This window comes from Acidobacteriota bacterium (assembly GCA_009861545.1).
GTDB lineage: Bacteria > Acidobacteriota > Vicinamibacteria > Vicinamibacterales > UBA8438 > WTFV01.
Map to the genome: position 1 here is coordinate 1 of VXME01000107.1, position 57,671 is coordinate 57,671.

Below are 57,671 nucleotides of genomic sequence, written 5' to 3' on the forward strand. Positions count from 1 at the left end.
TATGCGGCGCAGCAGGCCCACGCCCTTCTTCTATCGGCACCGCGCATCAAGACCTTTACCCCCAACACGCGGATTTTTGCCCGGACCCGCTAAACGAAGACGGTCCAACTACGACTCTTTCAATGCGGGGTTCAGGCTGCTCCACCGCTGAAGGACACCGGCAACGACCTCATTGCGATCAGGGGATCAGTTTTCAAGGCCGTCCAGGTCAAGACGACGACTCAGGATCGCTTCGACCTTCGCGAGCTGCCTGATCTCTATCACCTCCTGGCGCTGGTTGCGCTAGACGGAGAGATCCGCGATGCGAATCTTCATGAGACGAAGGTGTTTCTTCTCTCGCGTCAAGATGTCCTTTCATTCGAAGTCAATAGCCTCCGCGTCGCGCAGCTCGCCGGATGCGAATTGAGCCCCGATCGAGTTGCTCATCTGTTTCAATCGGGTACGCGAAGGAGGCCATAGACAGATAGAGGGCTCATTCCTCTCCGTTTCGAGGCTCACCCGGGAGCAGCGCGCCGAGACGTTCCAGGACAGCCTTGGCGCCCTCCTCGATGTCCCAGCGATAGCCGTGCGAAAGCAGGGGGCCGATGTCGGCAGCAAACCGCGGGTCCGACAGCTTGGCGACGAGATCCTGCTCGAAGAGCGCGCGGGTCACGTGGTGATGCCCGTGGTCCATGTACTGTTGGAACGCGGCGATGATTCGCCGGGGGTCCGTTCTCTCGTCCTCAAGTGCCGTCGCCAAGTCGAAGAGGTCCCGGCCCTTCCTCCGCTGGTGGAGCGCGCGGAGCTTGGTGCCGAGCAGCTCGTCCAATTCGTACGTGACGACGTCGGTGCGGCCCGCAAACCATCGTGACTCCACCACGAATGGGACTCTGGCAAACTCGAACGCGGAGAAGTGCTCGCGCGAGTTGATTTCTATCTTCAGTCGCAGAGGGAGCGGTGGTGCACCCTCCGAATCGAAGCGATACACGAAAGTCACTCGCCCCTCGGTCTGCTTCCACCTGGGCACGCCCAGCCACGGATTCAGCACCTCGCGCAGGGCATCCATCAACAGCCCGGCCGGACCGGCCTCGATCTGTACCAGGTCGATATCTTCGGAATAGCGCGCCGGGGGCTGGCGATAGAGCTTATAGATCGCCGTGCCGCCGCGCATCGCGAGCCCTTCCGCCAAGAACGGATGCGAGAAGATCTCGACCAGCGCTCGGCTCAAGACCAGGTCCTGCTCAACCTGAGCATCCTGCGCCCAGGGCGCGTGTGTGCGCCAAGCTGTGATGTAGTCGCGGGGAATCACCAGTCGGGCTCGACGTCAACGTTGATCCGCAGCCGCCAGTCATCGGAACGCGGTGCGTGCTCGTGACCGACAGCCGGAAGGAGCGTGGCGATTTGTCGTGCGTTCCGCTGGACATGAACCTTCAGCGGGGTCGCCCTTTCCGCGGCGCCGAGCAATTCGAGGAGATAGCCGAGCCGCTGGGCCCACGGCACAGGCGCCGTCTGCGCCGCAGCCAGCAGCCGCTCGGGATCGAGGTGTTCCGCGAGCTCGGAGAGCACGGTCGCCACGTTATCCAGCCCCCCGGCGCGTCGCTCGTAGCCCACGAGATCGACCGCCGTCCCCTCCGGGCTCGAAGCCAGGATGGTCCCGCGCGGCGTGTTGAATCGCTGCAGCGGCACGGCGGAGATGCGTTGGCGGGCGATGAACGACGCCCGGACAGACCCGCAAGAGATCGGTCGGCGGTTGCTGGCGACCGCTACCTGGAACTCCTGGGGCCGATGATGCGCGGCGCCATGGTACTGCGCGGCTGACAGCAGCGCCGCGTAGTAACGGAGCTTCCGATACTCCAGCAACGCCGGAATGAACTGGTCGGCCGGCAGACAGCCCAGACTCCGGTACTCGGGCGGCACGATGACGTAGAATCCGCGGGCGGGGCTCGCGACCTTCCCTTGTTTGATCAGTCGCCCCAGGGCAAGCTTCGACGCGGCGCCGGACACGCCGAGCGCGGACCGCATCTCTTCCGCGGTGAAGTGGTAGCGACCGGCCGCAGCAAGATCGTCGACGACAGTCCTGGCTCTGGGTTTCGGTCGGCCTGTTTCCACAATCACAAAGTATCATTTTTCGATGCTTTCCGCACGCAGGCGCTCTCTATCGGCGTGCCGCTCGACGAAATGCGGAGCGTCCCCCGCGCATGGAGACCGGCTCGTTTCAGGTCAAACGCGCAAGCGGGTTCTGCTCGATGACGTAGTCGTCCACCGGGCGCCCGTGGACCACGTGCTCCTGGATGATCCGGTCGAGCACGTCGGGATCGCAGCTCCTGTACCAGGTGCCTTCGGGATAGACGACGGCAATCGGCCCGCCCTCGCAGACGCGCAGGCAGTTGGCCTTGGTCCTGAGCACGCCGCCCCGCTCCGAGAGGCCGAGCTCCTTGAGGCGGCGCTTCAGGAAGGCCCACGCGGCAAGGCTCCGCTCCTTGTCGCAGCACTTCGGGACGGTCTGATCGCAGCAGAGAAAGATGTGCCGGCGGGCGACGTCCACGCCGACCGCGGCGGCGACCCGGCGCTGGCTGTCGAGGCTGCCCGGCTCGGCCGTGGACTGGCGGCCGGCAGGGCTCGACGGGCGGGAAGGCTCCAAGTTGCCGTAGGATAGCACGCAGGGTACGGCCGTCCCGCGCCGCTTCGGCGTCGCTCCAGCGGCCACGACTGCGCGACGTCGAGACCGGAACCATGGCAACACGCTTCCGCCTGTCGGCGCTGAACAACTGGACGTCGATCTTCCTGGCCGCGGTCGAGCGCGGCGGCAACGCCCTGCCGCACCCGGGCACGCTGTTCGCCATCCTGGCCGGGGTAATCGTCGTCGTCTCGGGAATCGCGGCGCGTACCGGCCTCGAAGCGGTCCACCCGGGTACGGGCGAGACCATCCAGCCGATCAGCCTGCTCAACGTCGCCGGCCTGCACCGCATCCTGATCGAGATGGTGACGAACTTCACCAGCTTCGCGCCGCTCGGCACGGTGCTGGTCTCGATGCTCGGCATCGGCGTGATGGAGGCCAGCGGCCTGATCGGCGCGACCCTGCGCCTGCTCGTCCTCTCGGCGCCGAAGCGGCTGCTGACGTTCGTGATCGTCCTCTCCGGGGTGCTCTCCAATACCGCCAGCGAAATCGGCTACGTGCTGCTGGTGCCGCTCGGCGGCATCATCTTCCTCGGCGCGGGACGCCACCCGATCGCAGGACTGGCCGCGGCGTTCGCCGGTGTCTCCGGCGGCTACAGCGCCAACCTGCTGCTCGGCACCATCGATCCGCTGCTCGCCGGCCTGTCGGAGGAAGCGGCCCAGATCGTCCAGCCGGGGTACGTCGTCAACCCCGCCGCCAACTACTTCTTCATGGTGGTGTCGACGTTCGTCGTCTCCGCCGCCGGCACTTGGGTGACCGAACGCATCGTCATCCCGCGTCTGGGCGAATACAAGGGCGAGGAGCGCTCGACCGCCATCGACGAGCTGTCGGATCAGGAGCGGCGGGGCCTGCGCTTCGCCGGCGTCGCCATGGCGGTGTTCGGCGCCTTCCTGCTGTGGGGGACGGTTCCCGCCGACGGCTTCCTGCGCAACCCGGAGACCGGCGACCTCCTGCGCTCCCCGTTTCTCTCCGGCATCGTCGCGTTCATCTTCCTCGGCGGCACGTGGGTCGGCATCGCCTACGGCGTCGGCGCGGGCCGGTTCAAGAGCGACACCGACGTGATGAACGGCATGGGGAAGACGATCGGCACGCTGGGCACGTACCTGGTGCTCGTCTTCTTCGCGGCGCAGTTCGTCGCCTACTTCAACTGGACGAACCTGGGCCTGATCATGGCCGTCAAGGGCGCGGAGACGCTGCGCGCCTCGGGTCTCGGGGGCGTGCCGCTGATGCTCAGCTTCGTCCTGCTGTCGTCGATTCTCAACCTGCTGATGGGCAGCGCGTCGGCGAAGTGGGCGGTCATGGCCCCGGTCTTCGTCCCGATGTTCATGCTGCTCGGCTACTCGCCGGAGCTGACCCAGGCGGCCTACCGCATCGGCGACTCGACGTCGAACGTCATCGCCCCGATGATGTCCTACTTCGCGCTCATCGTCGCCTTCTTCGAGCGCTACGACAAGACCTCCGGCATCGGCACCGTGGTCGCGACGATGCTGCCCTACACGGTGGTCTTCCTCGCCTGCTGGTCGGTGATGTTGGTGATCTGGATGCTGCTCGGCCTGCCGGTCGGACCCGGCGCCGGGCTGTACCTGTAGCCGCGCCGGACGCGCCACCGCGTCTATTCCGGCAGCGCGAGATCGATGCGCACCGCGCCGGCGAGATTCGCCGTCGTGTGCACGGCCACGTAGAGCCGGCCCTCCCGCAACGCGTGCATCTCCGGGCCGGTGAGATCGAGGCTCCCGGCGGCGCTGACGCCGCGGCGCGACAGGTACCGCAGCACCGGACCATTCTCTGCATCCGCGTCCGGACCACGGCGGTGGAGCGCGACCAGCAGCACCTGGTCGGCGATGGCTTCCGTCCCGCGGATCTGGTAGCGCACGGTGCGCGTGGCGGGGCTGAGCACGAAGCTGGCGTCGACCTGCAGCCCCGGATCCGCCTGCACCGCGGCCGCCAGCGGCACGGGAGCGGGGGGCGAAACGAGGCTCGGCGTGAAGTCGGGCGCGCGCCGGTGGCCGGTACCCTGTTCGTAGGCGAACGCCAGCTCGATCAGCCGCGGCTCCGCCCACGCCCGGCCGAGCAGCTCCACCCCGACCGGCATGTCGTCGTCGGCGAAGCCGCCCGGCACGGTGATCGCCGGAAGACCCGACGTGGCGCTCAAGGCGCAGTTGCTCCCCGGCTGCGGCTGGCCGATGGGGCGCGCGGTGCGCCGGATGGTCGGGTAGATCAGCGCGTCGAGCTCCCGCTCGTCGAGCAGCGCGGTGACGGCGGCACGATTCTCGTCCCGCTTGGCGAGGCTCGCGCGATAGTCCTCGGTGTCGAGCTCTTCCACCTCGAGCGAGCGGGCGAGGCCGCCTTCGAGAATGTCGTGGTAGAGGCCGGCCGAGACGAAGTCGGCCAGCGAGCGCACGTGGGCGGCAGGAGTCGCCTCGAGATAGGCATCGAGATGGAAGGGGAACTCCTGCCCGATGACCGACGCATCCTGGGTGAGCTCGGACGGATCGAACTCGTCGAGCTCGATCACCGTCGCGCCCAACCGCTCCATGTCCTCGGCCGCACGCTCGATGACCTCGCGCACCGGCCGTCCCGCGTCCCCCTCGTCGAACATGGCGGGCACCAGGCCGAGCCGGGCCCCGGCGAGCCCGCCCGCGTTCAACGCGGCAGTGTACGTGGCGGGCACGTTGCCCTCGCTCAACCGCGTCGTCTCATCGGCCGGATCGAACCCCACCGTCGCGTCGAGCGCGTAGGCGAGATCTCGCACCGACCGCGTCAGCGGGCCGCCGAAGTCCTGGGTCAGCGACAGCGGCACGATGCCGTCGCCGCTCGCCAGGCCGCGCGTCCCCCGCAGTCCGACCAGCGCATGGTGCGCGGAGGGGATGCGGATGGAGCCGCAGGTGTCGCTGCCCATCCCGAAGGCGCCGAAGCTGGCGCCCACGGCAGCCCCCGTGCCGCCGCTCGATCCACCCGGATTGCGCGTCGGATCGTACGGATTGCGCGTCTGCCCCCCGAACGACGCCACGGTCGTGATGCCGCGGGCCAGCTCGTGCATGTTGGTCTTGCCGAGGACGACGGCGCCGGCCTCGCGCAGCCGCCGCACCTGCGTGGAGTCGTCGGGCGGCACCGAGGTGGCCAGCCCCAACGTGCCGGCGGTGGTCGGCATGTCCGCGGTGTCGTAGTTGTCCTTGATCACCACCGGGATGCCGTGCAGCGGGCCCCGCACGTTGCCCGCCGCGCGCTCGGCATCGCGCTCGGCGGCGACCTCCGCGGCGCGCGGGTTGACGGCGATCATCGCGTTGAGCACCGGACCCCGCTGGTCGAAGGCCTCGATCCGGTCCAGGTAGGCCCCGACCAGCTCGACCGCCGTGACCGTACCGTCGGCCATCGCGGCGCCCAACTCGCTGACCGACTTCTCGGCGACGTCGTAACCCGACCGTGCGGCATCGGGCGGCGCGCCGCAACCGATCATCAGTCCGAACGTGATCACCGGAACCGCCCCTGCTCGCGTTGCGTGCTGTAACACCGTCAACCTCCAGATCCACGTGGCCGCGTCACCGTCGAACGAAATCGCCGCATCGCCGTCAGACGAACCGGCAGTCCTGCCGCATGGCGTCGGCCAGCAGCGCCCGATAGCGCGTCCGGTGCACCGCAACCGCCCCCAGGCTGGCCAGATGGGGGGTCACCCACTGGATGTCGAGCAGCGTGTACCCGCGCGCCCGCAACCGCTCCACCAGCCACGCCAGGGCGACCTTCGATGCATCGGTCACCCGGTGGAACATCGACTCGCCGAAGAACGCCCCGCGCAACGTCACGCCGTAGAGCCCCCCGACCAGCTCGCCCTCCCGCCAGGTCTCGACCGAGTGGGCGAAACCGGCGCGGTGCAGCGCGGCGTAGCTCTCGGCGATCTCCGCGTCGATCCAGGTCCCGTCCGCATCCGGCCGCGAGGCGCACGCGGCGACCACGCCTTCGAACGTCCGGTCGACGGCGACCTCGAACCGACCCTGCTTCAGCACTCTTCTGAGCCGTCTCGACGCGTGGAAGCCATCGAGCGGAATGATGCCGCGTTCCCGGGGCGAAAACCAGCGGATTTCACCGTCGATCGCCATCGGGAAGAAGCCTTTGCGATACGCCGCGAGGAGCATGCCGGAGGGGATCATCGAAATGTCGTGTATATATTGTTGCGTGCCGACCGACCAGACTTCACCCGGCGTTTTCACCTCGGAAGCAACCACCGACGGCGTCCGTGTCCGGGTTCGGGCGCGGTATGCGCCCGACCAGTCCGAGCCGCTGCATCAGCGGTGGATGTTTCTATACACCATCACGATCTCCAACGAGGGCGCCGAGACCGTCCAGTTGATCAGCCGTCACTGGGTCATCACCGACGCGTCCGACCAGGTCCAGGAGGTCAAGGGGCTCGGTGTCGTGGGACGCCAGCCGACGCTCGCCCCCGGCGAGTCGTTCGAGTACACCTCGGGCTGCCCGCTCGGAACGCCGTTCGGCTCCATGGAGGGGACGTACCAGATGGTCACCTCCGGCGGGCGCCGCTTCGACGCCGAGATAGCCGCGTTCGCGCTGTCCGGGCCGTATACGTTGCACTAGCGCGACCGCATCGGCTCGACCGCGACGCCCACGGCTTCCAGCCCCCGACGCAGCGTCATCGCGAGCTCGGCGGCCCCGGGCGTGTCGCTGTGGACGCAAATCGTCTCGCCGGCCAGCTCCAGCACCGTGCCGTCGATGGCTTCGACACTCCCGTCGCGCGCCATCCGCACGGCGCGCTCTATCATCCGCTGAGGTTCGTGAATCACCGCGCCGGGCCGCTGGCGCGAGACGAGCGCGCCGTCCGCTTCGAACGCCCGGTCGGCGAACACCTCGGCCACCACGTCGAGGCCGGCGTCTCTCCCGGCGTCGGCCATCCCCGAGCCGGACAGCACGACCAGCGGCAGCGCCGGATCGAACGCCGCGACGGCCCGTGCGATCGCATCCGCGACGCGGCGATCGCGCACCGCCATGTTGTAGAGCGCCCCGTGCGGCTTGACGTGGCTGAGCCGGATGCCCTCGGCGCCGGCTACGGCCGCCAGCGCCCCGACCTGCGCGAGCACCAGGTTCTCGATCCCGTCCGACGTCAACTCGATCTCACGCCGCCCGAAACCCTCCCGGTCGGCGAACCCGGGATGGGCTCCCACGCACACGCCGGCGTCGCGGGCCGAGCGGACCGTCGCCCGCATCGTGTCCGGATCCCCGGCGTGGGCGCCGCAGGCGACGTTGACCGAGGTGACGTACTCCATCATCCGCCGGTCGTGCTCGATCGCGCCGGGGCCGGTCGCTTCGCCGAGGTCGCAGTTCAAATCGATCCGCATCGGTCCCTCCGCTCTCGGCGCCACGCGGCGTAGCACCGCAGGCTCCTGGGCAATAATGCACCATCATGAAATGGTTCGCCGCGACGGCACTTGCGCTCACCCTGCTCGCTCCACCGGCAACCGCCCAGCCCGGCACCGGCCAGGCGATGGACGCCGACTTCGCGGCCCGGGTCGAGGAGTGGACGACGCGGCCCGAGTTCCTCAGCCCGCTGGTCGACCACCTGCCGGTCAGCGATCGCGTTCCATCACCGAAGGACGTCATCGGCCACCACGCCGGGGCGCCGCGCGAGCTCACCTACTACGCGGAGATGCTGGAGTACTACCGGGCGCTGGCCGCCGCCTCGCCGCGCGTCTCGGTCAGCCCGATCGGCCGCACCGACGAGGACCGCGAGATGGTCGTCGTCACCATCGCGAACGAGGCGACGCTCGCCGGGATGGAGCGCTACCGCCAGGACCTCGCCCGGCTCGCAGATCCGCGGGAAATCGGCGAAGCGGAAGCACAGGACGTCATCGCGCGCGCCAAGCCCATCTACGTCCTCATGGCCGGACTCCACAGCGGGGAGACGGGACCACCGGAGATGCTGATGGAGCTCGCCTACCGGCTCGCGGTCGAGGAAGGACCGCTCTTCGACCGCATCCGCGACGAGTTGATCGTGGCCCTGATCCCGGCCGCGGACCCCGACGGCCGCGACCGCTACGTCGACTGGTACTACCGGCACCTGATCGACATCACCGACGACCGCGACCGGATCGGCGGCCCGCCGTACTGGGGGAAGTACATCTTTCACGACAACAACCGCGACATCAACTACTCGCAGCGGAGCATGCGGAACGTGCTCGACTGGTACCTGAAGTGGCATCCGCCGGTGATGCACGACCTGCACGAGTCGATACCCTTCCTCTACACCTTCAGCGGGCAGGCGCCGCAGAATCCGTTGCTCGACCCCATCGTCTACGGCGAGTTGCCGTGGTTCGCCAACTTCGAGATGGCGCAGTTGACCAGCTACGGCATGCCGGGCGTGTGGACCCACGGCTTCGTCGACATGTGGTCGCCGGGCTATCTCGCATTCATGGCCTCGAACCACAACGGGCTGATCCGGTTCTACGAGACGTTCGGCAACGGCGGCGCCACGACCATGAAGCGCCACCTGAAGACCGAGGACAACACGCCCGAGCAGGCGCGCACGAGCCGCGAGTGGTACCGGCCTTCGCCTCCCTACGAGGAGGTCGAGTGGTCGATGCGGAACAACACGAACTACAGCCAGACCGCCGCCCTCACCGCGCTGCAGCTCGCGGCGTCGAACCCCGAGGTCCTTCTCCGGAACTTCTACCGCAAGTCGAGGAACGCGGTGGAGGACGGCGAGCGCAACCCGCCGCACGGCTTCGTCATTCCGGGCGGTCAGCGCGACATCACGCGGGTAGCGACGCTCGTCGACCTGCTGCGCATCCAGGGCGTCGAGGTCGGCCGCGCGGATCGCGCCCTGACGTTCGGCGACGAGAGCTACCCCGCCGGGTCCTACGTCATCAAGGGCGGCCAGCCGTACTTCCGTCTCGCGAAGATCCTCCTCGGCAACCAGGAATTCCCCGACGACGGTCTCCGGACCTACGACGACACCGGCTGGACGATGGGGCTGATGCACCGGGTCGACGTGGTCGCCGTCGACGACCCGGCGGTGCTGGACGCGCCGGTCGAGCCGATCGACGAGGCGCGGGTCACGGGAACGATAGCCGGGGACGATGAGGCCCGCTTCGGTTACGCCGTCGCGCATACCGGCTCGAACCACCTGACGACGCTGCGCTACCGGCTCGGCGATACGTCGGTCGAGACCGCCGAGGAGGACTTCGAGGCGGGCGGCGTGGAATTCCCGCCCGGATCCTTCATCGTCGAGGCCCCGGCCGGCAGCGACCGCGCCGGGCGGCTGCGGAGCTGGATCGTCGAGCTCGGCCTGACCGCGGCCGGGCTCGACGAACGTCCGGACACGGCGACGCATCCGGTCGACCTGCCCCGGCTAGCGATCTACAGCACCTGGGGCAACACGCAGGAGGTGGGCTGGGTCCGCCACGCGTTCGACGAGTTCGAGATTCCGTTCGATCTGATCTTCAAGGAGCGCGTCCGGGAAGGCGACCTGCGGGCGGACTACGACGTCATCCTGATCCCCAACCAGGGCCGCACCGCCAAGGGCCTGGTGTTCGATATCGAGCCCCGCGGCGGACCGCGGGCCTACACCAGGACGGACCGCTATCGGTTCCTGGGCGACTACGGCTCGTCCGAGGACATCACCGGCGGCATGGGAATCGAGGGCGTCCTCGAGTTGCAGCGGTTCGTCGGCGGCGGCGGACTGCTGGTGACGCTGGGTGCCGCGAGTTATGTCCCGCCCGAATACGGGCTCACCCGCGAGATTGACGCCCGACGTCCCGGCACGGGCTTCTATGCCCCCGGCCCACTGGTTGAAGCGGAGATCAAGACCCCCGGACACCCGATCTTCTACGGCTACGAGGCGAGCAAGACGCCGGTGCGCTACGCCAACGGGCCGCTACTCGACGTGCCGCGCCGTTTCCGCGACGAATGGGTGGTGATGTCGTTCACCGACGAGGTCCTGAGCGGCCACCTGCGCGGCGCCGATCGGATCGACGGCCGGCCCGCCGTCGTCGACGTGCCGCGCGGCGACGGCCGCGTCGTGCTCTTCGCCACCAATCCGTGCTACCGATGGCAGAACCACGGCGAGTTCGGCATGCTGTTCAACACGATCCTGCACTACAACGATCTGGACAGCCGGCCAGACTGATGCCCGTCTTCTACGGCCTGGCTTCGTCCTGCCGCGCGTTCGTGAGAGCGATCTCCCGCTCCGCCTCCGCGATCGCACCCTCCAGCCAGACGAGCCATTCGTAGCCGTACTCGTCCATGTACCAGGTGGAGACCCGGCCGGCCGCCATGACGAACGCCCGGCGCTCGGCCGCCGACGGCACGTGCACGCGACCGCCCGCCGCCTCGAACGCCGCAATCGCCTCGGCCGTGCGCTCCCGCGTCCGCGCCAGCGACAAGCGCGCCAGCTCGTCGAAGCCGGCACGCAACAACTGCTGCAGATCCGACGGCAACCCCTGATGGGCCTCCTCGTTCATCAACCACAATCCCGCGCGGTAGCCGTGGCGATCCTGCGTCAGATACGGCAGGTCATCCTGGAGCCCGGCCGCGACGACATCGACGACGCCGTCCGCTGTCCCGTCGATCCGTCCTGACGCGAGGTGGGCGGAAAGTGCCGGCCGCAGGACGGGTTCGGGCAAGGCTCCGATCGCCCGAGCCCAGGCGATTTCGACCGGGGAGTCGGCAGTCCGAAGCGTGAGGCCCTGCACATCGGCGGGCGTTCGGACCACCTGGGAGGCGGTTGCTATGCCGCGCCATCCGCCGGCGCTGCCGAGCGCCATCAGACGCAGTCCGGTCTCATGCAACAGCGCATCGCGCACCCGCGCGAAGAATGTTCCTCGGAACACCCACTCGACGACTTCGTCCGTCTCGAGCAGATACGGCACATCGACGACGTGCAACTCCGGCATGAGGCGGCCGATGGCGGGCACCGTCGATCGGTAGACGTCGATGGTCCCTGCCTGCAGTTCCGCGAGGCACGATGCCGGCTCGTCGCAGCAGCGGCCGCCGGCATCGATCTCGACGGCGATTCGGCTCATCGAGAGCGACTCGACCAGCGACTCGAACGCTGCCGCTTCGGCCAGGTCCACGGCTCCGGCCGGCAGCACCATCGTGAGGGTATGGACACCGTTCGAACCCGTTGCTCCATCTCCGACCTGTGCTTCGCCCGCGACGCCGGCCCCGCAGGCGACCACGGGGGTCAAGAACAACGTGACCGCGAGACCTATTCCCCTACCGGCCAATGCTGGACCTCGATCTCGGTCATCGGAAAGTGCCTCGGATTCCCAGTGGCCAGCACCGCGGCGGACGTGTGCGCCGCCGCCGCAATCAGGCAGTCGGCCTGCGACAGCGTGGTTCCGCGGGCGGCGAACCGGCGACGCCATTCGCCGGCCTTACGGCCCTCGGGTCTACCGATGGGCACGACGCGCAAGCCATCGAAGAGATCGTCCACTGCCTCGATCTCGCCCGGTCGCAACCCCCGGAAGATCTCCTCCACGTTGACGGGAGATGTACCCAGCACGTCCCCGCGTTCGACCAGCGAACCGACACGCTCGACGACCGGCCGACCACGCAGGTAATCGATGAGCACGGTCGTATCCAGCAGCAAGAGCACGGCCTCACCCCACACGCCGTGCGTCACCGGTCCGTTGCCGCTTTACCCACGCGGCCGGATCGTCGTCCCATTCGTGTCCGCCGTCGCGAAGAGCCCCGGCTGCGCGGCGAAGGCGACTGGCGCGACGATGGAGGTCGACAGCGGCGACCACCGCATCCCGCACGAACGCGCTTCGGCGCCTCGGACCAGCAATAGTGTCAATCTCGGTGACGATTGCGTCGTCCAGCTCAAGGTGCATTCGCATGTGTATACCTATAACACATATGATGGCGCGGGCTGAGGCGCCGGTCAGGTCAGCGACGCCCGCTCCGAATCGCCCATCTCGACGCCGCCGCCGGGGAAGTACTCCCGCCACCGCTCCGTCACGCGCTGCGCAATGTCCGGCCGGCAGGTCAGCTCCTTCGGATACGAGGGCTTCATGCGGGCGTCGATGACGATGGGCGGGGTGTAGGAGAGGTGATGGCGGACGACCCGCGTGGCCGCGGCGTGGATGTCCGCGGCCGGCTCGAAGCGGGTGAACGTCGTCCAGAGGAAGTTCATCACCGACGCCACCGCACGGTCCGGCTCGTCCGAGAGGACGACGAGCGGCCAGCCGCCGAACGCGGGGTGGGCCGCCAGCCGCTCGGCGGCGCCCGGCTCGTCGGTGTACGCGGGCGCTCCAACCACGAGGCAACCGGGGCAGAAAACCCGCACCGTATCGACGCCTCGCGGCAGCTCCGCCGCCCGGAACTCGGCCGGCAGCTCGCGCACCGGGGGTCCGAGGCCGAGCCAGACCCCCTTCGAACCCTTGTTCACCTCCGGCCCGGTGTAGTCGAGGGTGTCCATGGACAGGTTCGAGAACACGTAGAGATCGGTCTCCGGGCGGGTGCGCTCGAGCAAATGCACGAGGGTGCGTCGGAAATCCTTCAGGTCCACCCGTTCGTCGGTCACCAGCAGGAATTTCGTCAACGAAAGTTGCCCCTCGCCGAGGATGCGGAACGCACTGGCCATCGCCTCCCGCGCATAGCGCTGGCGCACGACGGCGGCTCCCAGCGAGTGGTACCCAGTCTCGCCGTACGACCAGAGGTCGACGACACCGGGCATGACCAGCGGAAACAGGGGCGAGAGCAGCTCCTGCAGCAGGTCGCCGATGAAGAAGTCCTCCTGCCTGGGCTTGCCGACCACCGTCGCCGGGTAGATCGCGTCCCTCCGATGCGCCATCCGGTCGACGGTGAACACCGGATAGTCGTGGGCCAGCGAGTAGTAGCCGTAGTGGTCGCCGAACGGCCCCTCCGGCCGTCGGACGCGCGGCGCGACCGATCCCATCAGCGCGAACTCGGCGCTGCCGAGCAGGCGATGCGGCCCCATCCCGCCGACCACCGGCAGCCGCCGCCCGGCGATCAGCGACGCCAGCATCAGCTCCGGCACGTTCTCCGGCAGCGGCGCGATGGCGGCCAGCATCAGCGCCGGCGGACCGCCGAGGAAGACGGTGACCGGCAACGCCTCGCCTCGCGCCTCGGCCGCCGCGTAGTGGAATCCGCCTCCCTTGCCGATCTGCCAATGCATGCCGGTCGAGCGGGCATCGTGCACCTGCAACCGGTACATGCCCAGGTTGTGCCCCGGCCGCTCCGGGTGCTCGGTGTAGACCAGCGGCAACGTGATGAAGGGGCCGCCGTCCTCGGGCCAGCAGGTGACCGCGGGCAACCGGTCGAGCCGCACGTCGCGAGTGACGATCTCGGTCAACGGCGCCCGCGCGCGGGAACGGAGGCCGATCCCGACCAGCGCCCCGGCAACGTCGCGCGCCCCCCAGAGCTTCGCCGGCGTCGGCGGCAGCAGCGTCTCGGCCAGCTCGACCAGGCGCCGGATGAGCTGCAGCGGGCGCGTCCCGAAGGCGAGCTCGGCCCGGCGCGCGGTGCCGAACAGATTGGTGACCAGCGGAAACGACGCACCGGCTACGTTCGTGAAGAGCAGCGCCGGCCCGCCGGCGGCGATGACCCGCCGGTGGATCTCGGCCGCTTCGAGGACGGGATCGACCGGCGCCTCGACGACGGCGAGGTCGCCGTCACCGCGCAGTTGGTCGATGAACGCACGCAGGTCCGGGAATCCCTGGGGACGCATGAGCACGCTGCCGACGATACCTTACCGGACACGCCGCCGGGCGTGCTCCCGGTCGGCGTGCTGCTGATCGTGGGGATCCGTGGCAGGCCGGGGCGGCTGGCCCGCATCTTCGCGCGGGCGTCCGGCATCGCCGGGCGCCTCGGTGCGCGGCCCCATGACACGGGGGTCGTCGGCGAGGTCGTCGAGCACCAGCGTGCCCATGCACCGCCGTGTGCTCGGCGCCTCGCCGGAACGTCGCGCCTCACACGCTGCGCGGGCCACCGGCAGCCTCTCCGTGAAACGTCAGCACCGGCATGCGCGGCACGGGGCACGCCCTGTGGTCGCGGTGGAACCGGAGGCGAGCCGCCATCGCCGGCGGGACGTAGTCGCGACGAGGCTCCTCGAACCACTCGACGACATCGCGGAGGTACCAGAGGCCCCAGCGCGCCACCGCCGCACCTGCGACAACGACGTACAACCACGTCATTCGAGCCCTCCCCGTCGCCTTGCCGGCATCGCGTCGTCCGTCCCCGACCGAACGTTGGCACCGCGGGCGACATGGCCACTATCGGCGCGAGGAAGCAAACTCTGTACCCCTGTCTTCCGCCCGCGCGACGCCGGCGGACGGCTACAATGCGAACATGAACAAGACAGCCATGCGCAGCTCGGTCGGTCTGCTCGCCCTGGCGCTCCTGGCCATGCTCGCGACCCGGCCGGCCGCCGCGCAGGCCGGCCGGTACCCCGCGTCGCGGCACGGCGGGAACTACATGTTCAACTTCTATTTCCCGCCGTCGCCGAGCTCGACGCCGTGGGCGCCTGCGTGGGCGCCGGACGGGCGATCGGTGGCCGTGGCGATGGCCGGCTCAATCTGGCGCGTCGACCTCGCGAGCGGGGCCGCGGACGAGCTGACCTACGGGGAGACCTACCACTCGTCCCCCGACTGGTCGCCGGACGGGCGCTGGATCGTCTACACCGCGGACCACGACGGCGAGGCGGTGCAGCTCGAGATCCTCGACGTGGCCGCCGGGGAGGCGCATGCGCTGACCGACGACGACCAGATCTACGCCGACCCCGTCTTCTCTCCCGACGGGACCCGCGTCGCCTATGTGGCGACCACGCCGAGCGGCTACTTCAACGTCTACATCCGGTCGATCGCCGATGGCCGCTGGAGCGGCGAGGCGGTCGCGGTCACGCGCGACAACGACTTCGGCCGCAACCGCCTGTACTTCGGGCCGTGGGACATGCACCTGACGCCGGCCTGGCTGCCCGACGGGAACGAGCTGCTCCTGGTCTCGAACCGGAACATCCCGCTCGGGTCCGGTCACGTGCTGCGCGTGCCGGCGCGCGCCGGGGGCATCGACGACGCCACCGCGGTGCTCCGGGAACAGACGCTCTACCGCACGCGGCCCGACGTCGCGAGCGACGGCCGGCGGTTCGTCTACTCGTCGACCGGCGGCGCGGCGGACCAGTTCAGCAACCTCTACGTGCAACCCACGGCCGGCGGCGAGCCCTACAAGATCACGTTCTTCCAGCACGACGCGTTTCACCCGCGGTGGTCGCCGGACGACGAGTGGATCGCGTTCATCACCAACGAAGGCGGGCTGCCGCAGCTCGCGCTGCTCGAAACGCACGGCGGCGCCCTGCGCACCGTGACCATCGAACGACGGCGCTGGAAGCGGCCGATGGGCGTCCTGTCGGTGGCCACCCGCGACGCCGCGACCGGCGCGGCGACCGGCGCGCGCATCCACCTGACCGCGTCCGACGGCAAGTTCTACGCGCCCGCCGACGCCTACGCGCGTGTCGGCGGACAGGGCGATCACGTGTTCCACCACACCGGGCGGTTCACCGTGGAGGTGCCCGCCGGGCTGACCGAGCTGACCGTCGTCAAGGGCTTCGAGTACTGGCCGGAGGAGGTCTCCGTGGAGGTCGGCCCGGGTGCGGTGGCCGAGCTCACCGTCGATCTGCGCCGCATGACCGACATGGCGGCCAAGGGCTGGTACAGCGGCTCCACCCACGTCCACATGAACTACGGCGGCAACCTGCACAACACGCTCGAGAACCTCGTGATGATGTCCGCCGCCGAGGACCAGGACGTCGTCAACGAGCAGGTGGCGAACAAGGACAACCGCATCCTCGACTACCAGTTCTTCGTGCCGGGCGGCGGCCCGCATCCGGCGTCGACGCCGGAGCATCTGGTCGTGGTCGGCCAGGAGTACCGGCCCCCGTTCTACGGCCACGTCTTCATGTTCGGGATGCGCGACCACCTCATCTCCCCCTTCACGATGGGCTACGAGGGAACTGCCATCGAAAGCCTCTATCCGAGCAACACCGACATGTTCCGGAAGGCGAAGGCGCAGGGCGCCACCGTCGCCTACGTGCACGCGTTCGGCGGCGAAGCGGACCCGCTCGACGGCAACCTCGGCGGCGGCAAGGGGTTCCTGGTGGACGCGGCGCTCGGCACGACCGACGGCATCGAGTGGTCCGACGCCGCGCGGGCCGGCTTCTTCCCGGTCTACGCCGCCTGGAACAACGGGCTGCGGGTGACCGCCACCGGCGGAGAGGACTCGATCAGCAACCTGCACCGGTCGAAGATCGTCGGTTCGGTGCGCACCTACGTGCACACCGGCGTCCGCGGGCTGGACATGGACGCCTGGTTCGAGGGGCTGCGCGAGGGACGCGCGTTCGTCTCGTCGGGTCCCCTCGTCGAGCTGACGGCGAACGGGCGCATGGCCGGCGAGACGGTCGCGCTCCCGGCCGGCGGCGGCAGCGTGGCGCTGGCCGGCCGCGTCGAGTCGATCACGCCGCTGGAGCGCGTGTTCGTCGTCTGTCGGGGAGAAGAACGGGCCGACATTCCCCTGCGCGGGGACCGGCGGAGCGTGGCGTTCGACATCGAACTCGACATCGATCGCAGCGGCTGGTGCCACCTGCGCGCCGAGGGTCACCCGAGCGAGCGGGCGCCGCTCGACGTCAGCTACGCGCAGGCATTCACCAATCCGATCTGGATCACGGTCGGGGATCAGCCAGTCCGCGACGCCGCCTCGGCCGAGTACGGCATGCGCTGGATCGACCGGCTGCGGGCGATGGCGGAAGAGTGGCCCGGCTGGCGGTCCGAGCGCGAGCGCCAGCACGTCTTCGCGCAGTTCGACGAGGCGCGGGCGATCTACGCGGGATTCGCCGCCGAGGCGCCGTAGGACCGACGCGCGCCGGGCTTCGCGGCTCCTGAACCACCGGGCATGGTCCGCCACCTCGCCGGGGTGGTCAGGCCACCGATGCAGTCGGCACCGATGTTGCTACGATAGCTATGTAACATGACCTACCTCCTCATCGCAGCACACGCCGCGCCGCCCATCACGATCGAGTTGCCCACCGCGGTTTCGACCGCGGCATGGGTCATCACCGCCCTGCTCACCGGCATCGGCATTCTGTCGGGGGTCGTCGCCTACTTCCTGCGTCGTGAACTCAAGAGCAACGACGCGGCGCACCGGGAACTCACGGGAGACGTCAAGACGGTCGAATCGGACGTCAAGAAGCTGCTGGCGGGCCAGGGCCGAATCGAAGGGGCGCTCAACGCGCTCCTGAGTCAGCGCTAGACGCTACCCTACATGGCGATTATCATGATAATCGCCATGTCTTTCGGCGGTGAACCGCACGTTCCGCGCTGTCTCGATCTGGCGCGCCTGCTCGCCCGGCGCTCCGTGTTCCTGTTCGGGCCGCGACAGACCGGGAAGTCCACCTACGTCCGGCGGCAACTCGCCGGCACGGTAGAACTGTCCTTTTCACTGCTCGACCAGGGACTGCTCACGGACGTTCTCGCCGACCCCACGCGGATCCGGAAGGAGATCGCGGCCCGCGATCTGCGTGACACGGTGATCTGTATCGACGAGATCCAGAAGTGCCCGGCGCTCATGGACGAGGTCCACTTGATGATCGAGGAACGCGGCATCCGCTTCCTCCTCACCGGATCGAGCGCACGCGCCCTCAAGCGCAAGGGCGTCAACATGCTCGGCGGGCGCGGCAGCGACCGGGTGATGCACCCGTTCTCGTGGTTCGAGCTCGGCAAGCGCTTCTCCCTCGACCGCGCGATCAACCACGGCCTCCTTCCGCCGCACTACCTGTCGGACGACCCGGACGAGGGTCTGGCGTCGTACGTCGACCGCTACCTCACCGAGGAGATCGCCGCCGAGGGCCTCGCCCGCAACCTGCCGCGGTTCGCCCGCTTCCTCCAGACCGCGGCGACCACCAACGCGCAGATGCTCAACTACTCCAACGTCGCACGCGACGCGCAGGTGCCGCGCCAGACCGTCGTGCAGTGGTACGAGGTGCTGCGCGACACGCTCATCGCGTTCGAGCTGCCGGCCTGGTCGAGAACCGTCAAGCGCAAGGCGATCGAGACCGCCAAGTTCTACTTCTTCGACACGGGCGTGGTCCGCGCCCTGCGCCGGCTGCCGCCGGTCAGCGAAGCGTCAGCGGACTTCGGCGAGTTCTTCGAGCATCTCGTCTTTCTGGAGCTCCGCGCCTGGATCGACTACCGCAGGCCGCGCACGCCTCTCGCCTATTGGCGCTCGCGATCAGGCTACGAGGTCGACTTCATCCTCGACGACCGGATCGCCATAGAAGTGAAGGCGACGCGGCGGGTCCAGCAGAAGCACCTGCGGAGTCTGCGGGCCCTCGACGACGAACGGCTCATCGAACGACCCATCGTCGTCTGCCGCGAGGAGCGGCCGCGCATCGAGAACGGTATCGAGATCTGGCCGCTGGAGTTCTTCCTGGCGGCTCTGTGGAACAAGGGCCTGTGAGCCGCCGCGACCTACGAGGGGTTCGCGGCGCAGGCGCCAAGCATCAGCGGGCGGATAGCAGCGTCCGGATCCGCTCGTCGAAGTCGGTCGACCGGCTGCAGCCCGCGCGGCACGAACCCTGCCACCGCGTATCATGCAGCGTGGAGAGGCGCAGGCTCCCCGTCGGCATCCAGACCTTCCGCCAGATCCGGGAGGAGGGCTACTACTACGTCGACAAGACCGCCTACGCCCGCCGGCTCGCGGACGATGCCGGCAAGCACTATTTCCTGTCGCGCCCGCGGCGCTTCGGCAAGAGCCTGTTCGTGGACACCCTCAAGGAGCTGTACGAGGGGAACGAGCCGCTGTTCCGGGACCTGGCCGTGCACGGCGGCTGGGACTGGTCCCGGCACCATCCGGTCGTGCGCCTGAGCTTCGCCGCGGGCAACTTCAGGCGGCCGGACGAGTTGCTGGCGAGCATCGCGGAGCAGTTGGCCGACATCGAACGCGAAACGGAGGCGCCCGTCGCCGAGACGACCGCCACCGTGCCGCGGCGCTTCGCCCGCCTCCTGGCCGCGCTGCACGGCCGGGCCGGCCGGCGGGTGGTCGTGCTGGTGGACGAGTACGACAAGCCGATCCTGGACGCGCTCGACGAGCCGCACGTCGCACGGGCGAACCGCGACGATCTGCGCGGACTGTACGGCGCGATCAAGGACGGCGACGCGCACGTCGAGCTGACCTTCATCACCGGAGTCAGCCGGTTCTCGAAGGTCAGCCTGTTCTCCGACCTGAACAACCTCATCGACATCACCCTCGACCCCGGCTACTCGACCATCTGCGGTTATACCGAGGCGGACCTCGACACGGTGTTCGCGCCCGAGCTGCCGGGCCTGGACCGCGATCGGATCCGGGCCTGGTACAACGGCTACAACTGGCTGGGAGCAGAGAAGGTCTACAACCCGTTCGGCATTCTCAAGCTGTTCCGCAGCCGCGCGTTCCAGGCCCACTGGTTCGAGACCGCGACGCCGCGGTTTCTGGTCGACACGCTCCTGCGGCGCGGCTTCTCGGCCCCGGACCTGGATGCCGTTCACGCAAGCGAGGCGCTGCTGTCGTCCTTCGACGTGGACCGCATCGCCCCCGAGGCTCTCCTGTTCCAGACCGGTTACCTGACGATCGCGGACGAGGCACGCCGGGACAATCCTCCGCTGTATCGCCTGGGCTACCCGAACCGCGAGGTCCGGCAGGGACTGAATGAGAGCCTGCTGGACGCGCTGGCGCCCAACTGGCGGCGGTCGGCCGGCGACGCCGGCGCGCTCCGCCGGCGGCTGGCGGCGAAGGACTGGACAGGCGTGGAGGCGCTGTGCCGGCAACTGCTGGCGGGCATTCCCCACGACTGGCATCGGCGCAACGAGATCGCGCGCTACGAGGGGTACTGGTCGAGCGTGTTCTACGCCTGGTTCCAGGCATCGCTGGACAGCGTGGCAGTGGAGGACGCGACCAGCCGCGGCCGGGTGGACCTGTCGGTGCGGCTGGCGGAAGACATCTACCTCTTCGAGTTCAAGGTGGCCGAGCGCTCCGACACCGGTGCCGCGCTGGCGCAGTTGCGGGCCCGCGGCTATGCCGAAAAGCACCGCGCCCCGGGTCGCACCGTGCACCTGATTGGCGTGGAGATCAGCGCCGAGACGCGGGACATCGCGGCGTTCGAAGCCGTCACCTGCCCGGAACGATGACCTGTAACCGCCTACCCAATGCCGTAGACGCCATGTACCCGATATTGGAAGTTCGCCCGGACTGGCGACCGGAGTCGGAACCGATGGGCAGCAAGAAGAAATTCTGGTTCCGCCCGGATGACTCCGCCCGCCGGGACTGGCTATTCAAGTATCCCCGCCGCGACACCGGCGAGCATTGGGCTGAGAAAATCGCCGCGGAAGTCGCCTCGACGCTCGGGATCCCGCATGCGAACGTCGAACTGGCGGTGTTTCGGGGCGCCCGCGGGTCAGCAACCGAATCGTTCTCGAGTGGGGTCCGGAGCTGCAACACGGTAACTCTCTACTGGAAGTCTCGGTCTACAACTACAACCCAGAGACCTCGTTTCGTCACTCCAGTCACACGCTGGAGAACATATGGAGGGCTATGGACCAGGAGTTCGTCGATGCTGAAGCTGCGAGGAGAGCCAAGGGTGCGATCGCCGAGTATATGGTCCTTGACGCGGTAATTGGCAACACCGACCGTCACCACGAGAACTGGGGCGTGCTTCGCCAGCCTGCCGGCGTCGGCTCCGAGCGGATCGTCGCCCCTTCGTTCGATCACGCCTCTTCGTTGGGCCGTGAACTGCTGGATGCTCGCCGTGAGCTCCTGCTCGCTGAGAGTCGATTGGCGGCTTACGCGGAACGAGCGCGCGGCGCAATCTACTGGACGGACGATGGTGATCCCATCAGCCCACTGGAATTGGTTCGACGAGCGGCCGATGGTCATCCGGATCTCTTCGGACCGGCGTTGGCGAAGCTTGACCATCTCGATGACGGAGCTATCGTGGACATCGTCAATCGCGTGCCCCAGGCCTGGATGACCCCGGCCGCGAGATCGTTCGGGATCGCTCTGATGCGGTTACAATCGGGCGCGATTGGGAGAACTGACCCAGTGAATGCCTGCACTCTGTTCCTGGCTTGGCAGGACAAGACCAGTCGCCGGTGGTTTCCCGTCGGCAGGTTGGACGCGGACGTCGAACACCCCTTGTATCGCTATTGCTACATCGGCGGGGCCAAGCGGGCTCAGGACGAGGCGCATTTCGTGCCGCTTTCCGAGTTTCCGGACCTGAGGGGCAAATACGAGTCGCCGTACCTTTTCCCCTCGTTCAGCAACCGGGTCATGGCGCGCGGGAGGCCGGATCGTGACGACTACCTCCGCACCCTTGGTCTACCGGCCGACGCCGACGCGATCGAGATCCTGAAGGTGAGTGGAGGCTACCGGGTAACCGATGCGTATGAGGTGTTCCCTAAACTCGCAAAGCGCGACGACGGACGATTCACGTGCCGATTTTTTCTGCATGGCTGGCGGCACGTCAGTCCGGCGGGACAAGCCCGCATCGACAGCCTGAAGCCGGGCGAGAAACTGTACCTGACCCTGGAGCTGACGAACCCTGTCACGACCTTGGCCGTGCAGATTCAGTCTACTGACTACCAGATGCTCGGATGGGCTCCGAACTATCTCGTGTACGATCTGGCCGCGGCCGCCGGTTCACCACGCGAATACGAAGCACAAGTAGTTCGAGTGAACCCCCTGTCGTTGCCTTCTCGGCAGCGCGTACTGATTGAGATTCGCGGCCGTTGGGACGGCCACGAACCGATGACGCATTCCGACTTTCTTCCGTTGACGGAGGACCCACCGGTGCAGCTCGCCCCCTCCCAGAGGACTGCGCGACGCGTCGTCGTGGTGGAGTGATCGCGCTTCAGTCTGGTCCAGACTGAGACGTCCTCCATTTCATCGCCTGGCCCTCCGGTGGTCGGTCGCGGACCGGGGCATCTGTTGCATCCGAGTGATGGACAGCGGCCAAGCTGGTCACGGATGACTCTGCGACCCTGCGCGCAAGCCCCGATCCCCGCCGCCGGAGTAGAATCCCCCCTGCCGGGCGCGCCGCGGCACGCCCATGAAATCAGGGAAAGCAGGGGGAAGGCATGACGGATACGGATCGGATCGCGGCCGGCGGACTCCAGGTCGACAAGGAGCTCTACGACTTCATCAACGACGAGGCGCTGCCGGGCACCGGCGTCTCCCCGGAGGCGTTCTGGTCCGGGTTCGACCGGCTCGTACACGGCCTCGCGCCGCGCAACCGCGAGCTGCTGGCCAAGCGCGAGGACCTGCAGCGGCGCATCGACGCGTGGTACCGGGAGAACCACGACGAGCCGATCGACCTGCCGGAGTACAAGGCGATGCTCCAGGAGATCGGCTACCTGGTGCCGGAGGGCGAGGATTTCTCCGCGACGACGGCCAACGTCGATCCCGAGATCTCGACCATCGCGGGGCCGCAGCTCGTGGTGCCGGTCACCAACCCCCGCTATGCGCTCAACGCCGCCAACGCCCGCTGGGGCAGTCTGTACGACGCGCTCTACGGCACCGACGTCATTTCCGAGGACGGCGGCTGCGAGCGTGGCGCCGAGTACAACCCGGTGCGCGGCGCCCGCGTCATCGCGCGCTCGCGCGAGTTCCTCGACGCGGCGGCGCCGCTGGCCGGCGGCAGCCACGCCGACGCGACCGCCTACGAGGTGGCCCACGGCGCGCTCAGCGTCACGCTGAAGAACGGCGGCGCGACGGGACTGGCCGACGCCTCGAAGTTCGCCGGCCATCAGGGCAACGCCGGGGCGCCGTCGGCGGTGCTGCTGCGCAACAACGGCCTGCACATCGAGATCCGCATCGACCGCAACCACCCTGTCGGCAAGGCCGACGACGCCGGCATCAAGGACATCGTCCTGGAGGCGGCGACGACCACCATCATGGATCTGGAGGACTCGGTCGCGTGCGTGGACGCCGAGGACAAGGTGGTGGCCTACCGGAACTGGCTCGGTCTGATCAAGGGCGACCTGACCGACCGCTTCGAGAAGGGCGGGCGGATGGTCGACCGGGCCATGAACAAGGCCCGCGAGTACACCGGACCGGACGGGTCCGGCGTTACGCTGCCCGGAATCAGCCTGATGCTGATCCGCAACGTCGGGCACCTGATGACCAACCCCGCCATCCTCGACAAGGACGGCAACGAGACGCCGGAGGGGATCCTCGACGCGATGATCTCGTCGCTGATCGCGGTCCACGACGTCAAAAGCGGCAGGAACAGCCGCGCCGGCTCCATCTACATCGTCAAGCCCAAGATGCACGGGCCGGAAGAGGTGGCCTTCTGCGACCGGACCCTGGCGCAGGTGGAGGACGTCCTCGGCCTCGACCGCCACACGATCAAGATCGGGATCATGGACGAGGAGCGGCGCACGACGGTGAACCTGAAGGAATGCGTACGGGCCGCGAAGGAGCGTGTCTTCTTCATCAACACCGGCTTCCTCGACCGCACCGGCGACGAGATGCACACCGCGATGGAAGCCGGGCCGATGATCCGCAAGAAGGAGATGAAGACCGCCGACTGGATGGTCACCTACGAGGACTGGAACGTCGACGTCGGCCTGGAGACCGGTCTGCCCGGCCACGCCCAGATCGGCAAGGGCATGTGGGCGATGCCCGACCTGATGGCCGACATGATGAAGGCCAAGATCGGCCACCCGCAGCAGGGCGCCAACACCGCCTGGGTGCCCTCGCCCACCGCCGCCACGCTGCACGCGACCCACTATCACCAGGTGGACGTCGCCGCGCGGCAGGCCGAGCTGCGGTCGCGCCCGCGCGCCGACCTCGACAAGATCCTGACCATCCCGCGCGAGGAGAAGCCCGGCTGGTCGCCGGCGGAGATCCAGCAGGAGCTCGACAACAACGCCCAGGGCATCCTGGGCTACGTCGTGCGCTGGGTCGATCAGGGCATCGGCTGCTCGAAGGTGCCCGACATCAACAACATCGGGCTGATGGAGGACCGCGCCACGCTGCGCATCTCGAGCCAGCACATCTGCAACTGGCTGCACCACGGCATCTGCACCGAGGCGCAGGTGCGCGAGACGCTGCAGCGGATGGCCGGCGTGGTCGACGGGCAGAACGCCGGCGACCCGAACTACCGGCCGATGGCCCCGAACTTCGCCGACAGCGTCGCCTTCCAGGCGGCCTGCGACCTGGTGTTCAAGGGACGCGAGCAGCCGAGCGGCTACACCGAGCCGATCCTCCACGCGCGGCGGCAGGAGGCCAAGGCGAAGTACGGGCGCGGCTGATGGGGTCCGAGACGCCCGGCGCCGGCAACGGAGCCGCCGCGGTTCAGGCGCGCTACCCCCGTACGGTCACCCTGACCGACGGGCGGGACGTGACGCTGCGGCTGATGACGCGCGACGACGTCGACGCGGTGCTCGCGTTCGCGAGGACCCTCGACCCCGACGAGTTGCTCTACCTGCGCGTCAACATCACCGAGCCGGGGGTCGTGGAGCGCTGGGTCCACTACATCGAGACCGGCCGCACCGAGACGGTGCTCGCCCTCGACGGGGACGTGGTTGCCGGCGAGGCCAGCCTGCTCCACAACCGGACGAGCTGGACCCGGCATCTGGGCGAGATCCGGCTCCAGGTGGCGCCGCCCCACCGCCGCCGCGGGGTGGCGCGCCTGCTGACCGACGAGGTGGACTGGATCGCCCGCACGCTGAACCTGCGCATGCTGACGGCGCGGATGACGCTGGACCAGACCGCCGCGCAGGGGTTCTTCCGGCAGATCGGATACCAGCGCGAGGCCGTGCTGTGGGACTACGTGATGACGGCGGACGGCAAGACGCGCAACCTGCTCGTTGCGACGAAGCGGCTATGATGATTCGCCGCCGATGCGGCGGTTGACGAAGGGGAGGATGCTGTGGCCGACGACAAGCCGACCGATGGATTCGATGCGCTGCTGACCGAGGACCGTACCTTCGATCCGCCGGAGGCGTTCGCGAAGAACGCCAACATGAACGACCCGGACATCTACGCGAAGGCGGATGCCGACCCGGAGGCGTTCTGGGCCGGGATCGCCGGCGAGCTGGAGTGGAGCCGTCCCTGGGACACCATCCTCGACTGGCGGCCGCCCGACGCCAAGTGGTTCATCGGCGGCAAGATCAACGCCAGCGTCAACTGCGTCGACCGCCACGCGCTGGGCAGCCGCCGCGACAAGCGGGCCATCGTCTGGGAGGGCGAGCCGGGCGATCAGAAGACGCTGACCTACGGCGAGCTGCACGCCGAGGTCCAGAAGTGCGCCAACGTGCTGAAGCGGCTGGGCGTCGGCCACGGCGACCGGGTGGCGGTGTACCTGCCGATGATCCCGGAGCTGCCGATCGTGATGCTCGCCTGCGCGCGCATCGGCGCGGTCCACAGCGTCGTGTTCGGCGGCTTCTCGGCCGAATCGCTCCGCGACCGGATCAACGACATGCAGGCGAAGCTGCTCGTCACCGCCGACGGCGGCTTCCGGCGGGGCGGCGTCGTGCCGCTGAAGGAGATTTCGGACGCGGCGCTCGACGGAGCGCCCAGCGTGAAGAACGTGCTGCTGGTCAAGCGCGAGGGGCTGGAGACGCCGTTCAAGGTGGTCAAGGGCCGCGACCACTGGTACCACGAGCTGATGTCGTGGGTCGGCGAGACCTGCCCGCCGCGCGAGAACGACGCCGAGGACCTGCTGTTCACTCTCTACACGTCGGGCACCACCGGCAAGCCGAAGGGAATCGCGCACACCACCGGCGGCTACCTCACCGGGACCTACATCACGACCAAGTGGGTGTTCGACCTGAAGGAGGACGACATCTACTGGTGCAGCGCCGACATCGGCTGGGTCACCGGGCACAGCTACCTCGTGTACGGCCCGCTCGCCAACGGCGCCACCTGCGTCATGTACGAGGGTGCGCCGGACACACCGGGCCGCGATCGCTTCTGGGACATCATCGAGCGCCACAAGGTGAGCATCTTCTACACGGCGCCCACCGCCATCCGCGCCTTCATGAAGTGGGGCCCGGAGCATGTCTCCAAGCACGACCTGAGCACGCTGCGGCTGATCGGATCGGTCGGCGAGCCGATCAACCCCGAGGCCTGGATGTGGTACCACCGCCACGTCGGCGGCGACCGCTGCCCCATCGTCGACACCTGGTGGCAGACCGAGACCGGCAGCATCCTGATCACCCCGCTGCCGGGGCTGACGAAGCTCAAGCCGGGCTCCGCCTCGCGGCCCTTCCCGGGACTGAAGCCGGCCATCGTGACCGAGAGCGGCCAGCCGGTCGAGGTGGGCGGCGGCTACCTCGTGCAGACGCGCCCCTGGCCGTCGATGCTGCGCACCATCTACGGCGACCACGACCGCTACGTCGCGACCTACTGGAACCGCTGGGGACATGCGACCTACGTCACCGGCGACGGCGCCAAGGTGGACGAGGACGGCTACTTCTGGCTGCTCGGCCGCGTCGACGACGTGCTGAACGTCGCCGGCCACCGCGTCGGCACCATGGAGGTCGAAAGCGCCCTGGTCGACCACCAGGAGGTCGCGGAGGCGGCCGTCGTCGGCAAGGAGCACGACATCAAGGGCCAGGCGATCTGCGCGTTCGTCACCCTGAAGGAGGGCGTGCAGTCGTCGGACGCCAAGGTGGAGGAGCTCCGGCAGCACGTCGCCACCAAGATCGGCGCCATCGCCAAGCCGGACGAGATCCTCTGGACCGTCGACCTGCCGAAGACGCGCTCCGGCAAGATCATGCGCCGTCTGCTCCGCGACATCGCGGCCGGCAAGGCGCTGGGCGACGTCACGACGCTGGCCGACCCGTCCATCGTCGCGAAGCTGCGCGAGCAGTACGAGGAGAAGGAAGGGTAGGGAACCGGCGCACCGTGCCGCGGCAAGGTCATACTCGCCGCGGTGCGGGCATCCCTGCTACCGTCGACTCAACGGTCCGGGTCCGGAACCACGTTTATTACTACGCTCGCCTTCGACACGCACAGGGCCGTCAAAGGCCTTGCGTGACGCCGGCGGCGGAACCGGCGGCGGCAGCCCTCCCGTGGACTTCCGCCGCCTGCTCGTAGCGCCGTATGAGCGCGACCTTACGGTCGGGCTACTGCGATCCCCCCGCCACCGCGCCGGCGAGGATGTTGTAGAGACCGTAGTTCCCCTCGTGGCAGGCGTACTCGTAGAGCGGCTCCGGGTTCCTCCGCATCGGCACCGAGAACGTCCAGGGCCGCGTCCACACCGTCGGGTCGTCGACGGTGACGTCGTACCGGAGCGTGTCGGCGTCCACCCGCGTAAGGCGCTCCACGAGCGTGAGGTTGGGCGTGGTCGATCCCCGCATGAAGTTCGTCTCGCGCAGGAAGTTCCTGGTCTCCACGACCAGGGTGTCGCCCTCCCAGTGGCCGCGCGAATCGCCGGTCCACTGTCCGATGCCCGCATCCAGATGATCGCGCCCGTCCAGCGGGACGACGCGGGCGTTGTGGTTCATCTCGTTGTAGAGCACGACCGTGTCCTCGGTCTGGAACACCTGCACGTTGTTGTTGTACGCGCTCGGCGCCATCGGCGGGCCCGAGTTGAAGCCGAGGATGCAGCGCACCTGCAGCCCGCCCGGTCCGAGGTCCTCGACGAACCCGCCCTCTGTCGGCTCGTGGCCGCCCACGCCGGCCCGCGCCTCTTCCAGCGCCTGCTGCCGGTCCATGGCCTCCTGCGTCAGCGGCGGGATCCGGCCGTCCGGCGGATCGACCACCAGCGACGTGCGTTCGGTGGTGACGGATGTGCCCTCATCGAACCAGAAGTCGTTGTAGGGCACGACGCGGTCGGACGTGTCGTTGTCGCGGCTGCGGGTCCGGATGGTCTCCTCGGCGAACTCCGCGGCTTGCTCGGCCGTGAACGTCTCGGTGTCGGCGAGCTCCTCGGGACGTTCCATCGGCGTGAGGCTGCGGAAGTCCCAGACCCCTTGCAGATCGGGGGCGCCCCACGGGGTGCGCGGCGGCTCCATCGACCCCTCGGTCTGCGCCCCGGCCTCCAGCGGCGCGAGCGCGACGATCGCCAGAACGGTCAGCACTGCTGCAAGCGCGTGACGAGTCATGATTTCACCTCCTCGGCAGTATCGTCTCCAAAACGGGAACGGCCCATTCTAGAAATCTGCGCCGCAGGACGCAACGGAGTGAGTTCTGCGGCGCAGGGCCCTGAGGCGGTGGGGACTGGGGCCGAACACGGAGCCTTGCGACGGGTATGGCGGCGCCAGCGCCATGCCACGGCCACCGCCCGGTCACCTCGTCCGAGCCTCGCGGACGATCCGCTCGACGTCCTCGTCGAGCAACAGCCGCTCGCGCGCCAGGTCCTGCGCCGCGGCCGAGACCGCCTTTACGTACGCCCCCGGGTCCGGGTAGCGCTCCTCCAGCGACGGCCGCGGATCCCCGATGGCGAGCCGCTCGGCCTGGGTCGCGGGGAAGTCGATCTGCTGTCCGGAGGCATCGCACAGGTCCGGTCCGGCGAATGCCGGCGCCCGTAGCGCCCAACCCGTGAACGTGGCGCGCGGAGCCGCCACCGCCGGCAGGCGAATGCCCGCGAGATCGTTCCCGTCGGCGTCGGTGCGCGGAACGAAGACGGGGTACGGCGCGCCGGCGGATACCGGCGGCAGGGTGGTCAGGATGCCCTCGTCGAAGCCGGGACCGTAGTCGAAGAGGTCGCCCGTGCTCATGAGCCCGGTGTAGTCGACGCCCGGAATGTTCGGAAAGCCGACCATCTCGCGCGGCAGCGGGGGAACCAGTGATCCGTCGGCGCGGCGCGGCACGCGGCTGGCCGGCGGCTCGTTCCCGGTCGTCACCCATTCGTCGAGCGCCACCAGCAGCGCGCGCAGGCCGGCGTTGGCCACCAGCGGATTCCGCGGCTGTCGGCAGATGCCGAGCCCGCTGGAACCGATGCCCGCCGCGTGCGGCAGGCTCGAGAACAGGTAGAAGCGGACCTCCGGCGCGTCCGGCAGATCCTCGCCGACGAGGTCGGTGTGCAGCAGCGACGCTCCCTTCACCCAGTACTCGTTGGCCGAGTTGGCCTCCATCAGCCGCGGGCAGGTCCCGCTCGCGCGACAGCGTTCGAGCCGGCCGTCGGTGCGTCCGGTCACCGGGTCGGTCAGCAGATGGTTGGCGAACGGGAACTCGCGCTCGGGAAACCAGCGCGCGATGTGCTGCCGGTGAGTGCGGAACGGCTGGGCGAAGCGATAGTTGAAGAAGCCGCCGCTGGCCCCGCCGATCCAGTTCAGGACCCCGTCGAACACCCGCCGGCCGTCCTCGTCGGCGTTGAAGCCCAGGTGCACGAAGTCGCGCAGGAGGCGGGCCGCCTGCGAGATGCCCATCGTCACGACCTGCTCGACCGAGCCCGCCAGCGGATTCGGCGCCCCCACTTCGTCCGCCGCCGCGTGACGCAGGAACGCGACGACGTCGCGCACGGCGGCGAAGCCGAGTCCGGCCACCTGCGGGTCGCGGGCCGGATAGGCGAGCTCGTACAGTCGGCCCTGCTCGAACGGCGTGCCCGGAGGACGCAGGCGGATCGTCCGGGCGTCGATGTACTCCCACTCGTCGGCCCCGATCCGCTCGGGTACGTCCGTGTAGCGCTTCCTCACCGTCAAGTTCGCCCGCGTCGTGTCCCGGCTCGCCGCCGCATAGGTCAGCGTCCCGATGCGGGTCGAGTCGTTGTCGACGACGAACTCCTCGAGGGCCGGTCCCACGATGGGCGAGCCGTCCCGGTTGACTGCGACAGGTGCCGCGATGCGCAGCCGCGTCCCGTCGGGCGCCGCCGTGACATCCCAACCGCTCGACACGAAGGTGTACCCGCGGCGCATCAGGAACCCGTTTCCGGCGTCCGCCGCGGTCGTCGGATCGTTCCCGCCGGAGCGCGCGTCGTTCAACTGGCCCAGCGACAACATCCGCCCGCGGTTGTTCAGCTCGTAGAAGATGCGGCCGTTGCCCTTCGACGGGTCGACCGGCCGCAGAACGAGAAGGTCGGCGGCGTACTCCACCAGGCCGCGGGCGTTCCGCGGCGCCAGCTCGACGTCGGTGATGACCGCGTTCTCCGGCGCCTCCGGATCGACCTCCCCGAAGACGCGGCCGACCAGCTTTTCGTACGGCCCCACGTCGCCGAACGAACGGCCCTCGAACGTCGGCGACTCGACCCGCTCGATCTCGATCCGCACCACGCGGGCCTCGACCGCGCTCGGGACGACGAACACCACGCTCAGGACCGTGCAGAGGATGGTTCGGCGGAGACGTCGGTGGATTACTGCTCGCATGGACGGCCTCCCTGGGCGGTTGTCGGTTGGCGTCACGACGTCGCGCGCTCCCCCGGGTGCGCAGGCAACGTCGCGCGAAAGTAGGTTCTTCCCTCGTCGAAATCGAAGCGGGGCGGCGGCGACCCGTTCCTCGCCATCGCCCCGAAGATCTTCGACACGCCGGTCAGACGTCGTTCGGCCAGCTTGAGCTCCGAGAGGAACTCGCCGATGCGACGGTTGCGCGCCGGCATGGCGGGCACCGCCGCCCCCGGCAGGAAGTGCTCCGGCTCGATCCCGGGCACCGGGCCCGGGTAGCTGGTGATGTCGATCCGGTCGGGGTAGCAGTAGACCTTGGTCGGCTCGGACGCCTCGGGCCGATAGCTCCGGTGATAGAGGGCGTTGACGACCGCCTCGCGGATCGCGTCGAGCGGGTAGTTCGTCCAGGACAGCGACCGCACGCGATCGGGAGCCTTCCTGATCTCGGTTTGCAGCAGGCTCTCCAGATACCTGAGGCTGCCGCGCAACTGGGTCACCAGGCCACCTCGGAAGATACGCTCGCGCAGCGTGTCTCCCGCCGGACCCTCTGGAAACAGGACGACGTCGGTCCGGGCGCCCGGGAACCAGTGCTCCGGATCGTCGGTGAAGAGCAGGAGGGCGATGTTGCGGGGCAGCTCGGACCCGTTGGCGCGCACCGTCAGCCGCATGCGACGGTAGACCTCGCCCGCGGACGGCTCGTCAACCAGCCCGCTGCGCACGTCCCGCAGGAACTCGCGGACGGCCGCCTCGCGCAGGTCCTCGATCCGCGCATCGAAAGCCCGCCGGTCGTCCCACGGGACGCGCGCGGTCTGGGCCATCAGCCCGGACAGCAATCCGTTGGCCTGCGCGTCGACCGTCTCCGCTCCCAGGCGAATCCAGTACTTCGCGGCGCCGCGAGGCCCGTCCGGCGCCGAGTGCGGCTTGATGTCGCTCGCCGGCGCCCAGAGTACGAGGACGCGGCGGCCGGCGACGACCTCGGGAGACACGACCGGTTGGTACGGCGGGTCGAGACGCTTGCAGTGTCCGCGGATCCATCTTCCTGCCGCGGCGATTTCGGCCGCGGTCAGACCGGCCGGCGGCGTGACGCCGCGGCCGTGCTCCTCGGCGACCCCGAGCACAACGTATCCGCCGTTGAGGTTGTGGTAGTCGTTCGCGAACGCGCAGATCGTCTTGAGCGCCTGATAGCCGGTGGTCCTCGGGTTCCAACCGGACTTGAACTCGACACGTGCGGATTCCACGCCGCGACAGTGGAGCAGATCGTCGAGGTTGATCGGCAGTATGGAGCTCACACCGGCATTGTCGCGTGCGGCGCGCGGTGCGGGCAACGGCGGAATCCAGGAGACTGCGCCGCAAAAACGCAACGCAGTGAGTTCAGAAGCGCAGAGTCCCAGGGCCGGTGGGCCGGGGCCCAACACGGAGCCCTGCTACAGGTTCGGCGGCGCTACCCGGCCTGCCGGTCGAGAATCGCCTCGATCTCGTCCATCACCCGGTTCATGCGGCCAATCAGCGCATCGTACGGCGCTTCGGTCGCCAGGTCTATCCCGCGGTCGCGGAGCAGCTCGTAGGCGTAGCGCGAGCCGCCGGCGCGCAGGACGGCCAGGTAGTCGTCGCGCGCCCGGCCGTCGCCCCCGAGCAGCCGCTCGGCGAACAGCGCCGCCCCGGCAATCGACGTCGCGTACTGGAAGACATAGAAGTTGCTGTAGAAGTGCGGGATGAACGCCCACTCGACGGCGTAGGCGGCGTCGTACTCCAGCACGCCCTCGTCGGAGCCGTGGTAGCGGCGCACGAGCTTCTCGTACCGGTCGGTCAGCTTCTCGCCCGACAGCGCCTCCCCCTGCTCGGCCAGCTCGTGCATCCCGAGCTCGAACTCCGCGAACATCACCTGGCGGAAAAACGTGGCGCGAATCGCCTCGAGGGCCGTTCCCAGATAGAACAAGCGCTCGCGGGACGAGAGGTCCTGCGAGAGGAGGTGCTCCTGCAGCAGGATCTCGTTGGTGATGGATGCGACCTCGGCCGTGAACGTCGCGTAGCCTGCCGTCTCGTAGGGATTCTGCTGCTTGGCCAGCACCGTGTGCATGGCGTGGCCCCACTCGTGCACGAGGGTGGTGACGTCGTCGTACTCGCCGTTGTAGTTGAGCAGCAGGTAGGGATGCCCGTCATAGACGGCGCCGTACATGTACGCGCCGGGCGCCTTGCCCTCCTGCGGGTAGACGTGCATCCAGTCGCCCGCGAGCGCCTCGCGCAGCAGAGCGACGTACTCGTCGCCGAGCGGCGCGGCGGCGGCGGCGGCAATCGACCTGGCCTCGTCGAGCGGGAACGACCGCTCCGACGCGACGAGGGAGGGATAGATGTCGTAGTAGCGCAGCTCGTCGAGGCCGAGCATCCGCTGCCGGAGCCGGAAGTAGCGGTGGAGCGACGGCAGATGGCGGTTGGCGGAGGCGACCAGCGTCCGGTAGACGGCCTCGGGGATGTTCGGCCCGGCCAGCGCCGCGTCGAGGGCGCTCGTGTAGCGCCGCGAGCGGGCTTCGAACACGTGCGCCTTGACGTGCGTGTCCAGCGTCTGCCCCAGCGTCGCCGCGTAGCCCTTCCACGCCTTCCAGAACGCGTCGAACACCCGCTTGCGGTCGGCGCGGTCGCGGGAGGCGCGGTGCTTGCCGTAGGCCGCCTGATCGAGACGCACCTCCTCCCCGGTGGAGAGAGTGACCGTCGGAAACGGCATGTCCGAGCTCGTCAGCATCGCGAACACGCGCTCCGGTCCCTGGCGCATGGCGCTGGTGCCGGCGATGACCGCCTCGGCTTCGTCCGACAGCGTGTGCGGCTCCTTGCGCAGGATGTTGCGGACGTTGAAGGCGTGCCGGGCGAGGCGCGGCTCCTCTTCGAGATAGCCTTCGATGGTCGCCGAGCCGACGCGCAACAGCTCTGGCGAGACGAAGCTCGTCGCCTCCTCGAACGCGGTCAGCAGCAGGGTAACTTCCCCGCGCCGCTCCTGCGCCTCGGACACCCGCCGGTCCTCGTCCGCCCTGAGGAATGCGAACACGTAGAGCCGGACGAGGTCCTTCTCGGTGCCGCTGATCGCGTCGAGGGCCTCCGAGAGCGTCGCGGCGCTCTCGCCGAGCCGGCCCTTGAACCGCGCCAGGTCATTCACCCGCGCTTCGAGGCGCGTCTTGTCCGTCCGCCAGGCGTCGAGGCTGTCGTAGATCTCCGCCAGGTTCCACTCGATCTGCGCCGGGGCCGCCGGAGCGGGCCCGGTAGTCGCTGTCGTCGTCATCTTCCTCATCTGCCCGTCAGCGCCCGGCTACGCGGCGGCGAGCTGCCGCAGCACGTAGGGCAGGATGCCGCCGTGATGGTAGTAGTCGAGCTCGTCCGGCGTGTCGATGCGCGCCGTCACCGCGAACTCCACGACGGTCCCGTCGGCGCGGGTCGCGCGGACCTGCACGTCGCTGCGCGGCGCGAGGCCATCGGCGATCCCGGTCAGGTCGAACGACTCCCCTCCGGTCAGACCGAGGCTGTCGGCGTCGGCTCCGTTCTTGAACACCAGCGGCAGCACCCCCATGAAGACCAGGTTGCTGCGGTGGATGCGCTCGAAGCTCGAAGCCATGACGGCGCGCACGCCGAGCAGCATGGTTCCCTTGGCCGCCCAGTCGCGGGAGGATCCGGAGCCGTACTCCGCCCCGGCGAGCACGACGAGCGGCGTCCCCTCGTCCCTGTAGCGCATCGCCGCGTCGTAGATCGTCATCTGCTCGCCGTCGGGCTGGTGCCGCGTCCAGCCTCCCTCGGTACCCGGCGCCAGCCGGTTGCGCAACCGGATGTTGGCGAACGTGCCGCGCATCATCACCTCGTGGTTGCCGCGGCGGCTGCCGAACGAGTTGAAGTCCCTGGGCTCGACGCCGTTGGCGACGAGGTACCGCCCGGCCGGACCGTCCGGCGGGATGGCCCCGGCCGGCGAGATGTGGTCGGTGGTGACGCTGTCGCCGAGCAGGGCGAGCACGCGCGCCCCCGAGATGTCGGACGGTGCCGCTGGCGTCGGGGCAAGCGTCTCGAAGAACGGCGGGTGGCGGACGTAGGTCGAATCGTCGGTCCAGCGGAACCGGTCGCCGGCCGGGGCCGGCAGCCCCCGCCAGCGGTCGTCGCCGTCGAAGACCTGGCCGTACTTGTCGGTGAACTGATCGGTGCGAACCGCCGCCGCCATCGCCTGCTGCACTTCGGCGGCCGACGGCCAGACGTCGGCGAGGTGAACGTCGTTGCCACTCGCATCCTGCCCGAGCGGCTCCGTCGTCAGGTCGGTCGTCATCCGGCCGGCCAGCGCGTAGGCGACCACCAGCGGCGGGGACGCCAGGTAGTTGGCGCGGACCAGCGGCTGGACGCGGCCCTCGAAGTTGCGGTTGCCGCTCAGCACCGACGTCACCACGAGGTCGCGCTCCCTGATCGCGGCGGCCACCGGCTCGGGCAACGGACCGCTGTTGCCGATGCAGGTGGTGCATCCGTAACCCACCAGGCCGAAGCCGAGGTTCTCCAGCGGCTCCAGCAGGCCGGCCGCGCGCAGGTACTCGGTGACGACCAGCGAGCCGGGCGCGAGGCTGGTCTTGACCCACGGCTTCGGTTGCAGGCCGCGCGCCGCCGCCTTCTGCGCGAGCAGCCCCGCGGCAATCATCACGCTCGGATTCGACGTGTTCGTGCAACTCGTGATGGCGGCGATGACCACCGCGCCGTCCTCCAGCGGCGTCTCGCCGCCGCCGGCGCCCGGATCGCCTGCCGCCCCGCTGCCCGCGGCCGCCCGCTCGCGGCCGCCCCCCAGGTCCCCGAGCACGGAGACGAAGGCCGACTTCGCCCGGTGCAGCGGCACCCGGTCCTGCGGGCGCTTCGGCCCGGCGATGCTGGGCTCGACGCTCCCCAGATCCAGCTCGACCACGTCGGTGTAGACCGGGTCGTCGGCGCCGGAGGCGAACAGGCCCTGCGTCTTGGCATACGCCTCGACCAGATCGACCTGGCCCCGGTCGCGCCCGGTCAGTGCGAGATAGTCGAGCGTCATCCCATCGATCGGGCAGATCGCCACGGTGGAACCGTACTCCGGCGACATGTTCCCGAGCGTCGCCCGGTCCGCCACCGTCAGCGACCCGAGACCCGGTCCGAAGAACTCGACGAACTTCCCCACCACGCCGAACTGGCGCAGCCGCTCGGTGATGGTCAACACGAGGTCTGTCGCGGTGGTTCCCTCCGGCAGCTCGCCCGCCAGCCGGAAGCCGATCACGTCGGGGATCAGCATCGAGATCGGCTGCCCCAGCATCGCCGCCTCGGCCTCGATGCCGCCAACGCCCCAGCCGACGACCCCCAGGCCGTTGACCATCGTGGTGTGAGAATCGGTGCCGACCAGGGTATCCGGATAGGCCAGCACGCTCCCGTTCGACGTGTCGCGGCACACCACCCGGGCCAGGTACTCGATGTTGACCTGGTGGACGATGCCGGTGTCGGGCGGCACCACCTTGAAGTTGCGGAACGCGTCCTGCCCCCACTTGAGGAAGGAGTAGCGCTCGCGGTTGCGCGAGAACTCGAGCTGCGCGTTCAACTCGAACGCGTTCGCGGTCCCGAAGTGATCGACCTGCACCGAATGATCGATGACCAGCTCGGCCGGCTGCAGCGGGTTGACGAGGCCGGGGTCGCCGCCGAGGCGCGCAATGCCCTCGCGCATCGCGGCGAGATCGACCACCGCCGGCACGCCGGTGAAGTCCTGCAGCAGGACCCGGGCCGGCATGAACGCGATCTCCTTGTCGACGCCGGGCCGCCAGCCGGCCAGCGCCTCGATGTCGTCCGCCTTTACCGCCCGGCCGTCCTCGCGGCGGAGCATGTTCTCCAGCAGGATCTTCAGCGAGTACGGCAGGCGTCCGACGCCGGGATAGCCCGAGGCCTCGAGCGCGCGCAGGTTGTAGACGTCCACGGTCGTGCCGTCGCCGGCCGGCAGGGACTGACGTGTTCCGAATGAATTGTTGCTCATGGATCGGACCTTGCTGTAGCTGCGGGATCCCCTGACGCGTCGGCGCCGGCGCACGGGTCGCCGCGCCCGGCCAGAGTCGAGCGTCGCCAACGACGCCGGACGACGCACGGAGGCCCGCCGCCGCGGCAGACGAACCATCAATAATAGCGCGTATGCGTGCTACGATGCGGGCGATGGCCCGGGAAAGGATGTGGCGTGTGCGACATGGGATTCGATGGCGGGGGCGCGCCGCACTCTGCGCGCTTGCGGCGCTGATGGCGCCGGGGACGCCGGCGGCGCAGGACTACGCGGCGGAGATCGAAGCCTGGCGCGTCGACCGCGAGGCACGTCTGCAGGCGGACGACGGCTGGCTGACGGTGGCCGGGCTCTTCTTCCTCAACGAGGGGGACAACAGCTTCGGCTCGTCGCCGCTCAACGACATCCTGCTGCGAACCGGACCCGCCGAGGCCGGCGTGTTCACGTTGCGGGACGAGACGATCACGGTGCGGGCCCCGGAAGGAGGAACGCTCTCGATCGACGGCCGCGACGTCGAGGCGGCGCAACTCTGGCCCTACGAGGGACGCGAGCGCCCGACCATCGCCCTCGGTCCGCTGTCGCTGTTCGGCCACTACAGCGGCGACCGGCTCGCCATCCGCATGCGGGATCGGGAGAGCGACGTACGGCGCGGCTTCACCGGCCTGCGCTGGTACCCGGTCGACGAGGCCTTCCGGGTTCACGGGCGCTACATCCCGCACGACGAGCCGCGCACGATGCGGCTGCCGAACATCCTCGGCGACGTCGAGACATTCCGCACCAGCGGCTCGGTCGCCCTCACCGTGGGCGGCGCGGAGCTGCGCATGACGGCGGTCGATTCCGACGACCGGCTGTGGTTCATTTTCCGCGACCTGACCAGCGGCAGCGAGACCTATCCCGCCGCGCGTTTCCTGTACGCCGACGCCCCGGATGCCGACGGCAGGACGACGGTGGACTTCAACCGGGCCTACAACCCCCCGTGCGCCTTCAATCCGCACACGACGTGCCCGCTCCCGCCGCGCGAGAACCGGCTGCCCGTGCGGGTCGAGGCGGGAGAGCTCGACTACGGCTCGCACTGATCTGGGCCTGGCGCCGGGCTCGCGGCGCTGCTGCGGTCCGGATGCCGCGGATCGCACGCGGGCCGAGCGCGTCTACCTCGGCCGTGCATACAGATCGAGAATCCCGCCCAGTTTCGCGGCCTGGAGCGGACCCCGCACGAGCGCCTTGGCCCATCCGGAACGCCCCGGCCGATCCTCGGCCGGCGTCTCCCAGTGCACCACCCTGAACCCGGCCGCCTCGACCAGCGCCGCCAGCGTCGCCGGGGTGAAGAACCAGAGATGGTGCAGTGCGCCGTAGTGCTTCCAGCGCCGGCGCTTCAGGCCGAGACGACTCTGCCAGCTCTTGAGGCGAACGCTCAGTCCGGCGAGGTTCGGCACGCCGATCAGCAGAACGCCGTCGCCGGCGACCAGACGCCGCGCCTGCCGCAGCTCCCGCATCGGGTCCGGGGTGTGCTCGAGCACGTGGTTGAGGCGGACGGCGTCGAAGCGCGCCCCGTCGAAGCGGATCTGAGGCAACTGTCCCTCCCACAGCCGCGCATCGTGGCGCCGCGCGCCCGGCGTGACGCTGATGTCGGTGCCACCCACGGTCCAGCCGCGGGATCGGGCGTAGCCGAGAAACGCGCCGGCCCCGCACCCGACGTCGAGCAGGGCGGCGGGGCTGCGGCGGACGTACCGCTCGATCCGCTCCAACTGTCTTGCGAAGGTCCGCTCCCGGCCGCCGTCGACGGTTTCGTGCCCTTCGGGATGGTACCCGGGCGTATAGACGGCGGAGGCGAGCTGCTCGAACACGGGTCGGGGGTGCTGGAACTCCAGACCGCAGGCGGCGCAGCGCGCGAGGTGCAGTCCCTGGAAGTCGACGGCGAACGGCCGGGGCTCGCGACCGCACAGCGGGCAAGCGACCGGCTCGCGATCCGGAAGGGCGGCCTCGACCTCGGCCCGCGGCCGGCCGAAGAGCGAACCTGACACCCGGCCATGATCGCATGCCGGCGCCAGGCGCGGCCCGGCGTCGTGCGGAACGTCGCGTCGGCTCCGACGCCACGCCCGGGCGCCGAGCCGTTCTCGGGCTGTGTTAGGGTCGTCTCCATGCCCGACCGTCTCACCCGCGCCGATGTCGAGCGGATCGCCGCGCTGGCGCACCTCGATCTCACCCCCGAAGAAGTCGATCTGTTCACGCCACAGCTCGCCGACATCCTGGAATACGCCGAACGGTTGCAGGGGGTCGACGTGAGCGGCGCCGACGAGTCCTGGCACCCCGGCGGCGCCGACTGCCCGCGGCGCCCGGATTCCGTGCGGCCGTCGCTCGCCCGCGACCAGACGCTGGCCAACGCGCCGGACGGCGTCGCGGACCGCGCCTCGGAAACCGGCGGCTTTTTCCGCGTGCCGCGAGTGCTGGGCTGATGGCGGGCGCGGCGCGGCCGGCGGACGCGGAGACCGCCAGCTCCATTCGCGACGACGTACGGTCCGGCCACCGATCGGCGGTCGAGGTCTGCCGGTACTACCTGGATCGCATCGCGGATAGCGAGGAGCGCTGGAACGCGCTTACCGCGGTGTTCCGGGACGAGGCGCTGGCGCGGGCGGCGGAGGTCGATCGGCGCCGGAACGAGTGGCGCGATCGGCCCTTGCTGGGCGTGCCGATCACCGTCAAGGACGTCATCTGCACGCAGGGACAGCCGACGACCGCGGCGTCGCGAATCCTGGCCGGCTTTCGACCGCCGTACGACGCCACCGTGGCCGCCCGCCTGCGGGAAGCGGGCGCGATCGTCGTCGGCAAGACCAACTGCGACGAGTTCGCGATGGGGTCGTCGACCGAGCACTCCGCCTACGGACCGAGCCGGAACCCGTGGGACCCCGAACGCTCGCCGGGCGGATCGAGCGGCGGGGCCGCCGCCGCGGTCGCGGCCGGGCTCGCGCCGGTCGCCATCGGGTCGGATACGGGCGGCTCCATCCGCCAGCCGGCGGCGTTCTGCGGAATCGCGGGGCTGAAACCGACGTATGGCCGCGTCTCCCGCTACGGACTGCTGGCCTTCGCCTCGTCGCTCGACCAGATCGGTCCCCTGACGCGGACGGTGGCAGACACGGCGCTGGTCCTGGGAGTGCTGGCGGGACACGATCCGCGCGACGCGACGTCCGTGGACGCGCCGGTCGACGACTACACGGCGGCGCTCACCGGAGACGCGGCAGGACTGCGGGTCGGCGTGGCGCGCACGCTGCTGAGGCACGGCGACGCCGGCATCGACGGCGAGGTGCTGGCGGCTTTCGACAAGGCCCTCGCCGCGCTCGCGGCGGCCGGCGCCGCCCTGGTCGACGTCGAGCTGCCGCACGCGGAGCACGCCGTGCCCGTCTACTATCTGGTCGCCCCGGCCGAGGCCAGCTCCAACCTCGCCCGCTACGACGGGGTCCGCTTCGGCGCCCGCGCCGCCGCGGCCGCCGATGGCGGAGACGGCGCAGGCTCACCGCTCGCCGCGATGTACGACCGGACGCGCGACGCCGGCTTCGGGGCGGAAGTGAAACGCCGGATCATGCTCGGGACCTATGCGCTGAGCGCCGGCTACTACGACGCGTACTACCGCCGGGCCCAACGCGTACGAAGCCTGATTCGACGCGACTACGATCGCGCGTTCGACGCCGCCGGGCCCGGTGTGGACGTCATCGCGATGCCGACGACGCCCGCACCCGCGTTCCGGCTCGGCGAGCACCTGCAGGATCCGCTGGCGATGTACCTGGGGGACGTGTTCACCGTCAGCGCCAACCTCACCGGCCTGCCGGCGATCAGCGTGCCGGCCGGCTTGACGGCGGCCCGCCTGCCGATCGGCCTGCAACTCGTCGGACGCGCCTTCGGCGAGTCGACGCTCCTGCGACTGGCGCACGCGTACGAACGCGTTCAGGAAGGTCCGGCCTGAGAAGCGCCGGTGTCGGCGGCCGTTCCGCCCGCCTGTTCGAGGAGCTCGGGCGTGCGCAACTGGTCCGTCGGCCCGCTCTGCGCATCCGGCGTGAAGTACCGGACCTGCGCGCCGTCCATCTGGTCCACGAGATTGCGGACGACCAGCGATCCACGTCCGGTCTTCCGGAACTTGGTAAGGCCCGCGATTACGAGGAAACCGATGAACAGCGCGAGCAGGAAACCGGTGGAGACGGCCAGCCCCATCAGAGTCTGCACGGCCCCGCCGATGATCGACTGATCTGGAGCCACGATCACTCCCCCGACGCCGGCGCCGGGTCCGGCACGTCGTAATGAATCTTGCGGCGGTCCACTTCGCGCATGGCGATGCGTTCGAGCTTGTGACTCAGCTTGACCGGAGTGTCCGCCTCCGCACCGCCGGCCAACTCCTCGAGCCGCGGCAGAGCACCGCGGCGCAACTGCTTCGCGCGCTGCGCCGCGACGTCGACATACAGAAAACGGCTCTCGATGGACGGCGCCGGCTCGCGCTCGGCTTCGGCCTCGTCTTCCGCAGCCTGCCCGCCATCCTGCGCCACCTCCGCGGCAGCCTCGGAAACCTCGGTCTCGTCGTCCATGCCATTAGGATACGCGAAGATCCGACGCCGGGTCGACATCCGCCGGGCCACGGCCCGCTGTGGACCAGACAACCCGTCTCGACTGACTGGTCGCGGCCGGGCACTTCGCAGGCCGGCTACCACCTGTGCGATCATTCCCGCGGATGCCCGCAACCGTCACGCTCCTTTTCGTCGGCGACATCGTCGGCAAGCCGGGACGCACGATCACCCGGCTGGCCCTCCCCCGGCTCGTGGCCCGCCACGGCGTCGACCTGGTGATCGCCAACGTCGAGAACGCGGCGGGCGGCAACGGCATCACCCGCGACATCGGGGAGACGCTGCTCGATCACGGCGTCCAGGTGATGACGACAGGCAACCACGTCTGGGACAAGAAGGAGGCGCTGGCGTACATCGAGAGCCAGCCTCGACTTCTGCGGCCGGGCAACTATCCCGCCGGCGTGCCGGGAAGCGGGCGCTACGGCGCGCGGACACGAGACGGCGTTCCGGTCGGCATCGTGAACGTGATGGGGCGCATCTTCATGAATCCGCTCGACAATCCGTTCCGCGTGGTCCGCGAGCAGGTCGCCGCGGTCCGGGCCGAACACGGGGCGCGCATCGTGTTCGTGGATTTCCACGCCGAGGCCACCTCGGAGAAGAAGGCGATGGGCTGGCACCTCGACGGAGAGGTGACCGCGGTGGCGGGCACGCACACCCACGTGCAGACCGCCGACGAGCGCATCCTGCCCAACGGCACCGCATACATCACCGACGTCGGGATGACCGGTCCCCACGACTCGATCATCGGCGTGGACCCGCGGCCCGTGCTGAAGCGCTTTCTCGACGGCATGCCGGCGAAGTTCGACACGGCGACACGCAACCCGCGGATCAACGCGATCGTGGTGACCGCGGACCCGGAGACCGGCCGCGCCCGTGCGATCGAGCGCGTGGACCTTTCCGCTGACGACGTGGACGCCCTCGACCGGCGGACAGAACCGTGACGAGGCTGCCATTCGGCGACGCGGCGCCTGCGCCGCGGACACGACCGGGACGCCAGGTGCTCACCGTGGAGGAGCTGACGGCCCGCATCCGGTTGCACTTGGAGTCGGCCTACCCCACGGTCTGGGTCGAGGGCGAGCTGTCGAACTGCCGCCGCTGGAACACCGGCCACCTCTACTTCACCCTCAAGGGCGGGGCCGCGCAGATTCGCGGCGTGATGTTCCGGTCGGCGTTCCGCTATCTGCGATTCGAACCGGCCGACGGACTGCGGGTCGTCGCACGGGGGCGGATCAGCGTGTACGAGCCGAAGGGCGAGTACCAGCTCGTGGCGGAGCACCTGGAACCGTTCGGCCTCGGCGCCCGTCAGCTGGCGTTCGACCAGCTCCGCCGGCGCCTGGAACGGGAAGGGCTGTTCGACGAGGCGCGCAAGCGCCCGCTGCCGACGCTGCCGCGCAAGATCGGCATCGTCACCTCGCTGGACGGCGCCGCGCTGCGCGACATCCTGAACGTCCTCGGCCGCCGCTTCCCGAACGCACATCTCGTCATCGGCCCGACCCGCGTGCAGGGCGACGGGGCCGCCCGGGAGATCACCGGCGCGCTGGCGCGCCTCGCACGCGTCGGCGGCGTCGACGTGGTCATCCTGGCGCGCGGCGGCGGATCGCTGGAGGACCTCTGGGAATTCAACGACGAAGGGTTGGCCAGAACCATCGCCTCGGTCGGCGTTCCGGTGATCTCGGCGGTGGGTCATCAGACCGACTACACGATCAGCGATTTCGTCGCCGACCTGCGCGCGCCGACTCCCTCGGCGGCGGCGGAGCTCGTCGTGACCCGCAAGACGGAGCTGGAGGCACGCCTCGAACGGGCCGGCGGGCGACTCGTCGGGGCCGTGCGCACCGCCCTCGAGCGGCGGCGGGCGAACGTAGAGGCGATTCGGCACCGGCCCGGGCTCGCCTCGTTGCCGACGCGGCTCGCACTGCACGGCCGCCGGGCGGACGAGCTGACCCGCCGGCTCGTGGCGCGCGCGCGGGCCGGCGTCGCACGGCGTGAGCGCCGCCGCGCCGCGCTGCTCACGCGTCTCGAAGCGCTCGACGTTGGCCGCCGGCTGGCCCGCATCCGGACCCGTCTGGTCGTCGCGCGCGAGCGCCTGGCCCGCGCCGCCCGGGACGGCCACGCGGCCCGACGACGCCGGCTGGCGGCAGGCCACGAGCAACTGGCGCGCACCATGCGCGACCGGCACGCGACCGGCCGGCGGGAACTCGAGACGACCCTTGCGAAGCTCGACTCGCTCAGCCCGCTCGGTGTCCTCGCCCGGGGGTACGCCGTGTGCTGGAACGACGATCGGACGGCCATCGTACGCCGCGCGGCGGAGGTCGCGGTCGGCGACCCGGTGCGCATCACGCTGCACGAGGGCGCATTGCGCTGCAAGGTCACCTCCCGGGAATAGCAAGGGCGAAGGAGCGCGAGACGAATGGACGACCCGAACATCAAGGACTTCGAATCCGCGCTCGACGAGCTCGAGACCATCGTCAAGACGCTCGAGGAAGGCCAGCTTCCGTTGGAGCAGTCGCTCGAGCGCTTCGAGCGAGGGATAGCGTTGTCGCGCTTCTGCCACACGCGCCTCGACGACGCCGAGCGGCGCATCGAGTTGCTCACGGAACAGGGAGAGACCCGCCCCGCGCCGGTGTCAATCGTGGGTGCTCCCATTGCCGACCACGGCGCGGGAGAACCTGGCGCGGACGGTGGGCCGAGCGACGATGACGTCCCCTTCTGACGCAGCGGCGCAACGCGCGAAGTTCGACGAATACGCCCGCGAGCGGCGCGCGGAGGTCGACGCAGCCCTCGAGCGCCTGCTCCCGACCCCCCCGGCCTGCCCCCCGCTCATCGCCGACGCGATGCGCTACACGGTGTTCGCGGGCGGCAAGCGCCTGCGGCCGCTGCTGACGCTGGCCGCCGCCGACAGCGTGGCGCGAGACGGACCCTGGGAGGATGGAGAGGCTCTACCGGCCGCCTGCGCGGTCGAGCTGATCCACGCCTACTCGCTCGTGCACGACGATCTGCCGGCAATGGACAACGACACGCTGCGCCGCGGAAAGCCGACCGCGCACGTCGTTTACGGGGAAGGCATCGCGATTCTGGCCGGCGACGCGCTGCTGACCGAAGCGTTCCGGGTGCTGGCCCGCGGCTCCGCGTCCGAGACGGCCGACCGCCGCGGCCGCCGGCTGCGCACGCTGGAACGCATCGCGGCCGCTGCCGGCGCCGAGGGAATGGTGGGCGGACAGGTGATCGATCTCGCGGCGACGGGGGCGACGGGCGCTTTCGACGAGGCGCGGATACGGGCGATGCACGGGCGCAAGACCGGCGCGCTCATCCGCGCGGCGGCCGTCGCCGGGGCGATCATGGGGGGCTCCTCCCATGCGACCGCCGACGCCGTCGACCGCTACGCGGCGCATCTTGGCCTGGCATTCCAGATCGTGGATGACATCCTCGACGTCGAAGGCGCACAGGAACAGATCGGCAAGACGGCCGGGAAAGACGCGGAGGCCGGCAAGCCGACCTACCCGGCGCTGTTCGGAGTGAACGAGTCCCGGCGCCTCGCAGCCCGCTCGATCGCCGATGCGAAGGCGGAGCTGGGGGCCGCCGGTATCGGGGGACGCCTGTTCGAGATCGCCGACTGGGTGCTCGGACGCACCCGGTGAGCACCCGCGGAGAGCCCGATGGCGGATCGGAACCGGCTGGACGCCCTCCTGGTGGCGCGCGGCCTCGCCGCGACGCGCGCGCGGGCGCGCGCCCTCGTTCTGGCCGGACGGGTCCGCGTGGACGACGTCCTGCAGACCAAGGCGGGGACCGCCGTCGCTCTCGACGCGCGGATTGCGCTGACCGTCCCGGACCATCCCTACGTCGGCCGAGGCGGCGTCAAGCTGGCCCGTGCGCTCGACCGGTTCGGCATCGAGGTGCGGGGACGGACGGCCCTGGACATCGGCGCATCGACCGGCGGCTTCACCGACGCCATGCTGCGGCGCGGCGCCAAACGGGTCGTGGCCCTCGACGTCGGGCGGGGCCAGCTCGACTGGAGGCTCAGGGCGGATCCGCGCGTCGTGCCGCTCGAAGGGATCAACGCCCGCCGTCTGACGCGGGAAACGCTGCCCGGCGGACTGCCGCCGGTAGACTTCGTGACCATCGACGTCTCGTTCATCTCTCTGCGGCTCGTCCTGCCTGTCGTGCCCGCTCTCGTTGCCGACGACGGCGACGTGGTGGCGCTGGTCAAACCGCAGTTCGAAGCCGCGCGGGGCGAGGTGGGCAAGGGCGGCATCGTGCGTGATCGCGCCGTCCGCCGCCGCGTCATCGGGCAGGTGGTCGCGGCAGCCGATGCGGTAGGATTGGCGTGCGTGTCCGCGACGCCGGCGCCCCGGCGCGAGGTCACCGGCAACCGCGAGTACTTCGTCCACCTGCGCCGCCGCGAGACACCGTCACCCTGATGGCGCACCCGCCCACCGGCCGCCGCGGATCCGGCACCACGGTCGGCATCGTGGCGCGGCCACACGCCCCCAATGCGACCGCCGCCGCGCGGGGCGCCACGGCCTGGCTTCTGGGCCGCGGCACGCCGGTGGTGATCGAAAGCGAGACCGCGCGCAGCGCCGGCCTGACCGGTCACCCGACCACGTCGCGGGCGGAGTTGCCGGAAGCCGCGGACGTGCTGCTCGTGCTCGGCGGCGACGGGACCCTGCTGAGCGTCGCCCACCCGGTTGCCAGCCTTGCCCCGCACACGCTGATCCTGGCCGTCAACTGCGGCAGTCTCGGTTTCCTCACCGAGATCACCCGCCCCGAGATGTACGACGCGCTCGACTCCGTGCTCGCCGGAACGGCCGGCGTGGACGAGCGGCTCACGGTGCGGGCCCGGGTCCGGCGCCGCGGGCGGGACATCGCCGACAGGACCGTGCTCAACGACGTGGTCCTCGGCAGATCGGCCGATTCGGGCATCATCGACGTGTCGATCACCCTGCGCGACCGGCTCGTCACGAGTTGCCGCGCCGACGGCGTGATCGTGGCGACGCCGACCGGATCCACGGGCTACAACCTGGCCGCCGGCGGCCCGATCGTGCACCCGACCGTCGATGCCCTCACGGTGACCCCCATCGCTCCCCATACGCTCACCAACCGGCCGGTGGTCATCCCCGGCCGGGAACCGGTGACGCTGCAACCGCGTCTGGCCGGCGCGCACTTCGACGCCTTCGCCAACTTCGACGGCCAGCTCAGCGTGGCCCTCGAGGACGGGGACGCGGTCATCGTGGAGCGGTCTTCCCCCCCCTTGCGACTGGTGCGCGCCGAATCGCGCGACTATTTCGCGGTGCTGCGGGAAAAGCTGAAATGGGGCGAGCGCTGACGCGGGGGCGCTGTCTATTCGCCGCTTATCGGCGGGTGGTGAATGATCTGCACCCGGTTCCCGTCCGGATCGGAGACGTACAGCGACCGTGCGCCGTCGCGATGGGTCCGCGGGGGAGCGTCGAGCGCGATGCCCCGACCGGCCAGATAGTCCGCCCAGGCGTCGACGTCGGACGGGCTGCGCACCAGGAGACCGAGGTGATCGAGAGCGCCGCCGGCCGCGCGCTCGGGCGCGTCGCCGCCGGACGGCCCCCGATGGAGCGCCAGGTTGTCGGCGCCGGACGTCAGGTAGACGTTGTCGGCGTCCGGCTCCCATTCCACGGCAAAGCCGAGAACCTGCGTATAGAAGCGCTTCATCGCGTCGAAGGCGCGAACGTGCAGCGCCAGGTGTCGTAGCCCGCGGTGCGGCGGTCGGTCCGGCATGGATCGATGGTAACCCGCGGAGCCCGCGCCGGGGCCTGCCGGCGCCGCCGAACCCGGCGCAGAGCCGTGTTCGGCCCCAGCCCCCACCGCCCCAGGAGCTCGCGCCACTTGAGCGCACTACGTTGCGCTTACGTGGCGCAAGCTCCTAGAATCGAGTCATGGCTCCACGTTCGGCTGCGCGTACTCCTTGCGCTCTGTGCGGCTCCAAGGAGGTTTCCGAACCCCGCGGGGAGGAGAAGTACTGTCAGGAGTGCTGGGTGAAGAAGATGGCGGTCGAGGACGTCGTCGCCCAGGAGTTCGCGCTCAAGCGGTACATCCGGGCGCACAGCGCGGAGAAGTACCTCGTGTATCACTCGACCCAGAAGAGACCCTGCGGCCAGCTCATCGTCGTCGACGACGGCTACGACCTCTTCCTCAGTCTGATCCTCTACCCGACGTTCTCCTGGGACGAACCGGCCTATCACCTGGAGGGCGACCCGGAAGGACGCGCGTTCGCGGAACTGTTGGTCGACGTCGTCGCCGCCGAGGTGATCGAGCCGTGGGGCGGCGGGAAGTGGCATCTGGAGGTGTTCCGGTCGGCGAGCGCCGAGCCCGAGGACTGGAACGGAGAAATGTAAGGTGCCCGCGTTCGACGCGGGACTGCTATACTCTCGCCTCATCTCTGCGAACGATCTTCGGGAGGACATGCGATGCAATCCGTGAACCGCACACTGCTTTGGGGTGTCATGGTCCTGCTGGCGGCGGCGACCGCCTGCGGCGGCGGCGAAGAAGAGGAGGCGGCGGCCGCCGCGGCGGCGGCGGCAGAGGCGGAGATCGAAGTGAGCCCCGAGGCCAGGGCCGCGGCCGATCGGCTCGCGGCACGGCTCGCGGCGGGAATCTCCCTCGTGCCGACGCAGCGCGGACAGGCCGAGATCGGCTACACGCAGCCGACCGCCCGCCGCGGCACCGGCCAGGACCGGGGCTTCAACATCACGTCGATCCGGATCCGGAATGTCTCGCAGAACGCGATCGCGGGGTTCCAGGTCGACGAGTTCTGGTACGACGGGGACGGCAACACGGTGACCGGCGATCAGGCGCGGCGGCGCCTGCCGATCATGGTCGACGAGGTGTGCGACATCGAGCTCCGGGTGCCGGTGGTGTCCGCGATGGACCGCAGCAACTACGAGTTCTCCCACCAGAACGGCGACATCAAGGCGACCCTCCTCCAAGACATCGAGTTCCCGCCGCAACCCGAGGTCGAAGAGGGCGAAGAGGGCGAAGAGGGCGAAGACGCGGCCGCGGCCGAGGAAGCCGAAGAGGGCGAAGAAGAGCTGGTGGACGAGGACGCGCTGAAGTTCACCTGCCTCCGCCCCGTCGAGGAGGGCATGCTGGAGGAGTCTGCGGCGGCCGAGGATGGGGCGGCTGGAGCCGCCGAGGGAGCCTGAGCGGCACACCTTGCCGCGCAGAAGACCGGACGGAACGCACCGAGCCCGTCGTCGCCGCGCCCGTGCACGCGCGGTGGCGGCCGGGCGTTGGCATGCGACGGCCGGCAAGTGCTCTGTGTCACGGACCATGTCCATTTTCCGGCCGTCAGCCGGATGTCTCGCTCCGGCGTGACCGGATTCGGAATCTCGCAGCAAGCCACGGCCAGGAGTCCGGCGTCCTACTGGTAGATCCCGGGTCGCGAGTCGCGGCCCGGCGGCCGCGTCGGTACGGTACGCACGCATGGCATTCGATCTGTCGGCGATTCAGCGGGCGCTCCGCGAGGACGGACTCGACGGCTGGCTCCTCTACGACTTTCACGGATCCAACCCCATCGCGCGCCGGGTAACAGGCCTTGGCGGTAGCGGCAAACTGACGACGCGACGCTGGTACTACCTCGTCCCCGCGTCCGGCGAGCCGCGCGCCCTCGTGCACGGCATCGAGCGGCACAGTCTGGCGCATCTTCCCGGAAGCCGGCGGATCTACGCGGGACGCAACGAGCTGGAAGCGGGTCTGGACTCCCTCGTGCAGGGCATGCGCCGCATCGCGATGGAGTACTCGCCGAACTGCGCGATTCCCTACGTCTCGCGAGTGGACGCCGGGACCGTCGAACGCATCCGTTCGCTGGGCGCCGACGTAGTGTCCTCCGGCGACCTCGTACAACGCTTCGAAGCCGTCTGGGACGACGGGGCGCTCGCGAGCCACCGCACCGCATCCCGGCATCTGCACAGCATCAAGGACCGCACGTTCGAGCTGATCGCCGACCGCGTCGGCGGGGGTTCGTTGACCGAGTACGCGGTCCAGCAGGTGATGACCGAGTGGTTCGCGGACGCGGGGCTGCTCACCGACTGCCCGCCGGTGGTGGCCGCTCAGGAGAGCAGCGGAAACCCCCACTATCTGCCCACCGCGGAGGCACATCGTCCCATCGGACGCGGGCAGGTGGTCCTGCTCGACCTGTGGGGCAAGATCGACAAGCCGGGCGCCGTGTACGCCGACATCACGTGGGTCGGCTTCACCGGCTCCCAGGTGCCGCCCAGGGCCGCCGCCATCTTCGGTGCAGCACGCGAGGCCCGCGACGCCGCCGTCTCGCTCGTCGCCGAGCGGGTGCACGCCGGGCGACCGATCAGCGGCTGGGAGGTGGACCGCGCCGCGCGGGACGTGATCGACGCCGCGGGCTACGGCGACCGCTTCATGCACCGCACCGGCCACAGCCTCGGCGAGGAGGTCCACGGCAACGGCGTGCACATGGACGACTACGAGACGCACGATGAGCGGCGGCTCATCGCCGGCACCGGGTTCACGATCGAACCCGGCGTCTACCTGGACGACTTCGGCGTTCGGACCGAGATAAACGTGTACGTGGACGCCGCCGACGCCGCCGTGACCGGTCCGCGGCAGGCGGAAATCGTCCCGCTGGCATAGCTTGCCCCGCGCCCGCCCGCGGGAAGCCCGCGTCAGGCCGCAACCGCGTTACACTTGGAGTCGATGCGAGGGATGCGGGTGCTCGCCCCGCTGGAGGAAATGATGTCGCGATCGAGGACCACATTCGTTTCCACGCTGTTGATTGCCGTGACCGCCATGGCGGTCGGGATGGTGATTGCGTCGCGCTTCAACCTGGCTCCGCCATCGGCGGCGCAGTCCGTTCGGGCGCCCATTCCGAACACCTCGCCGATCTCCGGCAATCTGACCGCAACGACGTTCCGCGAGATCGCCGACGCGCAGACGGCGATGGTCGTGACCATCTGGACCCAGCAGCCGCGGCAGCAGGGGAACATGAACGAGTTCTTCGGCGGCGACGAGTTCTTCCGCCGGTTCTTCGGACAACCGCCGGAACGCGAGGCGCCGCCCGAGGACAACGACACCACCCGGCCGGCGGCGACCGGAACGGGATTCGTGATCGACCGCGCCGGCCTGATCCTGACGAACAACCACGTCGTCGAGAACGCCACGAGCATCGAGATCCACTTCTTCGGCGACGACGACGACGAGCGCTACGAGGCGCGGGTGCTGGGCCGCGATCGCCTGACCGACAGCGCGCTGCTCGAGCTGGTCGAGCGACCCGACCGGGAGCTGCCCGTGGCGACGTTCGGCGATTCGGGTCAGATGGCGCCGGGCGACTGGGTGATGGCGATCGGGGCCCCCTTCGGCCTCAGCCATACGGTCACCGTCGGGGTCATCTCGGCGCTCGCCCGGCCGCTGCCCTCGGCCCCCGGCCGCAGCAACGAGATGCTGCAGACCGATGCCGCAATCAACCCGGGCAACTCCGGTGGACCGCTCCTGAACATCCGCGGCGAGGTGGTCGGAATGAACACGGCGATCATGAGCGACCGCCGGTCCAACGCGGGTGTCGGTTTCGCCGTGCCCATCAACACCGTGCGCGATCTGCTCGACGAGCTCCGCGGCGGCAAGGTGACGCGCGGCGTGATCGGCATTCAGATTCGCGATGTCCCGAGGGACGAGTACGCCGTGCTCGGACTCGACGAACCCCGCGGCGTCATCGTCTCGCTGGTCAACCCGGACGGGCCCGCGGACCAAGGCGGCATGCAGCCCGCAGACGTGGTGGTGGCCTACGGCGGGGAGCCCGTGGAGGACACCCGGGACCTCCAGAGCCGGGTCGTCGCCACCCGGCCCGGAACGACCGTGCCGATCGACGTCGTTCGCAACGGTGAACCGCTGACTCTCGACGTCACCATCGGCGAGCTCGACCTCGAGGCGGAGAGCCGCAACGTGATGGCCGCGGCCGAAGAGACCAGCGAGGGCTTCGGCATCACGCTTCAGGACCTGACGCCGCCGATGGCCCGCCGCCTGCGCGTGCCGGCGGACACGGTCGGCGCGGTGGTCGTCGACGTCCAGCGCGGCAGCACGTCGGAAGCAGGCGGCCTGCAGCCCGGGGACGTCATCCTCAGCGTCAACCGCGTCGACGTCGAGTCGGCCAGCGAGGCGAGCGCCGAGCTGGGCGAGATCGAGTCGGGACGGACCGCGTTCCTCCTGGTGCAGCGCCGCGACACACGCGTCTTTCTGCAGGTGGAGAAGGAGTAGGGGTCCGCGCCGCAGAAGCGGTGCAGACTCGCCGCGGCGTGGCCGGATGCACGAGATGACGCTGCGGGAGGTGATCCGGGAGCGGATCCGGACGGAGGGTCCGCTGCCGTTCGCCGCCTTCGCCGAGTTGGCCCTCTACCATCCCGAGCTGGGTTACTACGCCCGCGTCGACCGGCGATCCGGCCGCGCGGGCGATTTCTTCACCAGCGTCGACCTCGGTCCCGCGTTCGGCTCCCTGCTGGCGTCGCAGCTCGCCGAGATGTGGCGCATCCTGCGGTCCGGATCCGGCGACCCGCGGTTCGACCTGGTCGAGGCCGCCGCCGGCAACGGGCGGCTCGCACGCGACGTGCTCGACGCCGCCGCTGCCGACGACCCTGCCTTCTATCGCGCCATCCGGCTGCACCTGGTCGAACCGAGCCGGGCCGCGCGCGACGCGCAGGCGGCCACGCTCGGCCCCCACGCGGACAAGGTGGCATCGTCGGGCTCCCGCATTCCACCCGCGATCCGCGGAGCCGTCTTCGCGAACGAGCTGCTCGACGCGCTCCCGCCGCATGTGCTGGAAATGACCGCCGGCGGACTCCGGGAGGCATACGTCGACCTCGACCACGCGACCGGCGATTTCGCCGAGCGCCTCGGCCCGCTGTCGGAGGCGAGCCTGCAGCACGTTCGCGACCGGAACATCCGGCTGGAGTCGGGATGGCGAGCCGAGGTCGTACCGGCCGCTGCCGACTGGGTGCGGCGGGCCGTCGACGCCCTCACCCGGGGATTCCTGCTGCTCGTCGACTACGGCCACGAGGCGCGGGAGCTCTACTCCGCGACCCACGCCGCGGGAACGCTGACGACCTACCGGCGGCAGCGCAGCGCAGCCGCCGGCGACGGCGCCGCGCCGCCGTGGCTCGTCGATCCGGGAGAGTGCGACATCACCGCGCACGTCGACCTGACGCTCGTGCGCGACGCGGCCGAGGATGCCGGCGCGCGCACGCTCGGCGTCCTCGACCAGACCTACTTCCTGCTGGGGCTCGGGGCGGTCGAGCGGATGAATCACGCATCGCGCGAATCGCCCGACGGCGGCGTCGCCGCTCTCCGGCGCCGTCTGGCTCTGAAGTCCCTGCTGGTGCCCGGCGGACTCGGCAGCACCCACAAGGTGATGCTCTTCGGCAAGCACGTCGGGACGCCGTCCCTGGCGGGTTGCTCCTATCGCGTCCGCGCAACGTAGAATTCCAGCGGGACAACCGATGAGCGATCGCATCGAGCGTGAGATCAAGCTGTCGTTCGCCTCGGCCGCTGCCGCCCGCGAGGCGGTGGCCGCGCTCGGGGCGATCCGGCTACGCCCGCGTCGCCTGCAGGACGACCGCCTTCTCGATACGAGCACCGGCCGGCTGCGCGCCGAGTGGTGCACGTTGCGCGTGCGCATGGAGGCGCCGGACGCCGGCGGGGAGAGCGTCGCCACTCTCACCTTCAAGGGACCGCCGCGACCCGACGTCATGAAGGTCCGCGAAGAGGTCGAGACCGACGTCGGCGACGGCGCGGTGTTGCTCCGGGTCCTCGAACGAGCGGGGTTCGACGTCTGGTTCCGCTACCAGAAGTACCGCGAGGAGTTCGACCGGGACGGCACGATCGTCGCCATCGACGAGACGCCGTGCGGAGTCTTCGTCGAGCTCGAGGGCAGCGAGGCGGGCGTGGCGCGCCTCGCGCAGGCGCTCGGCCGCGGTCCCGCCGACTACATCACGGCGTCCTATCGTCGCGTGTGGGAGTCGGACTGCGCCGCCCGCGGACGCCCGGTCGGCGACATGGTCTTCGAGTAGTGCCCGACGCGATGGCCGGCCCGCTGCCTCCCGCCCTCGTACTCGCGGCCGGGCTCGGAACGCGTCTCCGCCCCCTGACCGACCTTCGCGCGAAGCCGGCGGTGCCGGTCGCCGGCCGGCCGCTCGTGACCCGCATCCTGGAATGGCTGGCGGCCCAGGGCGTCGCGGAAGTCGTCCTCAACCTGCACCACCGGCCGGAGACGATCACACGGTTGGTGGGCCACGGGGAGGCTGCCGGCGTGCGCGTGCGCTACTCCTGGGAGCCGGTCATCCTCGGTTCCGCCGGCGGTCCGCGGCAGGCGCTGCCGCTGCTCGGCTCGCGCTTCTTCGTCGTCAACGGCGATACCCTGACGACCCTCTCGCTTCGCGCGCTCGCCGAGACCCACGCGTCCGCCGGCGCCGCGGTCACCCTCGCCGTCGCCCCGCATCCGGCCCCGGACCGCTACGGCGGCGTGCTCGTCGCGAGCGACGGCCGCGTGCGCGGCTTCGTGAGGGCCGGCCTCGGCGCGGCCGCTCACTTCGTCGGTGTGCAGCTCGTCGAGGCGGCCGTCTTCGCGGATCTGCCCGCCGGCCGGCCCGCCGCCACCATCGGCGGCATCTACGACCGGCTGCTGGCCGTCCCGGACGACGAGCGGCCCGGAAGCATCCGGGCCCACAGGTGCGGGGACGACTTCCTGGACGTCGGGACGCCGGCGGACTACCTGGCCGCGTCGCTCGCCGTCGCCCGGCGCGAGGGATGCGAGGCGCTGCCGGTCGGCGCCGGGTCGACGATTCACCCGTCGGCCTCGCTCGAACGCACGGCGGTCTGGGACCACGTCCGCATCGGCGCCGACTGCCGGCTCGACCGTTGCATCGTCGCCGACGGCGTCAGTCTGCCGCCCGGGACGGTGCTGCGTCGTCGGATCTGCGTGCCCGCCGACGCGGCGGCAAGCCCGGAAGGCGCAAGCACGGCAGGCAACGCGAGCGTCTACCCTCTCGACGACCCTCCCGGCGCGGACCGATGACGGACCCGCCCCGACCTGCCGACACACCGGAATCGCGCGCCAGAGCGTGGCTGCGCAGTGCCGGTCTGCCGCCGTCGACCCGTCTCGCGCCCCTAGCGGGAGACGCATCCGACCGCCGTTTCGTGCGTGTCGTTCCGCCTGGCGCGCCGTCGCGCGTCCTCGTCGTGCACGACGGTCCGATCGACCCCGAGACGCTGCCACTCATCCGGGTGGCCGAACTGTTCCGCCGCCTTCCCGTGCGGGTGCCCGTCATCCACGGAGCGGACGCGGCGCTGGGAATCGTCGTCGTCGAGGATCTCGGCGACACGATGCTGGAGGACGCCGTCGCCACGCTGCCGGACGACGAGCGGCGCGCGCGCTACCGGGAAGCGGTAGAGATCGTCGCGGCGATTCAGAGCGGCGGACGCCGGCTTGCCGGGTCCGACGCCGGTCCCTTCGACTTGGCTTTCGATGTCGCCAAGCTGATGCAGGAGCTCGACTTCTTCGTCGAGCACTTCGTCGTCGGCTTCCGGCGCCACAGCCTCACGACGCCGGCGCGGCGCGCCCTGGGCGAAGAGTTCCGCGCTCTGGCCTCGGACATGGCGGCCGAGCCGCGGGTGCTCTGCCACCGGGACTTCCACAGCCGCAACCTGATGGTGCACGAGGGCCGGCTGCACGTCATCGACTTCCAGGACGCGCGCATGGGCCCGGACACCTACGATCTGGTGTCACTGCTCCGGGACGCCTACGTGGCGCTGGACGCGGACGAGGTCGACCGGTTGATCACCCACTACGAGACCATCGCCGGCGTACAGGATGGCGCGCGGCTGCGACGACGCTTCGCCCGCACGACGGTGCAGCGAGCCCTCAAGGCGCTGGGGACGTTCGGATTTCAGATCGCCGCCCGCGGGAACCCGCGCTACCGCGACGCGGTGCCCCGCACGTTGGGATACGCGCGGGCGGCGATCCGGCAAGACCCTGATCGGCGCCGTCTGGGCTACCTTCTGGGCGCCGTGCTGGGGGACGCCGCCTCGTAGTACCCTACGAACGAAGATGGAAGCGACCACGACGACCATCGAGGCGATTGCCGACCACGTCGGCCGGGAGATCGCCATCCGCGGATGGCTGCAACGGCGGCGCTCGAGCGGAAAGATCCACTTCCTCACCCTGCGTGACGGAAGCGGGTTCGTGCAGGCCGTGGTCTCGAAGGCCGCCGTCGGCGACGAGACGTTCACCCGCGCCGACCACCTCGGCCAGGAGACGTCGCTGGTCGTCGAAGGGACGGTCCGGAAGGACGCGCGCGCCCCGGGCGGCTACGAGATCGACGTGTCGACTCTCGCCGTGGTCGGCGAGTCGCACGACTACCCGATCACCCCCAAGGAACACGGCGTCGACTATCTGCTCGATCGGCGTCACCTGTGGATCCGCAGCCGGCGGCAGGCGGCGATCCTGCGCGTGCGGCACGAGGTCGTCGACGGCATCCGCGATTTCCTCAACGGCCGCGGCTTCATCCTGGCGGACACGCCCATCTTCACGCCGGCCGCCTGCGAAGGTACGACGACGCTGTTCGCCGTTCCGTACTTCGACCACGCGACGGCCTATCTCACGCAGAGCGGTCAGCTCTACAACGAGGCCAACGCGATGGCGCTGGGGCGGGTCTACTGCTTCGGGCCGACGTTTCGCGCCGAGAAGTCGAAGACGCGGCGGCATCTGACCGAGTTCTGGATGGTCGAGCCGGAGATGGCCTACGCCACTCTCGACGACGCCACGGACCTGGCGGAAGCGCTTGTCGTCTCCATCGTCGAGCGCGTGCTCGAACGGCGAGCCCGCGAGCTGGAGGTCCTCGAACGGGACACGGCGGCGCTCGAGCGGGTGCGCTCTCCATTCCCGCGCATCGCCTACGACGAGGCGGTCGAGATTCTCAAGACACGCGGCCTTCCGTTCGAGTGGGGCGGGGACTTCGGCGGCCCGGACGAGACGGCTCTGGCCGGACACTTCGACCGTCCGGTCGCCGTGCAGCGCTTTCCCGCCGCGATCAAGGCCTTCTACATGAAGCCGGATGCCGAGCGGCCGGAGCTGTCGCTGTCGGTCGACGTGCTCGCCCCGGAGGGCTACGGGGAGATCGTCGGCGGCGGGGAGCGTCTGGACGACTATGCGCTGTTGCTCGAACGGATTCGCGAGCACGAGCTGCCGCAGGAAGCATTCGAGTGGTACCTGGACCTGCGGCGGTACGGGAGCGTGCCGCATGCGGGTTTCGGCATGGGCGTCGAGCGTGTCGTCGCGTGGCTGTGCGGGCTGGAGCACATTCGCGAGACCATCCCGTACCCGCGCATGCTGTATCGCCTGACGCCATAACGGCCGGCTTCCGTGATATACTCTGTCGGCTACGAGAGACGAAGTGCTGCAGAAGTGGGCGTTTCGCCCACTTCTTTGTGTTTCAGGGCGCAGTTGCCGGGCGAAGGCGGGGTAGAGACAGGGTGAAGCCCGGTGAAGGCCGGGTTGCGCAGGTCTGGTCCATCGCGGAGCGGGTGGCCCGCGACTTCGGGCTCGATGTCTTCGACGTCCAGCTTCAGCGCGAGTCGGTGGGGTGGCTGTTGCGAGTCGTCATCGACCGGGCGCCGGGCGCGGCCGGCGAGGCAGGCGACGCTGCGGCCGAAGCGGTTACCCTCGACGATTGCGCGCGGGTGAGCACGGACCTGAGCGTGGTGCTCGACGTCGATTTCGACTTCGAGCATCCGTACACCCTGGAAGTGTCCTCGCCGGGCCTCGACCGCCCGTTACGGCACGTGGACGACTGCCGGCGCTTCCGAGGTCGGCTCGCCCGGTTCGTGACGTCGGAAGCCGTCGACGGACAACGCTTCATTTGCGGGCGGATCGCCGGGGTCGAGCCGGAGAGCGGCGAGCCGCCGGCGCAGGCGGCACTCGTCGTGGTGACGGCAGGACGGCGCGTCCACCGCATTCCGTGGGCGCTTGTGACGCGGGCTCGACTGGAAGTGGAGTTGTGAAGTCGTCGCGCGGGCAGGAGCCTGCGCGCGAGAACAGGTCATGAGCAATCCGCTGC

At 69.7% G+C, this 57,671-nt stretch carries 52 protein-coding genes (1 of these 52 running past the window's edge); 31 read left to right on the top strand and 21 right to left on the bottom strand.

From position 1 onward, the window contains the following. Positions 1-472: 472 nt before the first annotated feature. The 3 genes from F4X11_17385 to F4X11_17395 all read right to left on the bottom strand — a co-directional run bounded on the left by F4X11_17385 (position 473) and on the right by F4X11_17395 (position 2,524). A complete protein-coding gene (locus F4X11_17385) occupies positions 473-1,288 on the bottom strand; it encodes a nucleotidyl transferase AbiEii/AbiGii toxin family protein (GenBank protein MYN66777.1) in 816 nt (271 codons plus the stop codon). Beyond that, complete coding sequence (locus F4X11_17390; GenBank protein ID MYN66778.1) at positions 1,285-2,001, bottom strand: hypothetical protein; 717 nt, start codon at positions 1,999-2,001, stop codon at positions 1,285-1,287. The genes F4X11_17385 and F4X11_17390 overlap by 4 nt, the downstream gene beginning before the upstream one ends. A 193-nt stretch (positions 2,002-2,194) precedes the next feature. Beyond that, positions 2,195-2,524 (bottom strand): (2Fe-2S) ferredoxin domain-containing protein, encoded by a 330-nt coding sequence (locus tag F4X11_17395; protein MYN66779.1) that lies wholly within the window; start codon positions 2,522-2,524, stop codon positions 2,195-2,197. Between the two features lie 188 nt (positions 2,525-2,712). Between F4X11_17395 and F4X11_17400 the strand changes: the two genes are divergently transcribed. Next, the gene (locus F4X11_17400) at positions 2,713-4,245 is read left to right on the top strand and encodes an AbgT family transporter (protein ID MYN66780.1); all 1,533 of its coding nucleotides are present in this window, start codon (positions 2,713-2,715) and stop codon (positions 4,243-4,245) included. A 23-nt stretch (positions 4,246-4,268) separates the two neighbouring features. Here F4X11_17400 and F4X11_17405 read toward each other — a convergent pair whose 3' ends face one another. Both F4X11_17405 and F4X11_17410 read right to left on the bottom strand, forming a co-directional pair. Continuing rightward, entirely contained in the window at positions 4,269-6,131 is a 1,863-nt protein-coding gene (locus tag F4X11_17405) for a CHRD domain-containing protein (GenBank protein MYN66781.1), read from the bottom strand. Positions 6,132-6,225: 94 nt separating this feature from the next. Further along, a complete protein-coding gene (locus F4X11_17410) occupies positions 6,226-6,801 on the bottom strand; it encodes a leucyl/phenylalanyl-tRNA--protein transferase (protein MYN66782.1) in 576 nt (191 codons plus the stop codon). 4 nt (positions 6,802-6,805) lie between these two features. On the opposite strand from F4X11_17410, the gene apaG reads away from it, so the two are divergent. Further along, a complete protein-coding gene (gene apaG / locus F4X11_17415) occupies positions 6,806-7,243 on the top strand; it encodes a Co2+/Mg2+ efflux protein ApaG (protein ID MYN66783.1) in 438 nt (145 codons plus the stop codon). Here apaG and F4X11_17420 read toward each other — a convergent pair. Then, positions 7,240-8,001: a LamB/YcsF family protein gene (locus F4X11_17420; GenBank protein MYN66784.1), complete on the bottom strand. Its 762-nt coding sequence runs from the start codon at positions 7,999-8,001 to the stop codon at positions 7,240-7,242. The genes apaG and F4X11_17420 overlap by 4 nt on opposite strands. A 65-nt stretch (positions 8,002-8,066) precedes the next feature. On the opposite strand from F4X11_17420, the gene F4X11_17425 reads away from it, so the two are divergent. Continuing rightward, positions 8,067-10,787, top strand: a complete 2,721-nt coding sequence (locus F4X11_17425) for a hypothetical protein (protein ID MYN66785.1) — start codon at positions 8,067-8,069, stop codon at positions 10,785-10,787. 10 nt (positions 10,788-10,797) lie between these two features. Here the strand turns inward: F4X11_17425 and F4X11_17430 are convergent, their stop codons facing one another. The 6 genes from F4X11_17430 to F4X11_17455 all read right to left on the bottom strand — a co-directional run bounded on the left by F4X11_17430 (position 10,798) and on the right by F4X11_17455 (position 14,820). Then, complete coding sequence (locus tag F4X11_17430; protein ID MYN66786.1) at positions 10,798-12,027, bottom strand: hypothetical protein; 1,230 nt, start codon at positions 12,025-12,027, stop codon at positions 10,798-10,800. Then, positions 11,868-12,284: a type II toxin-antitoxin system VapC family toxin gene (locus F4X11_17435; GenBank protein MYN66787.1), complete on the bottom strand. Its 417-nt coding sequence runs from the start codon at positions 12,282-12,284 to the stop codon at positions 11,868-11,870. Before F4X11_17435 ends, F4X11_17430 begins: the two co-directional genes overlap by 160 nt. Continuing rightward, entirely contained in the window at positions 12,262-12,483 is a 222-nt protein-coding gene (locus tag F4X11_17440; protein ID MYN66788.1) for a hypothetical protein, read from the bottom strand. Before F4X11_17440 ends, F4X11_17435 begins: the two co-directional genes overlap by 23 nt. Before the next feature lie 62 nt (positions 12,484-12,545). Next, the gene (locus tag F4X11_17445) at positions 12,546-14,354 is read right to left on the bottom strand and encodes a UbiD family decarboxylase (protein MYN66789.1); all 1,809 of its coding nucleotides are present in this window, start codon (positions 14,352-14,354) and stop codon (positions 12,546-12,548) included. Between the two features lie 21 nt (positions 14,355-14,375). Next, entirely contained in the window at positions 14,376-14,555 is a 180-nt protein-coding gene (locus F4X11_17450; protein ID MYN66790.1) for a hypothetical protein, read from the bottom strand. 40 nt (positions 14,556-14,595) lie between these two features. Then, the gene (locus F4X11_17455; protein ID MYN66791.1) at positions 14,596-14,820 is read right to left on the bottom strand and encodes a hypothetical protein; all 225 of its coding nucleotides are present in this window, start codon (positions 14,818-14,820) and stop codon (positions 14,596-14,598) included. 154 nt (positions 14,821-14,974) lie between these two features. On the opposite strand from F4X11_17455, the gene F4X11_17460 reads away from it, so the two are divergent. From F4X11_17460 to acs, 8 genes are all read left to right on the top strand, one after another. Beyond that, positions 14,975-17,524 carry a hypothetical protein gene (locus F4X11_17460; GenBank protein ID MYN66792.1) on the top strand — a complete coding sequence of 850 codons (2,550 nt, stop codon included), beginning with the start codon at positions 14,975-14,977 and terminating at the stop codon, positions 17,522-17,524. A gap of 117 nt (positions 17,525-17,641) precedes the next feature. Next, a complete protein-coding gene (locus F4X11_17465) occupies positions 17,642-17,923 on the top strand; it encodes a hypothetical protein (protein ID MYN66793.1) in 282 nt (93 codons plus the stop codon). A 12-nt stretch (positions 17,924-17,935) separates the two neighbouring features. Beyond that, entirely contained in the window at positions 17,936-19,129 is a 1,194-nt protein-coding gene (locus F4X11_17470; protein ID MYN66794.1) for an ATP-binding protein, read from the top strand. Between the two features lie 140 nt (positions 19,130-19,269). Beyond that, positions 19,270-20,835, top strand: a complete 1,566-nt coding sequence (locus F4X11_17475) for an ATP-binding protein (protein MYN66795.1) — start codon at positions 19,270-19,272, stop codon at positions 20,833-20,835. Positions 20,836-21,238: 403 nt separating this feature from the next. Next, entirely contained in the window at positions 21,239-22,546 is a 1,308-nt protein-coding gene (locus tag F4X11_17480; GenBank protein MYN66796.1) for a hypothetical protein, read from the top strand. A gap of 233 nt (positions 22,547-22,779) precedes the next feature. Then, a complete protein-coding gene (locus F4X11_17485) occupies positions 22,780-24,957 on the top strand; it encodes a malate synthase G (protein ID MYN66797.1) in 2,178 nt (725 codons plus the stop codon). Further along, positions 24,957-25,535, top strand: a complete 579-nt coding sequence (locus F4X11_17490; protein MYN66798.1) for a GNAT family N-acetyltransferase — start codon at positions 24,957-24,959, stop codon at positions 25,533-25,535. The genes F4X11_17485 and F4X11_17490 overlap by 1 nt, the downstream gene beginning before the upstream one ends. 42 nt (positions 25,536-25,577) lie before the next feature. Further along, positions 25,578-27,542 (top strand): acetate--CoA ligase, encoded by a 1,965-nt coding sequence (gene acs, locus F4X11_17495; protein ID MYN66799.1) that lies wholly within the window; start codon positions 25,578-25,580, stop codon positions 27,540-27,542. Positions 27,543-27,777: 235 nt separating this feature from the next. Here the strand turns inward: acs and F4X11_17500 are convergent, their stop codons facing one another. The 5 genes from F4X11_17500 to acnA form a co-directional block, all read right to left on the bottom strand. Then, positions 27,778-28,758: a hypothetical protein gene (locus F4X11_17500; protein MYN66800.1), complete on the bottom strand. Its 981-nt coding sequence runs from the start codon at positions 28,756-28,758 to the stop codon at positions 27,778-27,780. 183 nt (positions 28,759-28,941) lie between these two features. After that, entirely contained in the window at positions 28,942-30,957 is a 2,016-nt protein-coding gene (locus F4X11_17505; GenBank protein MYN66801.1) for a hypothetical protein, read from the bottom strand. Between the two features lie 32 nt (positions 30,958-30,989). Then, complete coding sequence (locus tag F4X11_17510; GenBank protein ID MYN66802.1) at positions 30,990-32,387, bottom strand: transcriptional regulator; 1,398 nt, start codon at positions 32,385-32,387, stop codon at positions 30,990-30,992. A gap of 26 nt (positions 32,388-32,413) precedes the next feature. After that, entirely contained in the window at positions 32,414-34,249 is a 1,836-nt protein-coding gene (gene pepF, locus F4X11_17515) for an oligoendopeptidase F (protein ID MYN66803.1), read from the bottom strand. Positions 34,250-34,267: 18 nt separating this feature from the next. Then, the gene (gene acnA, locus F4X11_17520; GenBank protein MYN66804.1) at positions 34,268-36,961 is read right to left on the bottom strand and encodes an aconitate hydratase AcnA; all 2,694 of its coding nucleotides are present in this window, start codon (positions 36,959-36,961) and stop codon (positions 34,268-34,270) included. A 152-nt stretch (positions 36,962-37,113) separates the two neighbouring features. Here acnA and F4X11_17525 point away from each other — a divergent pair, with 152 nt between their 5' ends. Beyond that, on the top strand, positions 37,114-38,052 hold the full coding sequence (locus tag F4X11_17525; protein ID MYN66805.1) for a DUF1684 domain-containing protein: 939 nt from the start codon (positions 37,114-37,116) through the stop codon (positions 38,050-38,052). Between the two features lie 72 nt (positions 38,053-38,124). On the opposite strand, the gene F4X11_17530 is transcribed toward F4X11_17525, so the two are convergent. Beyond that, on the bottom strand, positions 38,125-39,282 hold the full coding sequence (locus tag F4X11_17530) for a class I SAM-dependent methyltransferase (GenBank protein MYN66806.1): 1,158 nt from the start codon (positions 39,280-39,282) through the stop codon (positions 38,125-38,127). Here F4X11_17530 and gatC point away from each other — a divergent pair. Both gatC and gatA read left to right on the top strand, forming a co-directional pair. Continuing rightward, positions 39,115-39,429 carry an Asp-tRNA(Asn)/Glu-tRNA(Gln) amidotransferase subunit GatC gene (gatC, locus tag F4X11_17535; GenBank protein ID MYN66807.1) on the top strand — a complete coding sequence of 105 codons (315 nt, stop codon included), beginning with the start codon at positions 39,115-39,117 and terminating at the stop codon, positions 39,427-39,429. The two genes, F4X11_17530 and gatC, sit on opposite strands and share 168 nt — an antisense overlap. After that, a complete protein-coding gene (gatA, locus tag F4X11_17540) occupies positions 39,429-40,931 on the top strand; it encodes an Asp-tRNA(Asn)/Glu-tRNA(Gln) amidotransferase subunit GatA (protein MYN66808.1) in 1,503 nt (500 codons plus the stop codon). Before gatC ends, gatA begins: the two co-directional genes overlap by 1 nt. Here the strand turns inward: gatA and F4X11_17545 are convergent. Together F4X11_17545 and F4X11_17550 are read right to left on the bottom strand one after the other, a co-directional pair. Further along, positions 40,913-41,221, bottom strand: a complete 309-nt coding sequence (locus tag F4X11_17545; protein MYN66809.1) for a hypothetical protein — start codon at positions 41,219-41,221, stop codon at positions 40,913-40,915. The genes gatA and F4X11_17545 overlap by 19 nt on opposite strands. A gap of 2 nt (positions 41,222-41,223) precedes the next feature. Continuing rightward, positions 41,224-41,439: a DNA-directed RNA polymerase subunit omega gene (locus F4X11_17550; protein ID MYN66810.1), complete on the bottom strand. Its 216-nt coding sequence runs from the start codon at positions 41,437-41,439 to the stop codon at positions 41,224-41,226. Positions 41,440-41,687: 248 nt separating this feature from the next. Between F4X11_17550 and F4X11_17555 the strand changes: the two genes are divergently transcribed. Genes F4X11_17555 through F4X11_17580 form a run of 6 tightly spaced genes read left to right on the top strand, consistent with a single transcriptional unit; the run spans position 41,688 to position 46,900 of the window. Then, on the top strand, positions 41,688-42,521 hold the full coding sequence (locus F4X11_17555) for a TIGR00282 family metallophosphoesterase (protein ID MYN66811.1): 834 nt from the start codon (positions 41,688-41,690) through the stop codon (positions 42,519-42,521). 5 nt (positions 42,522-42,526) lie between these two features. After that, the gene (gene xseA, locus F4X11_17560; protein MYN66812.1) at positions 42,527-43,963 is read left to right on the top strand and encodes an exodeoxyribonuclease VII large subunit; all 1,437 of its coding nucleotides are present in this window, start codon (positions 42,527-42,529) and stop codon (positions 43,961-43,963) included. 24 nt (positions 43,964-43,987) lie between these two features. After that, entirely contained in the window at positions 43,988-44,290 is a 303-nt protein-coding gene (locus F4X11_17565; protein ID MYN66813.1) for an exodeoxyribonuclease VII small subunit, read from the top strand. Beyond that, positions 44,274-45,215 (top strand): polyprenyl synthetase family protein, encoded by a 942-nt coding sequence (locus F4X11_17570; protein ID MYN66814.1) that lies wholly within the window; start codon positions 44,274-44,276, stop codon positions 45,213-45,215. Before F4X11_17565 ends, F4X11_17570 begins: the two co-directional genes overlap by 17 nt. Positions 45,216-45,233: 18 nt before the next feature. Further along, positions 45,234-45,995 (top strand): TlyA family RNA methyltransferase, encoded by a 762-nt coding sequence (locus tag F4X11_17575; protein ID MYN66815.1) that lies wholly within the window; start codon positions 45,234-45,236, stop codon positions 45,993-45,995. Continuing rightward, positions 45,995-46,900 (top strand): NAD(+) kinase, encoded by a 906-nt coding sequence (locus F4X11_17580; GenBank protein MYN66816.1) that lies wholly within the window; start codon positions 45,995-45,997, stop codon positions 46,898-46,900. Before F4X11_17575 ends, F4X11_17580 begins: the two co-directional genes overlap by 1 nt. 14 nt (positions 46,901-46,914) lie before the next feature. Here the strand turns inward: F4X11_17580 and F4X11_17585 are convergent, their stop codons facing one another. After that, positions 46,915-47,322, bottom strand: coding sequence for a VOC family protein (locus tag F4X11_17585; GenBank protein MYN66817.1), 408 nt, complete (start codon positions 47,320-47,322; stop codon positions 46,915-46,917). 257 nt (positions 47,323-47,579) lie between these two features. Here F4X11_17585 and F4X11_17590 point away from each other — a divergent pair, with 257 nt between their 5' ends. The 11 genes from F4X11_17590 to nusA form a co-directional block, all read left to right on the top strand. Next, positions 47,580-47,939: a hypothetical protein gene (locus F4X11_17590; GenBank protein MYN66818.1), complete on the top strand. Its 360-nt coding sequence runs from the start codon at positions 47,580-47,582 to the stop codon at positions 47,937-47,939. A gap of 81 nt (positions 47,940-48,020) precedes the next feature. Further along, complete coding sequence (locus F4X11_17595) at positions 48,021-48,746, top strand: hypothetical protein (protein ID MYN66819.1); 726 nt, start codon at positions 48,021-48,023, stop codon at positions 48,744-48,746. A 280-nt stretch (positions 48,747-49,026) separates the two neighbouring features. Continuing rightward, positions 49,027-50,205 carry an aminopeptidase P family protein gene (locus F4X11_17600; protein MYN66820.1) on the top strand — a complete coding sequence of 393 codons (1,179 nt, stop codon included), beginning with the start codon at positions 49,027-49,029 and terminating at the stop codon, positions 50,203-50,205. A gap of 63 nt (positions 50,206-50,268) precedes the next feature. Next, positions 50,269-51,822 carry a PDZ domain-containing protein gene (locus F4X11_17605; GenBank protein ID MYN66821.1) on the top strand — a complete coding sequence of 518 codons (1,554 nt, stop codon included), beginning with the start codon at positions 50,269-50,271 and terminating at the stop codon, positions 51,820-51,822. A gap of 46 nt (positions 51,823-51,868) precedes the next feature. Next, positions 51,869-53,038 (top strand): SAM-dependent methyltransferase, encoded by a 1,170-nt coding sequence (locus F4X11_17610; GenBank protein ID MYN66822.1) that lies wholly within the window; start codon positions 51,869-51,871, stop codon positions 53,036-53,038. A gap of 19 nt (positions 53,039-53,057) precedes the next feature. Further along, positions 53,058-53,627, top strand: a complete 570-nt coding sequence (locus tag F4X11_17615; protein ID MYN66823.1) for a class IV adenylate cyclase — start codon at positions 53,058-53,060, stop codon at positions 53,625-53,627. 11 nt (positions 53,628-53,638) lie between these two features. Further along, positions 53,639-54,631, top strand: coding sequence for an NDP-sugar synthase (locus F4X11_17620; protein MYN66824.1), 993 nt, complete (start codon positions 53,639-53,641; stop codon positions 54,629-54,631). Then, positions 54,364-55,647, top strand: coding sequence for a phosphotransferase (locus tag F4X11_17625; GenBank protein MYN66825.1), 1,284 nt, complete (start codon positions 54,364-54,366; stop codon positions 55,645-55,647). The genes F4X11_17620 and F4X11_17625 overlap by 268 nt, the downstream gene beginning before the upstream one ends. A gap of 16 nt (positions 55,648-55,663) precedes the next feature. Continuing rightward, positions 55,664-56,965 (top strand): asparagine--tRNA ligase, encoded by a 1,302-nt coding sequence (asnS, locus tag F4X11_17630; protein MYN66826.1) that lies wholly within the window; start codon positions 55,664-55,666, stop codon positions 56,963-56,965. Then, the gene (locus tag F4X11_17635; protein MYN66827.1) at positions 56,893-57,615 is read left to right on the top strand and encodes a ribosome maturation factor RimP; all 723 of its coding nucleotides are present in this window, start codon (positions 56,893-56,895) and stop codon (positions 57,613-57,615) included. Before asnS ends, F4X11_17635 begins: the two co-directional genes overlap by 73 nt. A gap of 40 nt (positions 57,616-57,655) precedes the next feature. Then, positions 57,656-57,671 carry the 5' end (the start) of a transcription termination/antitermination protein NusA gene (gene nusA, locus F4X11_17640; protein MYN66828.1) on the top strand. 1,364 nt of this gene lie beyond the right edge of the window, so 16 of the gene's 1,380 nt are visible here — the first part of the coding sequence; it begins with the start codon at positions 57,656-57,658; the stop codon falls past the right edge of the window.

Coding starts and splice junctions, on each gene's coding strand:
- F4X11_17390 (MYN66778.1), bottom strand. CDS start 2,001: ATGCGGTCCGCGCTCGGCGTGTCCGGCGCCGCGTCGAAGCTTGCCCTG.
- F4X11_17400 (MYN66780.1), top strand. CDS start 2,713: ATGGCAACACGCTTCCGCCTGTCGGCGCTGAACAACTGGACGTCGATC.
- F4X11_17410 (MYN66782.1), bottom strand. CDS start 6,801: ATGATCCCCTCCGGCATGCTCCTCGCGGCGTATCGCAAAGGCTTCTTC.
- apaG (MYN66783.1), top strand. CDS start 6,806: ATGTCGTGTATATATTGTTGCGTGCCGACCGACCAGACTTCACCCGGC.
- F4X11_17420 (MYN66784.1), bottom strand. CDS start 8,001: ATGCGGATCGATTTGAACTGCGACCTCGGCGAAGCGACCGGCCCCGGC.
- F4X11_17425 (MYN66785.1), top strand. CDS start 8,067: ATGAAATGGTTCGCCGCGACGGCACTTGCGCTCACCCTGCTCGCTCCA.
- F4X11_17430 (MYN66786.1), bottom strand. CDS start 12,027: ATGGCGTCGCCGGTTCGCCGCCCGCGGAACCACGCTGTCGCAGGCCGA.
- F4X11_17445 (MYN66789.1), bottom strand. CDS start 14,354: ATGCGTCCCCAGGGATTCCCGGACCTGCGTGCGTTCATCGACCAACTG.
- F4X11_17450 (MYN66790.1), bottom strand. CDS start 14,555: ATGGGCACGCTGGTGCTCGACGACCTCGCCGACGACCCCCGTGTCATG.
- F4X11_17455 (MYN66791.1), bottom strand. CDS start 14,820: ATGACGTGGTTGTACGTCGTTGTCGCAGGTGCGGCGGTGGCGCGCTGG.
- F4X11_17460 (MYN66792.1), top strand. CDS start 14,975: ATGAACAAGACAGCCATGCGCAGCTCGGTCGGTCTGCTCGCCCTGGCG.
- F4X11_17465 (MYN66793.1), top strand. CDS start 17,642: ATGACCTACCTCCTCATCGCAGCACACGCCGCGCCGCCCATCACGATC.
- F4X11_17470 (MYN66794.1), top strand. CDS start 17,936: ATGGCGATTATCATGATAATCGCCATGTCTTTCGGCGGTGAACCGCAC.
- F4X11_17480 (MYN66796.1), top strand. CDS start 21,239: ATGGACCAGGAGTTCGTCGATGCTGAAGCTGCGAGGAGAGCCAAGGGT.
- F4X11_17485 (MYN66797.1), top strand. CDS start 22,780: ATGACGGATACGGATCGGATCGCGGCCGGCGGACTCCAGGTCGACAAG.
- F4X11_17490 (MYN66798.1), top strand. CDS start 24,957: ATGGGGTCCGAGACGCCCGGCGCCGGCAACGGAGCCGCCGCGGTTCAG.
- F4X11_17500 (MYN66800.1), bottom strand. CDS start 28,758: ATGACTCGTCACGCGCTTGCAGCAGTGCTGACCGTTCTGGCGATCGTC.
- F4X11_17505 (MYN66801.1), bottom strand. CDS start 30,957: ATGCGAGCAGTAATCCACCGACGTCTCCGCCGAACCATCCTCTGCACG.
- pepF (MYN66803.1), bottom strand. CDS start 34,249: ATGAGGAAGATGACGACGACAGCGACTACCGGGCCCGCTCCGGCGGCC.
- acnA (MYN66804.1), bottom strand. CDS start 36,961: ATGAGCAACAATTCATTCGGAACACGTCAGTCCCTGCCGGCCGGCGAC.
- F4X11_17525 (MYN66805.1), top strand. CDS start 37,114: ATGCGTGCTACGATGCGGGCGATGGCCCGGGAAAGGATGTGGCGTGTG.
- gatC (MYN66807.1), top strand. CDS start 39,115: ATGCCCGACCGTCTCACCCGCGCCGATGTCGAGCGGATCGCCGCGCTG.
- gatA (MYN66808.1), top strand. CDS start 39,429: ATGGCGGGCGCGGCGCGGCCGGCGGACGCGGAGACCGCCAGCTCCATT.
- F4X11_17555 (MYN66811.1), top strand. CDS start 41,688: ATGCCCGCAACCGTCACGCTCCTTTTCGTCGGCGACATCGTCGGCAAG.
- F4X11_17565 (MYN66813.1), top strand. CDS start 43,988: ATGGACGACCCGAACATCAAGGACTTCGAATCCGCGCTCGACGAGCTC.
- F4X11_17570 (MYN66814.1), top strand. CDS start 44,274: ATGACGTCCCCTTCTGACGCAGCGGCGCAACGCGCGAAGTTCGACGAA.
- F4X11_17575 (MYN66815.1), top strand. CDS start 45,234: ATGGCGGATCGGAACCGGCTGGACGCCCTCCTGGTGGCGCGCGGCCTC.
- F4X11_17580 (MYN66816.1), top strand. CDS start 45,995: ATGGCGCACCCGCCCACCGGCCGCCGCGGATCCGGCACCACGGTCGGC.
- F4X11_17585 (MYN66817.1), bottom strand. CDS start 47,322: ATGCCGGACCGACCGCCGCACCGCGGGCTACGACACCTGGCGCTGCAC.
- F4X11_17600 (MYN66820.1), top strand. CDS start 49,027: ATGGCATTCGATCTGTCGGCGATTCAGCGGGCGCTCCGCGAGGACGGA.
- F4X11_17605 (MYN66821.1), top strand. CDS start 50,269: ATGCGAGGGATGCGGGTGCTCGCCCCGCTGGAGGAAATGATGTCGCGA.
- F4X11_17610 (MYN66822.1), top strand. CDS start 51,869: ATGCACGAGATGACGCTGCGGGAGGTGATCCGGGAGCGGATCCGGACG.
- F4X11_17615 (MYN66823.1), top strand. CDS start 53,058: ATGAGCGATCGCATCGAGCGTGAGATCAAGCTGTCGTTCGCCTCGGCC.
- F4X11_17620 (MYN66824.1), top strand. CDS start 53,639: ATGGCCGGCCCGCTGCCTCCCGCCCTCGTACTCGCGGCCGGGCTCGGA.
- F4X11_17625 (MYN66825.1), top strand. CDS start 54,364: ATGCGAGGCGCTGCCGGTCGGCGCCGGGTCGACGATTCACCCGTCGGC.
- asnS (MYN66826.1), top strand. CDS start 55,664: ATGGAAGCGACCACGACGACCATCGAGGCGATTGCCGACCACGTCGGC.